A 55,008-nucleotide genomic window follows, 5' to 3' on the forward strand; every position below is an offset into this window, starting at 1 on the left:
CCTTGCTGCGATGGGTGATGAGCCCGTCGAGCGACAGCCGCCCCGCATCCAGCAGCGCGCGCACCGCCACCAGGTCCGGCTCCCGCCATTCCGCCGTGACGCGGAAGCGCGCCTCCCGCATGAAGGCCGGCGGGAAGGAGAAGCTGAGCGGCGCGCTGTAGAAGCCGGCCAGCACGATCTCCCCGCCCGGCGCCAGGCGCTGCACGAGGCTGTCCAGCAGCGTGCTGTCCCCGCTGACATCGCAGATGCTGCGGTAGTCGCGGCGAGCATCTTCCTCCGGCACCGTCACGCGATAGCCTGCGGCGCCCTCGGCGCGCGCCGGATTGGTCTCCCACACCGTGGGCGTGCCGCCGGCGGCCACCACCAGGCGCGCGACCAGCCGGCCGAGTACGCCATGGCCGATGATGAGCTCCGGCAGTTCCTGCGCGATGGCGTGCTGCGCCGTGGCGGCCAGCGCCATCAGCACGCCGGCCTCGCCCAGCGATTCGTCGATCGGCACGGCCCGCGTGCCCGGCAGCACCAGCCGCGCTGCGGCGCCGCCGAAAAGGCCGCGCACCGCGCCGAAGCACTTGGCGCCGGGCACGAAGACCCGCTCGCCCACGCGGCGCTGGGAAGACGGGCCGGCGGAGGCCACGCGGCCCACGGATTCGTAGCCAGGCACCAGCGGATAGCCCATGCCCGGGAAGGGCGGCATGCGGCCGGACCAGAGCAGGCGCTCCGTCCCCGTGCTGATGCCGCTCCACTCGACCTCCACCACGATGTCCTCCTCGCCCGGGGGCGTGAGGTCGAGGCGGCTCAGAACGAGTCGTTCCGGCGCTTCCAGCAAGACTGCCACGGTATCCACCTGGACGGCCGCTCCCTTGTAGTTGTCTGTCAGCCTATCCTGACAGCGGAACATGTCAAGATAAACTGACACCAAAGCGTCAGGAGTTGCTGACATCCGCCACGATCAGCCGCGTCAGCAGCGGCGTCGGGGTCGGCAGGGCCCGGCTGGCGGCGAATCCGGCCTCGGACAGCATGGCGTGCAGCTCCTCCGGCCGACGCGGGCGGCCGCGACCCATGGCGAGGAGGTAGAAGCCGAAATAGGCCTCGCCCATCGGCTCCGCCCCACTGGTGCCGGCCATAGGCTCCGCGATCAGCAGGCGGCCGCCGGGCGGCAGGGCGGCGCGGGCGGCGCGCAACAGGCCCATCACCACCGCATCGTCATGGTCGTGCAGCACGCGCACGAAGCTGATGAGATCGGCGCCCTTCGGCAGCGGATCCGCGCTGAAATCCCCACCGAAGACCTGTGCCCGCCCCGCCAGCCCGCGCGCGGCGAAGCGCGCCGAGGCCCGGGCCGCCACCTGCGGAAGGTCGAACAGCATCAGCCGCAGGTCGGGCGCTGCCGCCGCGACCTCCGACAGGAAGGCCCCCTCCCCGCCGCCGACATCGAGCAGCACGCGGTGGCGCCGGAAATCGTAGCTGGCCAGCACCTCCGCCGCGACCATGGGCTGGGAGGCAGCCATCAGCGCCGAATAGTCCGCCACCCGCTCCGCCCCCAGCGCCTCGGGCTGCGCGGCGCCGGCATAGGCCCAATAGGCGGAAAGCGCATTGCCCCCGCGCTCCCGCCGCAGCAGCGCCACGGGGTCGGCCAGGTCGGCGTAGAGCAGCGCGTGGTGTTCCACCATGGCGGCGATGCCCGGATTGCCGATCATCGCGGCCCCCAGCGGCCCGAGCACCCAGAGCCCATCGGCGCGGCGGCGCGTGAGGTCCAGCGCCGCGGCGGCGGCCAGCAGCCGGGCCATGGCCTCGGGCGGCACGGCAAGGCGCAGCGCCAGCGCCGCCTCGCTGGCCGGGGCTTCGTGCAGGATCTCGAACAGCCGCAGCTTCACGCAGGCGGCCAGCACCTGCGAATAGACGAAGCCGGCGCAAAGATCGAACAACTGCCGCGCCCGCCGCCGCGCCATCGGCCGGGTCAGCGGGAAGCGCGCGGCCCAGGCCCGGAAGCCGGGATTGGCCGTCACCCCTTCCCGCCAGGCGCGGAATCGGTCCATCAGGCCTGGCGCGGGCACGGCCCCGGCCTGCATGGCCTGTCTCACGCCGCCTGGGCGGAAAGTTTTGCGGGCACCAGGCGCTTCGCCTCGGCCAGGATCAGCCCGCGCAGCAGAGCCTGGCCGTGGCAGGCCGGAATCGCCGCCACCGCCTGTTCGGAGAGCGCGCGCAGCCGTGCCACCGCGCCCTCCAGCCCGAATTCCGCCACCGCGCTCGGCCGACCCAGCGCCTTGTCCACGCCCACCGGCTTGCCCAGCGTTGCCTCGTCCTCCACGGCGTCGCGCAGGTCGTCCGCCACCTGGTAGGCCTCGCCCAGCCGGTCGCCGAGCAGGCGCCACAGTTCCGGCTCCGCGTGGCCCGCCGCGGTGGCGCCGGCCACCGTGGCGGCGGCGAAGAGGCTGCCGGTCTTCTGCCGCTGGTATTCCGAAAGATCGGCGCGCGGCTCGCATTCCCAGGCCTGGCCGGCGACGATGCCGAAGGGCACGCCGACGCCATCCCCCACCACCAGCAGCAGCGGCCCCAACCTTTCGGGCGCCGCCGGCGCGGCGCGGGCCAGGGTCTGGAAGGCCAGGACGATCAGCGCATCGCCCGCCAGCACCGCCAGCGGCTCGCCGAAGGCGCGATGGACGCTGGGCTTGCCGCGGCGCGTCGCGGCATCGTCGAAGCAGGGCAGGTCGTCATGGACCAGGCTGGCGCAGTGCAGCAGCTCGATCGCCGCGGCGGCCGCCGAGGAGAGGCCCGGCCGATCGTCGCCGCAGGCCGCCGCCACCGCCAGCGCCAGCCGCGGCCGGATGCGCCCGCCCTTGGGAAATACGGCATGGCGCAATGCCGCTGCCAGGCGAGGCGGCGCACCCGCCGCCTCCGCATAAAGCACGGCATCCGCGAGGCTGGATTCGATGCGCGATGCGGCATCCATGGGAAACCCTCCCGACTCCGCCTGGCTTGATTGTCATACCGGCTTGTCAGTCATGACTGTCATGCTTTCTTGACACTCAAGTCAACTGCGAAAAACTGGTCACGCGAGGTTGAGGCGCGGCCCCATTCGTCCACCCCACTTGACAGTGGCGGGGTCCTAACCGGCCGTCGCCGGTGCTGGGCCATCCGCGGAACCCAAAGGGGGAAGCGAAAAATGGCTGAGGTCGTGACCACCACACCCCATTTCGCAGCGCCCTCCCCGGCGCTGCGCCAGATCGGCCTGCCGGACCTGGCCACGGCGCTGCGGCGCGGCTGGGCGGATTTCCTCGGGACGCCGACGCAGCTGATGTTCCTCTGCGTGCTCTATCCCTTCATCGGCCTGGTCGCCGCCACCATGGCCGCGGGCGGCGATGTGATGCACCTGTTCTATCCAATGGCCGCCGGCTTCGCACTGGTGGGCCCTCTGGCCGCGCTCGGCCTCTATGAGATCAGCCGACGGCGGGAGGCCGGGAAGCCCGCCCACTGGTCGCATGTCTTCGAGGTGCTGAAATCGCCCGCCCTGCCCGGCATCGCCGCGCTGGGCCTGCTGCTGGTGGTGCTGTTCCTTGCCTGGATCTGGGCCGCGCATGCCATCTTCGCCGCGACGCTGGGCGCGCTGCCGCAGGATCCACGCGGCCTCGGCGCGCTGGCGCTGCTGGAGCAGGTCTTCGGCACGCCGGAGGGGCATCGGATGCTGCTGCTCGGCCATCTGGCCGGCCTCGGCTTCGCCGCCGTTGTGCTGGCGCTGACCGTCGTGTCCTTCCCCATGCTGCTGGACCGGCCGCAGAACGGGTTGGGCCAGGCGATCGGCACCTCGCTGCGCGCGGTCGCGGCGAATCCGGTGCCGATGGCGGCCTGGGGCCTGATTGTCGCCGTGCTGCTGCTGGCAGGCTCCCTGCCGCTGTTCATCGGCCTGGCGGTGGTGCTGCCGGTGCTGGGGCATGCGACCTGGCATCTCTACCGCCAGGTGGTGGTGCGTTGAACTACATGCGTCCGAAGGCGGTGGGATCGGCGAGGCGGTCAAACAGCGCGACCGCCCGCGCGATCCGCTCCGGCAGTCCATCCCGGGCCGGGGTGGCCTGCGCGGCCACCGCCTCCACCAGGAAGCGCGTCGCCGGCAAGGGCGGCGCGGGGTTTCGGGCACGGCGCGCCGCCAGGGCTGCCACGCCGCGCGCCATCAGCAGCGCCTTGCGGCGGTTCGGCACCACGGCGCGGCGGCTGACCGAATCGCCGCCCTGGTGCTCCACCGCGCGACCGATGCCGGCATAGACGTGCCGCGCCGCGCCGATGCCGGCGCGGCAATCCCAGGGCAGGCGCGCGAAGCCGTCCTCGGCCCGGGCATAGAGCAGATCCGCCGCATCGAGCAGCCGCTGCACCACGCGGCCGAGGCCCGGGGTGAAGCGTGGTGCGGCGAGAAAGGCCTCCGCCGCGATGCTCTCCTCGGCCAGCCAGTCCAGCGGCAGATAGAGCCGTCCGTTGCGCGCATCCTCGCCCACATCGCGCGCGATATTGGTCAGCTGCATGGCCACGCCCAGGTCGCAGGCACGCGCCAGGGCCGCCTGGTCGCGCACGCCCATCAGCAGCGTCATCATGGCGCCGACGGTGGCGGCGACGCGCGCGGCATAGGCTTCCAGCGCCTCCAGCGTCGCGTAACGGCGGCCCTCGCCATCCCAGGCGAAGCCTTCCAGCAGCGCGGCGGGCAGCACCTGCGGAATCGCGTGGTCCCTGACCACGACGGCGAAGGCGCGATCGGCGGGATGCGGCTGCGGCCGCCCGGCATAGATCGCATCCAGCCGGCGCTGCAGCGGCGGCAGGGCCGCGACCGGATCCGGCGCCTCGTCGATCGCATCATCCGCGACGCGGCAGAAGGCATAGAGCGCAGCGGCCGGTTCAGCGATCCGCGCGGGCAGCAGCAGCGCGGCCGCCCGGAAGGATTTGGACCCGCCGGCCAGCATGGCGCGGCAGGCAGCGCGATCGGAGTCGGAGAGGTCCCTCATGCTGCCATCTCCTGCCGCATCTCGCCGAGGATCAGCGCCGCCGCCTGTGCCGGCTGTTCCTCATGCGCCAGGTGGCCGAGGCCGGAGAGCGTCAAGATGCGCGCGGCGGGCAGCAGTCGCCGCACCGCCTGGGCCTGCACCGGCGGCACGGCGCGGTCATTCGCGCCCACCACCAGAAGCAGGCGCGGCGCGAGCTTCGGCAGGTCGCGCAGCAGCGGCACGAGGTCCCAATTCGCCATCATCCCGAGGGCGGCAGCGAGGTGGCCCGAATGGCGGAACAGCCGCGCATAGAGATCGACGCCGCGCGCATCGATCCGGCTGCCGGTGTCGCGCAGCAGGCGCTCCGCCACGGCACGGTCCGCGGCGCGCCAGGCAAAGAGGCTCGGCACGAAGGGCAGGCCCACCAGCATGCGCGCGGCGCGGGTGAAGAAGGCGGCGTGCCGGTCGCCCAGTGGCTGCAGCGCGCCGTTCAGGCTGATGATGGAGTCGGGCGCGATGCGGCCATCGAGCGCCATGCGCAGCAGGATCGCGGCGCCGGCGGAATGCCCGGCGGCGAGCACGGGCCGCAGGCCGAGCACGTTCAGCAGCGCGGCGACCGAGGCTGCCATGCCCGGCAGCGAAAGCCGCGCCGTCGATACCGAATCCGAAAAGCCATGGCCGGGCAGGTCCGGCGCCACCACGGTGAAATCGCGCGCCAGCAGGGGCAGCAGGTCACGCCAGGAATGCGTGGCCGCCGCCGTGCCATGCAGCAGCAGCATCACCGGCCCCTGCCCCGCCACCTGCACATGCCAGCGCAGGCCAGCCGCTGTGACGAAGCGGCTCGCCTCCCGGTTCGGCCAGTCGCGGCCCTCAGCGCGCCAGTCCGGGCGTTCGGCCATCACGCCGCCTCCCGCGTCGTGGCCACGGCCGCAGACAGTTTTTGGGAATCCACGCTGGGAAGTGCCAAGTAGCGGGCGCCCATCGCTTCGGCGAGCTGCTTCGCGAAGGGTTGCGGGCGCGGCGCGGTGTCGACCAGCAGCGTGGCCAGCCCGGCGGCACGGCAGGGCGCGGCAGCGGCCAGGGCATCGGCCTCCGCGCGGGGGCGGCCCGCGGTGCCATCCCGGGCAATATTGGCGCGGCCATCGGTCAGCAGCACGAGCAGCGGTGTGCGGCCGCGGCGGCGCGCTTCCTCGGCGAGCGCCATTGCGGCGTCGATGCCGGCGGCCAGCGGCGTGGCGCCGCCGCCAGGCAGGCCGGCCAGGCTGCGCTTGGCGCGCAGCAACGAATTGGTGGGCGGCAACAGCAGCTCCGCCGCACGTCCGCGGAAGGCGACGACCGCCACGCGGTCGCGCCGCACATAGCAATCGGCCAGCAGCAGCTCCACCGCACCCTTTGCCTCGGCCAGGCGGGCCAGCGCGGCGGAGCCGGATGCATCGACGGCGAAGATGGCGGTGGTCTCGGTGTGCTGCTGGAAGCGCAGCAGGCGGATGTCCTCGCGCTTCACCCGCACCAGCGGACCCGCGCCGCCTTCGCGCCGCCGCAGCCCCTGCCAGGGCGCCGCGGCGCGCAGTGTTTCGACCAATGCCAGCCGCGCGCCAGCCCGCAGCGCGCCGGCACGCGTGCCGATCGGTCGGCCGCGCTGTGCCGAGAGACGTTTATGGCCCGCACGGCCCTGGGCGCCGGCGCGGCGCGCGGCCTCCCGCGCACCGGCGCCCAGCGTGGCGAGCAGCCCTGCGGGCAGCGCGGCGCGCGTGGCCTCCAAAAGCATTTCCTGCAGTGCGCCGGACTCGGGCTGCTTCTGGTTCTCGGCGCTGTCGTCTTGCTCCGGCGGCGGCTCGGGCGGATCGGGCTCCGACGGCGCCTGTTCGGGCAGCTGCGTGGCGCGGTGGCCATAGACGAGGCGCACGGCCAGCGCCGCATCCGCCTCCTCCACCGTCGCATGGCCGGCCAGCGCCGCGGCCGCACGGGCGGCGCGTAGGGCGAAAAGGGGCGCGCGCAGGCTGTGGATGCCAAAAGCCATGGCGGCGGCGCAGAGCGCCGGCAGCAGAGTCTCGGGCACCGCGATATCGGATAGCCGCGCCCGAGCTTCCTGCACCTCCTTCGGCGCGCCCGTGGGCAGGTCCTCCAGCAACAGCCGGAAGGCGAGTCGCTCCGCCAATGCGGCCGGCGGCGCCTCCTCCTCCGCCAAACCCTCATCCAGCGCCACCACGGCGAGGCGCGCCGGCAGCGTCAGGCCAAGCCCGTCGCGCTGCACCGAAACCTCCCCCGCATCGAGCACCGAACAAAGCTTGGCCGCCGTGGTCGTGTCCATGCGTTCCGCCATGGCGGCGACCAAAATGCCGCCATCGGCCTCCGCCAGCACGCCGCGCTCCGCCACGGCTCGGCCGGTGGCCAGGGTCGCGGCGAGGTCCAGCCCGCCGAGCAGCCGCGAATCCGGAATGCCCAACGGCAGGCGCCGCCAGGGCGTGGCGTCCGGCAGGGCGGCGCGCAGCCGCGCCAGCCAGCCTTCCCGTGCCGGGCCGGGTGCGGCGCGCAGCACGGCGCCGCCGAGGCCCAAGGGATCGATCGCGAGCAGAAGCGCGGCCAGCTCCACATCGGCAGCGGGCCCCGCCACGCCGCTCACGGCCCGAACAGCTCGGCTACCGCGCGGTCCACGCGGGTGGTCGCCACCGCTTCATCCAGCGGGTTGCGGCGCAGGCGGTGACGCAGCGCCGGCGGGGCGATACGGCGCAGATGCGGCAGACCCACCACCTCATCACCCTCCAGCGCCGCCAGGGCGCGCGCGGTGCGGATCAGCGTCAGCTCGCCGCGCAGCCCATCCGTGCCCAGCGCCATGCAAAGCCGCGCCGCATTTTCGAGCGTCGCATCGGGCACCGCCACGGCCGGCATCAGCGCCCGCGCCGCCAGGATTCTTGCCCGCGTCGCCTCCGCCGCCTCGGCCCAATTCGCCAGGAAACCGGCGGAATCGCGTTCGAAGGCGTCGCGCCGCTTGATGACCTCGACGCGGGTGGCGAGGTCGCTGGGCGTGCGGACATCGACGGAGAGGCCGAAGCGGTCCAGCAGCTGCGGCCGCAGCTCGCCCTCCTCGGGATTGCCGCTGCCGACCAGCACGAAGCGCGCAGGGTGGCGGATGCTGATGCCCTCGCGCTCCACCACATTCTCGCCCGAGGCCGCGACATCCAGCAGCAGATCGACCAAGTGATCCTCCAGCAGGTTCACCTCGTCGATATAGAGGAAGCCGCGATGCGCCCGCGCCAGCAGCCCCGGCTCGAAGGCCTTTTGGCCATGCGCCAGGGCGCGCTCGATATCCAGCGCGCCGGCCACGCGATCCTCCGTCGCACCGAGCGGCAGGTCGACCACCGGCACCGGCACCGTGGCGACCGCCAGCTCCGCCGCCTGCTGGCAGGATTCACAAAGGTCCGCGGGACGGCCGGGATCGCAGCTGAAGCGGCAGCCGGCCACCGCCTGCATCGGCGGCAGCAGTGCCGCCAGCGCCCGCACCGCGGTGGACTTGCCCGTCCCGCGATCGCCAAACACCAGCACGCCACCGACGGAGGGATCCACCGCCGCGATCAGCAATGCCAGCTTCATCTCGTCCTGGCCGACGATGGCGTCGAAGGGGAACACCGGCCGCGCCACCGCGGCCTTGCGCGTCACCAAGGCAGAAGGCCCGAGATCCATCAGGCCGCCCGCTGCAGGCTGAACTGCGACCACACGGCGGACAGCGCCTCCACCAGATGGTCCATGTCGGCGTCGCTATGCACCGGACTCGGCGTGATGCGCAGGCGCTCCGTGCCGCGCGGCACGGTGGGGTAGTTGATCGGCTGCACATAGACGCCGTGATCATCCAGCAGGATGTCGCTGATCGCCTTGCAGACCACCGGATCGCCCACCATCACCGGCACGATATGGCTGGGATTGTCGAGATGCGGCACGCCAATGGCATCCAGCCGGCGGCGCAAGGTCGCCGCCCGCTCATGCAGCCGAAGCCGCTCCACGTCGCTCGCCATCAGATGCTCGATGGAGGCACGGGCGCCGGCGGCGATGGCCGGCGGCAGCGCGGTGGAGAAGATGAAGCCGCTGGCATAGCTGCGCACGAAATCGCACATGGCGGCGGAGCCCGCGATATAGCCGCCGATCACGCCAAAGGCTTTTGCGAGCGTCCCCTCGATGACGGTCAGACGGTGGGAGACGCCGTCGCGATCCGTGATGCCGCCGCCATTCGGGCCATACAGGCCGACGCCATGCACCTCGTCACAATAGGTCATCGCGCCGTATTTGTCGGCAAGGTCGCAGATGGCGCCGATGGGGGCGATGTCGCCATCCATGGAATAGACGCTCTCGAAAGCCACCAGCTTCGGCGCGGCGGGGTCGATCTCCGACAGCACGCGCTCCAGGTCCACCAGGTCATTGTGGCGGAACATGCGGCGCTGGGCGCGGGAATGGCGCATGCCCTCGATCATCGAGGCATGGTTCATCTCATCGGAGATGATGACGCAGCCCGGCATGCGCGCCGCCAGGGTGGAGAGCGAGGCCCAGTTGGACATGTAGCCCGAATTGAACAGCAGCGCGTCTTCCGTGCCATGCAGCCGCGCCAGGGCGCGTTCCAGCAGCACATGCTCATGGTTGGTGCCCGAGATATTGCGCGTGCCGCCGGCGCCCGCGCCGTGCTGGTCCAGCGCCTTGTGCATCGCCGCCAGCACCTTCGGATGCTGCCCCATGCCGAGATAGTCGTTGGAGCACCAGACGGTGACCTCGGACGTCTTGCCATTGCGGTGCCGCGTCGCCTTGGGGAATTGCCCGGCATGCCGCTCGATATCGGCGAAGACGCGGTAGCGGCCCTCGCGGCGGAGGCTGTCGAGCTGGGCACGGAAGAAGGATTCGTAGTTCATCTCGGACCCCCAGTGGCCTTGCGCATGGCCGATCTTGTTCCGCAGTGCCGTGGCGCGCATCGTATCATGTCACGGGCGCGGTTGCTGGGGGACTAACGCCCCCGGGCCGCCCTTTTCGCGAGGCCAATCCCCAGCGCCACAGCGCATCCGCCGGCACCGGCATGACCATGAAGATATGTTCGATCAGGCCCAGCGCCACCAGCGTGGCGAGCAGCGAGAAGCCCGTGACCTCATGCGGCGTCGCGCCCGCCGCAATCGCCTCCTGCACCAGCAGGATGCAGGCCAGGATGCCGGCCGCGACGGAGACCGGGAAAAGCAGGTTCATGCGCCGCCGGCGAAAGAAGCTTTCCAGGTAGCGCAGGTGGTCCGGCAGGAAGGACTCCGCCAGATTCCGCACGCCGAGATAGACATTCACCTTGGCCGATTGCCGCATCACCCAGAAGGCGAGGAAGGTCCAGAGCCCGATGCGGTTGGGCGCGCCCCAGGTGGCCAGCGCGATGCAGGCGGCGCCGGCGATGATGGCCAGCTCATGCCACAGCACCGCGGCCAGCGCCGCGCGCAGCCGCGGCCAGCCTGTGGCCCCCGCCGGGCATGCGATGCGCCGCGGTCCGGTGACCAGGCCGGTGAGGAAGGCCATCTCGATCCAGGCCCAGACCAGCAGCCCGCCCAGGAAGCCGAGATAGGCGCCGCGCGTCGTCGTCTCCCAGGCCGTGACATGCAGCATGGCCAGCGCCGCCAGCAGCAGCGTGGTGGCACCGAGCATGGTCCAGCGGAAGGTCTCCCGCCGGAGCCCGTCCAGGTAAAGGATGACGCCAGTGCTGAACCACCAGATGAACAGCGTGAACAGCGCGGGTAGCCCATGCTCGGCCATGCCGCTACCAGGCCGGCGAGAGGCGGGGGTCGGCCGGCAGCGCCTGGCGCCGCGGCGGCAGGAAGTACAGCCGCGCGAAGCTGGCCGCCGCCGCCACCGAGAGCGCGGCCCGCTTCACGCCACCGACCACGCCGCCCTGCGCCTTGGCCGCCGCGATGCCGTCGCCGATCTTGCGCAGCCGCTCCAGCCCCCGCAGGAAGCTCGGATTGTCCACATCCAGCGTGGCCGGGAAGACCTGGCGGCAGATCTCCTCGGTGATCCGGAAAACCTTCATGTCGTAGTCGGTCGGCGTCATGCCGAGCGCCTTGTGGAATTCCGGCCGCGCATGGTCTCGCACATACATCGTGGCGAAAACCGCGAGCTGGAAGAAGCGAACCCAGTAGACATTGGCGCCCGATAGCAGATGCGGGTTCGCGCGCATCAGCAAGGCGAAGGCCTCGCCATGGCGGAACTCGTCGTTGCACCAGTTCTCGAACCACTTGAAGATCGGGTGGAAGCGCAGTTCTGGATGCCGCTCGAACTGGCGGAAGATGGTGATGTAGCGCGCGTAGCCGATCTTCTCGCTGAGATAGGTGGCGTAGAAGATGAACTTCGGCTGGAAGTAGTGGTACTTCTTCGCCTTGGTCAGGAAGCCGAGGTCGACGCCGACGCCCACATCCTTCAGCGCATCGTTGATGAAGCCCGCATGCCGGCTTTCATCCCGCGCCATGACGCTGAAGATGTCCTTCATGTCCGGATTGGTGACGCGCTTCTTGATCTCGGCATAGAGCACGCAGCCGGAGAATTCGGCGGTGACGGAGCTGACCAGGAATTCCAGCAGCTCCTTCTGCAGCGGCTCCGGCAGCGCCTTGATGTCGAATTCGTCGAATTCGCTGGTGCGGGTGAAATGGCCCTTGTTCGGATCGGCATGGAATTCCGCCATCATCGCATCCCATTGCGCCCGCACGGGCTCGATGCTGATGCGGTCCATCGCCGCGAAATCGGTGGTGTAGAAGCGGGGCGAAAGCACCGTTTCGGTCAGCGCCATCTTGGTGGCGACGCCATCGGCATCCGGCCGCCCGCCCGGCGTCATGCCCGGCGCAGGCTCGGCCACGACCGGCCCATCCAGGATCAGGCGTTCCATGCGACGGCCTCCTTCGGCTCGAACCCGCAATGGTACAGCTCGGTCAGTTCGAAGATCGCGACCCATTGGGTCCAGAAGCGCGTCAGCGGCCCGGCGCGCAGCACCGTCGCCCGTGTCTCGAAGGTCATGCGCTCGCCGAAGGCGACATGGTCCGGCGTGCCGTGCACGATGACCTGGTCGCCGGGGCGCAGGAACACGCCCTCCGGTACGGCATAGGCATGGAAGCTGTCCGCCGTTCTCTCGATATCCACCGTGCAGGGCACTTCGAGGGTTTCACCCCCACCGAAGATCGCCCGGCCCACTCCCCAGCGGCCGTTCATCTTGGTTACTCCTTGGTTGCCAACAGACGCACAAACGCCTCCGCATTGGTCTGGCCGAAGCCGGTCAGGTCGAGCTTGCGCCCGGTGGCCTGGTCTTCCAGCGTGACCTGGCCAGTGTGCCACGCCGTGAGCCGGAACGGTATCGCGGATCCGATGTCCTCGCGTTTCCTCTCCCGCACCAGGCTGCGCACCGTGCCGCGCACGAAGCCGCCCTCGCCGGGCTGCAGCACCGCCACCTGCTGGCCGCTGCGGGCTTCCGTGATCACCACGCCGCCATCGGCCCGGTCGCCGAAGAACAGGTCCCGCTGTGCCACCGCCACCGGCACCACGCCATCTCGCGCGCTCGGCAGCAGGGGTGTCGCCAGCACCAGCGCCAGCACGCCGGCGATCAGGCTGCCGCAGACGAGCGCCGGACGGCGCAGGATGGGGTGGGTCTCGATGGTTTGCGACATGATCTCCTCCCTCTCCTTCAGGCCATGGCCTCGGCCGGGCCAGGCTTGCGCGCCTCGCCTGCCACCGCGATCGCCGGCACGGGGGCGGAGGCCGCGGCCGCCAGCGCGCGGGACAGCACCTGCCCCGCCGCGTCCGCATCCTTCAGCGCCCGCAACATGGGTTGGGGGCGCGAGATGCGGAAGGGCCGGATATGCGGCCACAGCGCCAGCCAGGAGACGCGATGCGGCTTGGCCAGGCTGACCAGCAGGTCGCCCGTGCCATCCGCATGCTTCGCCACACCCGCCTCGTCGATCAGCGCGAAGGGAATGTTGATGGTCATCGGCAGCGCCACGCCGACGCGCATGACGATGCGCCGCGTGGTGATGGTGTAGAGCGTGGTGCGGGCCGAAAGCCCGGCGAAGAGCAGCAGCAGCGCCACCGGCACCACGCCGATCAGCACCAGCAGGGTGCCCTCGGCCAGCGCCTCCATCGCGCCGGCGCCGCCCGCGGTCAGGTCCGCCACGCGCAGTGCGGCCATCAGCACGAAGTAGATGGCGATGCCGCGGACGAAAAGCGCGCGCCGCGCGATGCCGCGCCATTCCGGCGCACCCTGCCAGAGGATGCTCTCCCCCTTCGGCAGCGGGCCGGGCAGGCCGGGGATCGGTTCCCCGTCATGCTCGGCGATATCCGGATGGCGGGTCACAGCAGGGCCTCGCTGCGCTCGGGCGTCGCGTAGAAATGCCCGCCGCCGAAATAGGCCGCGACCTTGTCCTCCTCCAGCAGCGTGATCTGCTCCGGCTGCGCGATGGCCGGCGCTGCGGCGAGCTGGGCGGCGGTGACGGAGATGACGCGCACCGTGCCGGCCGAATTGATGGTGGCGAGGAACATCGGCACCAGCACGCGCCGCGCCGCGCCGGTCGCCTCGACCTCGAGGTAGCGCAGGATCATCTCAGACCGGTCGACCCAGAGGTCCACCACCACGCCGGCGATCTTACCATCCAGCGTCACCACCGGCTTGCCACGCGGGTCGGGGTCCGTCTCGCCGATGCTGAAGCCGGGTGCGGCGCGCAGCGGGACGATCTTCGGCAGATCGTCGTCGAAGGCCAGGTCCGGCACATCCGCGCGTTCCGCATAGGCGGCGGGGCCGACGCCATCGCGCATCGCATCGCCGGTCGGGATCAGTGGCGCGCCCGGATAGCCATCGGCCGGCACGACGAGGCCAGTCAGGTCGCGTTCCCGCCGCGACGCCGCGTGGTGGTCCTCATGCTTCAGCTTGAAGACCTTCAGCCGCGGCACGCCGGGAAAGCCCTCGATCGGCACGCGCAGCGGATGATCCGGCCGATCGGATATCAGCGGATAGCCCTCGCGCTTGCCCTCCCGGTGCAGCCAGAGGCACAGGATAAAAAAGAAGGCGAAGAAGGCGTAGAGCAGCCCCGCCGCCAGATCCATCTGAACGAATTGGTGTGCGCCGGGCATGGATGGGCCTCCGCTTCCTGAGTGTCAGATCTGCGCCGCACCGGCCAGGCCGGTGGCGGGACGCGTTTGGGGAATGCCGCGCTTGCGGACCAGCGGCCCGACCACGGCGAGGGTGACGAAGAGCAGCGCGATCTCGATGAGGTAGATGCTGACATAGCCGGTGGCGGCCTGCGCCAGACCCTCCCCCAGCGCGCCGGACAGCGCGAGCGAGGAAATCACGTCCCGCAACACGCCGCCCAATGCGATGGCGCCACCCGCGGCGGTGGCCTGCACCGCGCCCCAGACGCCGAGCGCCAGCCCCGCCTGGTCCGGCGGTGCGGCCGCCATGCAGGCGGTCAGCGTCGCATGGCCGAAGAGGCCGGCGCCGAAGCCGATCAGCGCCACACCGATGGCGAATAGCGCGCCGAGTCCGACGGCGCCGGAGAAGATGATGAGCGTGAAGCCCGCAATGCCGAACAGCCCGCCCAGCGCCGCCACCTGGTGCGCATCCGCGCCCTGCCCCAGTCGCCGCGCCGCGCGCAGAAAGCCCAGCACCGCACCACCCGCGAGCAGCGCCGAGAGCGCGGTGGTCGCGCCCACCGAAAGCCCGAGGATCTGGCCGCCATAGGGCTCCAGCAGCACGTCCTGCATGGCGAAGCCCGCCGTGCCGAGCCCGGCGCCGAGCAGGCGGCGGTTCCAGGGCCCGGATTGGCGCAGCGCGCGGAAGGCTTCGAAGAAGGTCGGCTCATGCTCCGCGGTCCGCGCGGTACGGGACGGGTCGCGCACTTCCTGCTGCCAGGCCGCGACCAGGTTCAGCACCAGCGTCAGCGCCGCCGCGCCCTGCACCACCTGGATCAACCGCAGCTGGGAGAAATCCGCCAGCAGCGCGCCGAAGACCAGCGCCGCCAACACCATGCCCACAAGCTGCATGGCCGAGAGCATGGCCACCACATTCGGCTGCTGGTCGCGCGGCGTCAGATCGGTCGCGAGCGCCAGACCCACCGTCTGCACCATATGCATGCCAAAGCCGGTCATCAGGAAGGCAATGGCCGCGGCCAGCTGCCCGGTCCAGGGCTCCGCCCAGGTATCGCCGGACAGCACCAGCAGCGCGAAGGGCATCATCGCCAGGCCGCCGAACTGGATGATGGTGCCAAGCCACAGATAGGGCACGCGCTTCCAGCCGAGCACGGATTTGTAGGTGTCCGACTTGAAGCCGATCAGCGCGCGCAGCGGCGCGAAGACCAGCGGCAGCGCCACCATGGTGGCGACCAGCCAGGCCGGCACCTTAAGCTCCACGATCATCACGCGGTTCAGCGTGCCCACCAGCAGCACCGCCGCCATGCCACAGGAGATCTGGAACAGCGACAGCCGCAGCAGCCGCGCCATCGGCAGGCGCTCCGAGGTCGCCGCGGCGAAGGGCAGCAGATGCGGCCCCACGCTCTGCCACATCCGGATGATCCTGCCGGGGCGCTTCATCGCCGCACGAGCTCCAGCGCCTGGGAGGTATAGAAGCCGCTGGCCACGCGATGCGTGCGCACCGGATGCCAGCCGGCCATGGCGGGATCGCCCGTGACCAGCCGCCGCAGCGTCGCCTCCGCCACCGGCACGATGGCGGGCGAGCGATCGCCGCGCGGCACCAGGCGGCCCACCGTCAGGAAAGCCATCAGGAAGGCGCTACGCGGCGCGAAGGTGAAGAGGATGCTGCGCTGCGTCCGCGCCGAAAGCCCCGCCAGTGCGCGCTGCACATCGGCGGGCTTGTAATGGATCAGGCAATCCATGCCGACCACATGGTCGAACTGGCCGAAGGCGGGGTCCAGCATGTCGCCGACATGGAAGCTGACGGAGCCCGTGCCGTGATGCCCCGCCGCGCGGTCCTGCGCCAGGGCGATCAGCGTGGGCGAGATGTCCACCGCCACCACCTCCGCCCCGCGCCGCGCGGCTTCCACCGCCAGCGCGCCGGTGCCGCAGCCGGCATCCAGCACGCGCTTGCCGCGCAGATCCGGCGGCAGCCAGGACAGCAGTTTCGCCCGCATCGCATCACGGCCGGCGCGCACCGTGGCGCGAATGCCGCTGACCGGCGCGTCCGAGGTCAGGCGTTCCCAGGCCTTCGCGGCCGTGCGGTCGAAATAGGTCTCGAGTTCGCCGCGGCGGGTGGCGTAGCTGGCGGTGGGCATCAGTCGTACCCCAGCAGGTCGAAGATCTCGCGATCCTTCAGCGGCGTCGCATCCAGCGGCGTGACGCCGGCGAGCAGTCCGGCGGCGAGGCGCAGATACTCGTTGCAGACGCCTTCCACCTCCGGCGAGGTCTCCATGTCGAAGAGCGTCGCCTTCTTGAGGCGGGAACGGCGGATCACGTCGAGGTCCGGCAGATGCGCCAGCATCTTCATGCCCGTCGCATCGTTATACTTCTGGATCTGGTCGGTGTCCTTCGACCGGTTGACGATGACGCCGCCCAGCCGCACGCCATAGTTCTGGGACTTGGCCTTGATGGCCGCGACGATCCGGTTCATCGCAAAAATGCTGTCGAAGTCGTTGGCCGCGACGATCACGCCACGATCCGCATGCAGCAGCGGCGCCGCGAAGCCACCGCAGACCACGTCGCCCAAGACGTCGAAGATGACGATGTCGGTGTCTTCCAGCAGGTGATGCTCCTTCAGCAGCTTCACCGTCTGGCCCACCACATAGCCGCCGCAGCCCGTGCCGGCCGGCGGGCCGCCGGCCTCCACGCACATCACGCCGTGGCGGCCTTCCACCACGAAGTCCTCCGCGCGCAGCTCCTCCGAGTGGAAGCCAACGCCGTCCAGCACATCGATCACCGTCGGGATCATGCGGCCGGTGAGGGTGAAGGTGCTGTCGTGCTTCGGATCGCAGCCGATCTGAAGCACGCGCTTGCCGAGCTTGGCGAAGGCGACCGAAAGGTTCGAGCTGGTCGTGCTCTTGCCGATTCCCCCCTTGCCATAGACCGCGAACACCTTGGCGCCGTCGATCTTCAGCGGGTCGTGCATATGCACCTGCACGCTGCCATCGCCATCGCCGATCAGGCGCTCATCCGGCCGCGGTCGCACGATCACGGTCATGCCGCCATCTCCTCGGTGATGCCTTCGAGCCGGTCTTCCAATTCCTCGCCGGCGCGTCGCAGCGCGGCAAGGGTTTCGGCATCCGGCTGCCAGTATTGCCGCTCCTGCGCCTCGATCAGCCGATTGGCGATCTTGGCGGAAGCGGTGGGGTTCAGCGCCGCCAGGCGCGCACGCATGGCGGGGTCGAGCATGTAGGTCTCGGCCAGGTTCTGGTAGATCCAGGGCGCCACCTGGCCGGTGGTTGCCGACCAGCCCATGGTATTGGTCACCTGCGCCTCGATCTGGCGCACGCCCTCATAGCCATGCGCCAGCAGCGGCTCGAACCACTTGGGGTTCAGCGCCCGCGTCCGCGTCTCCAGCGCCACCTGCTCCGCCACGCTGCGGATGGTGCCCTCGCCGCGGGTCTGGTCGCCGACATAGACCGACGCTTCCTGCCCGCCGCGAGCGCGGCGCACCGCGCGGCTCATGCCGCCCAGCGTATCGAAGTACTGGTCGATGGAGGTGAGGCCGACCTCGATGCTGTCGAGGTTCTGGTAGGTGACGTCCACCGAGCCCAGAAGCTGCGTCAGCACCTTGTCCTGCCGCGCCGCCTTGCCGTCGACGCCATAGGCAAAGCCCTTGCGCTTCACATAGGCCTCGGCCAGCTCATCCTCATCGGTCCAGAGCCCGGCATCGAGGATCTGGTTGACGTTGGTGCCATAGGCCCCGTCCGCATTGCCGAAGACCCGCAGCGCGGCCTGCGCCATCTCCCCGCCATGCTGCGCCAAATGCGCCAGTGCATGCTTGCGAATGTAGTTCCGTTCGATCGGCTCCTCGGCGCTGGCGGCCAGCAGCGCGGCTTCGGCCAGAAGCTTCGTCTGCAGCGGCAGCAGGTCCCGGAAGATGCCGGAGAGGGTGACCATCACGTCGATGCGCGGGCGGCCGAGCTGCTCCAGCGGTATCAGCTGCGCGCCTGTCAGGCGGCCATAGCTGTCATGCCGCGGCTCCGCGCCCATAAGCCACAGCGCCTGGGCGATCGGCCCGCCCTCAGTCTTCAGATTGTCGGTGCCCCAGAGCACGATGGCCACCGTCTCCGGCAGACCCTTGCCATCCGCCGCATGCCGCGCCAGCAGGCGATCCGCCTGGCGCGCGCCATCGCGCACCGCGAAGGCGGAGGGGATCTTGAAGGGGTCGAAGCCGTGCAGGTTGCGGCCCGTTGGCAGCACATCCGTGTTGCGCAGAAGGTCGCCGCCGGGCGCGGGGCGGGTGTAGCCGCCATCGAGCGCGTGCAGGATCGCCGGCAGCTCATGCTCGGTGGCCAGCAGCGCATCGAGTCGCGCGAACTCCGCGGCATCGGTCACGCCGGCGGCGTCCAGCATGTCCTTGCGCTGGGCCGCATCCGGCACCTCGCCCACCACATGCAGTCCGTGCGGGATCAGCGTGTATTCCAGCTCCAGCAACTGGTTGCCCAGGTGCTGGATCACGCCGGGCGCCTCGGCCGAATCCCAGGCCGGCTCAGCGGCTGCGAGATCCACCGCGGCGGCCTGCGCCTGCACCAGCTCGGCGAGTGACGCGCGCACCCCGTCATCGCAATCCGGATCCAGCGCGCGCCAGCGATCCAGCGTCGCCTTCAGGTCGAGCAGCCCGCGATACAGGCCCGCGCTCGTCACCGGCGGCGTCAGGTAGCTGATGAGTGACGCGCCCGCGCGCCGCTTCGCCAGCATCCCCTCGGAGGGGTTGTTGGACGCATAGAGATACAGGTTCGGCAGATCGCCGATCAGCCGGTCCGGCCAGCATTCGGCGGAAAGCCCCGCCTGCTTGCCCGGCATGAATTCCAGCGCGCCGTGGGTGCCAAAATGGAGCACGGCATGGGCGCCGAAATCCTCGCGGATCCAGCGATAGAAGGCGCTGAAGGCATGCGTCGGCGCGAAGCCGCGCTCGAACAGCAGCCGCATCGGGTCGCCCTCATAGCCGAAGCCGGGCTGCACGCCGATGAAGACGTTTCCGAACTGCGCGCCCAGCACGAAGATGCTGGCGCCGTCCGATTGCGCGCGACCGGGCGCCGGGCCCCAGGTGCGCTCGATCTCCGCCAGGTGGCGTTCGCGCCGCACATGGTCATCCGCCGGGATGCGCGCCGCGACATTCGCCACTGCGCCGAATTGCTGGGCATTGCCGTTGATGATGGCGTCGCGCAGCGCATCCACGCTGGCGGGCATCGCTACCGTATAGCCCGCCTGCTGCATCGCCCGCAGCGTATTGAACAGCGACTGGAAGACGGAGAGATAGGCCGCCGTGCCGGTATTGCCGGCATTGGGCGGGAAGTTGAAGACCACAGCCGCCACGCGACGCTCGGCCCGCGCGGACCGCCGCAGTGCCACCAGTCGCGCGACGCGATCCGCCAGCGTCTCCGCGCGTTCCGTGTAGCAAGCCATGTCGCGGCTGCCGGGCGTGCCATCCGGCCCATCGCCGCTGCGGCCGCCGAAGGTCATGGGCAGGATGCCGCCATCCAGCTCCGGAATCGCCACCATCATGGTGGCCTCCACTGGCAGCAATCCGCGCGGATCTGCCTCCCACTGCCGCCGCGTCTGGAATTCCAGCGGATGCGCGGAGACATAGGGCACGTCGAGCCGGGCGAGAGTTTCCTCCGCCGCGCGCGCATCGTTGTAGGCGGGGCCGCCGACCAGGGAGAAGCCGGTGAGCGAGACCACCGCATCCACCGACGTCACGCCCTCACGTTGGAAGAAGGCCTCGATGGCCGGGCGGTTATCGAGGCCGCTGGCGAAGGCCGGCACCACGTTCAGCCCGCGCCGCTCCAGCGCCGCGATCACGCCGTCATAATGCGCGGCATTCCCCGCCAGCACATAGGACCGCATGATCAGCAGCCCGACCGTGCCCTTGGTGCCGCGCGCCGGCAGCTGCGCCACGCGGTCCGTCACCTGGCCGGGGATGCGCGGGTGATAGAGGCCCACTTCCGGATATTCGACCGGCGGCGCCACCTTCAGCGTACCGACCAGCGTCGCGCGCGGCCCTGCCGCATAGCGGTTCACCAGCAGCCGCACCAGGTTCGCCAGGTTCGCCTGGCTACCGGCCAGCCAGTATTGCAGCGCAAGGAAATAGATCCGCACATCCTGCGCCGTGCCGGGGATGAAGCGCAGCAGCTTCGGCAACTCCCGCAGCATCTTCATCTGGCCCTTGCCGGATGAGGCCGCGCCCTTCTTGCTGCCGCGCAGGCGCTTCAGCAGTCCCATCACGCCGCGTGCCTCGGCGCCCATGTCGAAGCGGCCGATGCGGGTCAGCTTCATCACCTCCCCAGCCGAGAGGCAGCAGACCATGGCGTCGCAGGCCTCGCGCCGCGCCCGCAGCGCCGGCAGCACCAGGTTGATATGGTCCTCCAGGAACAGCATGGTGGCGATGACGATGTCGCCGCGCGCGATATCGGCGATGCAATCGGCCAGGGCCGCGGCATCCGTGCCCCATTCGTCGGCGGCGTGCACCGCCACTTCCAGCCCCGGAATCTCCTGCCGCAGCACGTCGCGCGCCTGCATCATGGCGCCCGCAAGGTGGCTGTCCATGGTGACCACGACGATCCGCATCGTGGTCGCGGCACGCCAGTTCATCCCCTCAGGCATAAGGCCCTCCGGTCCGGCGGCGAGAGGAATGTCTCACCGCGAAAAATGCGCCTTCGCGTCGTAGAGCGTCTCGATCGTGATGGTCCCGATGCCACGTTCCTGCGCGAAGCGTTCGGTATTGCGCCGGGCCTTGCCGCGGACGAAAAAGGGAATCTTCTTCAACTCCTTCTCCGCATCGGGGACCCAGGACAGCAAAGGGGCGCCCGCGGCGGAGTGGGGAGTCTCCGCCGCGGGCACGGGCATGGGCTGCGCGGCGGGCGCGGCCTCTTTGCCCGACTGTGACGGGGCGCCGTGGCCAAGGTGGCTGGGCTGCACGCCGTCGTTGAACTCGAAATCCTCGCGGAACATCCCAAGCAGATGTTCCTCCAACCCCATCATCAGGGGATGCACCCAGGTGTCGAACAGCACGTTCGCACCTTCGAGACCCATCTGCGGCGAATGCCGCGCCGGGAAGTCCTGCACATGCACCGGGGCGGAAATCACCGCGCAGGGCACGCCAAGGCGCTTGGCCACATGGCGTTCCATCTGCGTGCCCAGCACCAGCTCCGGCTGCAGCGCCGTGATCTGCGCCTCGACCTCCAGGTAGTCGTCGGTCACCAGCGGCTCCACGCCATAGAGCGCGGCGGCGGAGCGGATTTCGCGGCCGAATTCGCGCGAATAGCTGCCGAGGCCGACCACGGTGAAGCCGAGTTCCTGCTGCGCGACCCGCGCCGCGGCGATGGCATGCGTCGCATCGCCGAAGATGAAGACGCGCTTGCCGGTCAGGTAGGTGCTGTCGACGGAGCGCGAGTACCAGGGCAGGCGCAGCGTGCCTTCGGCGGTGGTGGCCGGCACGCCGGCAAGCTTCGCAACCTCCCGCACGAAATCGCGCGTGGCGCCGACGCCGATCGGCACCACCGTGGTGCAGGGCTGGCCGAAGCTGCGGCGCAGCCAGGCGGCCGCCTGGCCGGCGACTTCCGGGTAGAGCACCACGTTGAAATCGGCCTCGCCCAGCGTGGCGAGATCGGCGGGCGTCGCACCCATCGGCGCGATCACATGCGTCTCGATGCCCAGCGCGGCCAGCAGCCGCTCCACCTCCGGCACGTCGTCGCGGTGACGGAAGCCGAGCGCGGTGGGGCCGAGGATATTGCAGCGGGGCGTCGCGTTCTTCGTGCGCTGCGTGCCGGGCGGCGGCACATGCGGGCCGGCGCAGGCGCGCACCAGCTGGTAGAAGGTCTCCGACGCGCCCCAGTTTTCCTTGCGCTGATAGGCGGGCAGTTCCAGCGGCACCACGGGGATCGGCAGGCCCAACGTCTTGGCCAGGCCACCGGGATCGTCCTGAATCAGCTCTGCCGTGCAGCTTGCGCCGACCAGCATCGCCTGCGGGCGGAAGCGTTCATAGGCATCCAGCACCGATTCGCGAAACAGATTGGCCGTATCGCCGCCGAGGTCGCGCGCCTGGAAGGTGGTGTAGGTGACCGGCGGACGCTTGGCGCGGCGCTCGATCATGGTGAAGAGCAGGTCGGCGTAGGTATCGCCCTGCGGCGCGTGCAGCACGTAGTGCACGCCTTCCATCGCCGTCGCCACGCGCATCGCGCCGATATGGGGCGGGCCTTCATAGGTCCAGAGGGCGAGCTGCATGGCGCTACACCGTCAGCTTGGCATGGCGCAGCAACGGCCGCGCGAAGAGTTCGGCGAGATCCGCCGCCTGGTCGTAGCCCTGGATCGGCGTGAAGACGAGCTCGATCGACCACTTGGTCGTCAGCCCCTCCGCCTCCAGGGGATTGGCCAGGCCGAGGCCGCAGACGGTGAGGTCCGGGCGCAGCGCGCGGCAGCGATCGAGCTGGCGATCGACATGCTGGCCTTCGGAGAGCGTCGCCGTATCCGGCAGCAGCGCCAGCTCCTCCGCCAGGTGCTGGCGATGCAGATAGGGCGTGCCGACTTCCGTCAGACGCATGCCGAGCTCGCGCGACAGGAAGCGCGCCAGCGGGATTTCGAGCTGGCTGTCGGGAAAGAAGAAGATGCTTTTGCCAGCGAGCCTTTGGCGAATCCGCGCCACCGCCGCACTGGCCCGCGACGCCGCGGCGCCGGTGGCGGCCTCGATGCGGGCGGGCGATACGCCCCAGACCTCGGCCGCCGCCGTCAGCCAGGCCGTGGTGCCTTCGACGCCCAGCGGGAAGGGGGCGGCGATGCGGGTCGCGCCGCGCGCTTCCAGCGCCCGGGCCGTGTCGTTGAGGAAGGGCTGCGCGAGCAGGTAGCGCGTGCCGGGCCCCACCGCCGGCAATTCCGCCGCGCGGCGCGAAGGCAGGAAGCGCACCGGCCCGACGCCGAGCGCGGCGAAAATTCGCAGGAACTGGTCCTCGACCACCTCGGCCAGCGCGCCGACCACCAGCAGGGATCGCGCGGCGCCAGGCTCGGCCGGCATTTCGGGCACCAGGGCGGCCAGGCAGGCATCCTCGCCCTGGGTGAAGGTGGTCTCGATTCCGCTGCCCGAATAGTTCAGCACGCGCACCTGCGGCAGGAAGCGCGCCGAAAGGCGCTGCGCGGCGCGGGAGAGATCGAGCTTGATCACCTCGCTGGGGCAGGAGCCGACCAGGAAGAGCATGCGGATATCCGGCCGCCGCTCCAGCAGCCGCGTCACCACGCGATCCAACTCCGCGTTGCAATCGGCGAGGCCCGCCAGATCGCGCTCATCGATGATGGCGGTGGCGAAGCGCGGCTCCGCAAAGATCATCACGCCGGCGGCGGATTGCAGCAGATGCGCGCAGGTGCGGCTTCCGACGACGAGGAAGAAGGCGTCCTGGATCTTGCGATGCAGCCAGACGATGCCGGTCAGCCCGCAGAAGACCTCGCGCTGGCCGCGCTCCCGCAGCACGGGCGCGTCGCCGCAACCTGCCGAGGGAAAGGCGGCCGCGGCGCTCATGCCGCGACGCCGCCGGCATTGCCGCGGGCCTCGTCCAGCCGCGCCGCACGCAGCTTCAGCACGAATTGCGCGGCATTGACCAGGTAGGCGGCATAGGCGGCCAGCGCCAGCAGCATCTGCCCCTGGCCATCGCCGAAGCCGGTGAAGACCGCGAGCAGATAGGCGCTGTGCAGCGCCAGGACCAGCATGCTGAAGACGTCTTCCCAGAAGAAGGCCGGGGCGAACAGCCAGCGGCCGAAGACCACCTTCTCCCAGACGCAGCCGGTGACCATGATGGTATAGAGCAGCAGGGTCTTCACCACGACCGAGGCCGTGGCGGTTGCCAGGCCGGTCCCGGACGCCAGGAAGTTCAGCACCAGGCCGAGGCTCACCAGGAAAACCGCGAACTGGATCGGCGCCAGCACGCCCTGCACCAAAGTCCAGGGGCTGGCATCGCGCCGCCGGCGTTCCTCGGGCGAATACAGCGGGCGGCGGGCCGCCTGCGCATCGCGATTGTGGCGGGCGGCGCGGCCGCTGGTGGCCCCCCAAGGGGAGGCGTCCCAGGCGTCAAGTAGGCCAGACAAACCGTTCGTTGTAAGCATGACTTGACAACCCTCCGTCAAAGGCGGTCCGCTGTCCGGATAAGGCTGCCGTGGCCCCTGGCCGACAGCCTGCGATGGGGGAGTATTCCAGGAAAACCGCGCTTGAAGGCCAACTTGGCCATATTCCTGCGCATCGTTTTCTCTCCCCGCACCGTGCTTGTTCAGGGAGGCTAGAGGTCTGGCATCCGTAGTGTCAAGCATGATTGACGTAAATCACGGTTGACATTCGGGGCTGTCGGCTCTCAAGTAGAACGACCGGAGGGGGCGATGTCCGCGAAGCCAATGATGGCAGCACAGCACACGGCGGAAATCGCCGGCCAGGTACAGGAGGCAGGGCATGGCCCGCGCCCCGGCCATGGCCTCGATACCACCGCCGGGGCGCCGGCGGCGGATCGACGGGCACCGCCCGCCAGCCCCCGCGCGCCGCCACAAAAGGCGAGGCCCGCGAATGCGGAGCGCCGGCGCGTCGCGCTGCTGGCGCGGACTCTGGAGACGGAGGTGATTCCGCGCCTCGTCCTGTCCCGGCGGGAAGCGAACAGCCCCGCCTATATCGACAGCCCCGGCACCAGCATGCCGCGCGACGAGGATGTCTCGGTCGTCACCGGCCTGGCCATGCAGGGCGATCTCGGCGGCGCTCTCGCCTATGTCGGCGGCCTCACCGCCCGCGGCATGCCGCTGGACCGGGTTTACCTTTATCTGCTGGCCCCCGTCGCCCGCCGGCTCGGCGAGATGTGGGAACAGGACCGCTGCGACTTCACGGCGGTGACCATCGGCCTGTGCTGCCTGCAGCAGGTGGTGCTGGAGAACAGCCCCGCCTTCCAGCCGCGACTCGGCCGGGCAGATGTGGATCGCCGGGTGCTGCTGGCCCCGGTGCCGGGCGAACAACACAGCTTCGGCCTGCTGATGGTGGGCGAGTTCTTCCGCCGCCAGGGCTGGGAAGTGGCCTCCGGTACCGGCACCACGGTGAAGGAACTGGCGGCGGTGGTGCGGCGGCAGTGGTTCGCGGCGGTGGGCTTCTCACTGGCCTGCGAGGATCGGCTGGAGGTGCTGGCCACCGCCATCCGCGAAGTGCGGCGTGCCTCCCGCAACCCGCAGATCGGGGTGCTCGTCGGCGGACGGGTGTTCAACGATCGGCCGGAACTGGCCGCGCTGGTCGGTGCGGATGCGACGGCGGCGGATGGCCAGCAGGCGGCGCTGAAGGCAGAGACCCTGCTGGCGCTGCTGGCGCGAGAGGCGTAGTCGGGGCGCGCCCCGGCGGGAATGAATGAGTGGCGCGAGGCGATCAGGAGGCTCGGCTGGGGAGGGGACCCTTGGGATGAAGGACGCAGCTTTTCGTGAAATCGTTCGCTACCCCCAGGACGTCGCTCGGCCCATTGGATGCGGATGCCGCCGCTGGACTGATCGCGGCTGCCGCGGATATCGCCCTCGTGCTTGACGAGGCCGGCATCATCCGCGACTTGGCCTTCAGCAATGCCGAACTCGCCCGCGAGTTCGACGGCCCGGAAAGCTGGCTCGGCCGGTCCTGGGTCGAGACGGTGGCCAAGGACAGCCGCCCGAAGGTGGAGGCCATGCTGGCCCCCGACCCCGCCAAGGAAGCCGTGCGCTGGCGCCATGTGAACCAGCTTTCGGCGCGCGGCGCCTCCATCCCCGTGCTGTGTTCGGTGGCCCCGCTGGGCCAGGCCGGCCGCAGCGTGGTCTTCGGCCGCGACCTGCGCCCGCTGTCGCAGCTGCAGCAACGCATGGTCGAGGTGCAGCAATCCATGGAGCGGGACTATTCCCGCCTGCGCCAGGCGGAGACCCGCTACCGGCTGCTGTTCCAGATGTCGATGGATCCGGTGCTGATCCTGGATGCCGAGCAGCAGCGGATCATGGAGGCCAATCCCGCCGCGCAGCGGCTGTTCGGCCGCAATGCCCGCCGCATGCCCGGCCGTACCCTGAACGAGGTCTTCGAGCCAGAGGATCGCGCCGCGGTGCAGACGCTGCTGGCCAATGTGCGCAGCGCCGGCCGCGCGGATGACGTCACCGCCCATCTGGCGGAGGGCGGGGAGGCCGTGCTGGTTTCGGCCTCCACCTTCCGGCAGGAGGGCGGGCTGCTGTTCCTCGTGCGGCTCTCCGTGCCGAACCACCAGGGCGCCGATCTGCCCGAGGCGCAGTCCAAGCTGCTGAAGGTGGTGGAGGTGGCGCCGGACGGCTTCGTGGTGACCGATGCCAGCGCCCATCTGCTGACCGCCAATGCCGCCTTCCTCGACATGGCGCAGCTGACCAGCGAGGAGCAGGCGCGCGGCGAGCCGCTGGACCGCTGGATCGGCCGCCAGGGCGTCGAGCTCGAGGTGCTGCTCTCCAACCTGCGCAACCGCGGCGCCGTGCGGCTCTATGCCACCACGCTGCATGGCGCGCTGGGCGGCCAGGTGGAGGTGGAGATCTCGGCCGTCTCCGTGATGAATGGCGGGCAGTCCTGCTTCGGCTTCCAGATCCGTGACATCGGCGCGCGATCCCGCCCCGCGGTGCGCGCCGCAGAGGGCGCCACGCGCTCTGTCGAACAGCTCACCGAACTCATCGGCCGCGTGCCGCTGAAGGATCTGGTGCGCGAGGCCACCGATGCCATCGAGCGGCTCTGCATCGAGGCGGCGCTGGAACTGACCGGCGACAACCGCGCCTCGGCCGCCGAGATGCTCGGGCTGAGCCGGCAGAGCCTCTACGTCAAGCTGCGGCGCTACGGCCTCGGCGATCTCGACGACCAGCAGGGATAGCGGCATGGCGAACCCGGCGACCAGCATCGGCCTTCCCACCCCGCGGCTTCAGCCAGCGGCGGTGCTGGAGCTGTTGAAGCCGGTCACCTGGTTCCCGCCGATGTGGGCCTTCGGCTGCGGCGTCGCGGCCTCCGGCGCCAATCTGCTGGACAACGCGCTGCTGATCGCGCTGGGCGTGCTGCTCACGGGCCCCATGGTCTGCGGCATGAGCCAGGCGGTGAACGACTGGTTCGACCGGCATGTCGATGCGATCAACGAGCCGAACCGGCCGATTCCCTCGGGCCGCATTCCCGGAATGTGGGGGCTTTACGTCGCCATTCTCTGGACCCTGGCCTCGCTGGCCATCGGCGCGGCGCTGGGCCTTTGGGGCTTTGCCGCGACCGTGCTGGCGGTGGTCATGGCCTGGATCTATTCGGCGCCGCCGCTGCGGCTGAAGCAGAATGGCTGGTGGGGCAACCTCGCCTGCGGCCTGTCCTACGAAACCCTGCCCTGGATCACCGCGGTGGCGGTGCTCGGCGCTGCGGCGCCGGATGCGCAGGTGGTGACCGTGGCGGTGCTCTATGGCCTCGGCGCGCATGGCATCATGACGCTGAACGACTTCAAGTCGATCGAGGGCGACACCCGCTTCGGCCTGCGCTCCCTGCCCGTCATCCTGGGCGCGCCGCGCGCGGCCCGCGTGGCCTGCCTGTTCATGGCGGTGCCGCAGGCGGTGGTGGTGGTGCTGCTGGCGGTCTGGGATGCGCCGATCGCGGCGCTGCTGGTTGCGGCCTCGCTGCTGGCGCAGCTCGCCCTGATGCGGAAGCTGCTGCGCGATCCGCGCGGCCTGGCGCCCTGGTACAATGGCACCGGCATCACGCTGTATGTCGCGGGCATGATGGCCAGCGCCGTGGCGTTGGCACCATGAACAACTCCCTTCCCCCCCTCGGCTGGCTCGGCATCCTGCGGCTCGGCCTGGTGCAGACGGCACTCGGCGCCGTGGTGGTGCTGACCACCGCGGCGCTGAACCGGGTGATGGTGGTGGAACACGCGCTGCCGGCCACGCTGCCGGGCGTGCTGGTGGCGTTGCATTACGCGGTGCAGATGCTGCGGCCGCGGCTCGGCCATGGCTCCGACCAGGGCGGGCGGCGCACGCCCTGGATCATCGGCGGCATGGCGGTGCTGGGCCTGGGCGGCGTGCTGGCGGCGGTGGCCGTGGCCTGGATGGGCACGGCGCTGGTCCCCGGCATCGCGCTGGCCGTCGTCGCCTTCCTGCTGGTGGGCATCGGCGTCGGCGCGGCGGGCACCTCGCTGCTCGTGCTGCTGGCGTCCCGGGTCGCGCCGGCGCGGCGGCCGGCGGCGGCCTCCCTCGTCTGGATCATGATGATCGCGGGCTTCGTGCTGACCACGGCGATCTCCGGCCGGCTGCTGGATCCCTATGAGGGCACGCGCCTGGTCGCGGTCTCGGCCGGGGTTTCCGCCCTTGCCTTCCTGCTGGCGCTGGTCGCCGTGACGGGCATCGAGGGCCCGACCCAGGCGGCCCCCGCCGCCAGCGCGCGATCTGGCTTCGGCCCGGCCTTGAAGGAAGTCTGGGCGGAGCCGGTGGCGCGGCATTTCACCATCTTCGTCTTCGTCTCGATGCTGGCCTACAGCGCCCAGGACCTGATCCTGGAGCCCTTCGCCGGCACCGTCTTCGGCATGTCGCTGGGCGAGACCACGCGGCTGTCCTCCGTGCAGCATGGCGGCGTGCTGGCCGGGATGATCCTGATCGCCATCGTCGGCAGCCTTTCGGGCGGTCGGGTCGCAGTGCTGCGGGGCTGGATCCTGGGTGGGTGCCTCGCGGCCTGCGCGCTGCTGGTGGCGCTGGCCGGGGCCGGCATGGCGGGGGCGAGCTTCCCGCTGCGGGAAAGCTTCTTCGTCCTCGGCCTGGCCAATGGCGCCTTCGCCGCCGCCGCCATCGCCACGATGATGCAGCTCGTCTCCCAGGGGGCGGAGGGGCGGCAGGGCGTGCGGATGGGCATGTTCGGCGCCGCCCAGGCCATCGCCTTCGGCGCCGGCGGCCTGGCCGGCACGGTGGTGCTGGATCTCGGCCGGCTGCTGACCGGCAGCGCCGGCGGTGGCTACGTCACGGTTTTCCTGGCCGATGCGGGGCTCTTCCTCGCTGCGGCGATGCTGGCGCTGCGCATCGGGCGCGCGCCAGGGCAAAGGGCCAGCACGGGCAATGTCCCGCCGCTGATGGGGAGGCAAAGGGCATGAGCCAGGTGATGGAGGAGTTCGACGTCGTCGTGGTCGGCGGCGGCCCGGCAGGCGCCACGGCCGCGCATGACCTGGCCTGCAAGGGCCGCAGCGTGCTGCTGCTGGACAAGGCGGGGCGCATCAAGCCCTGCGGCGGCGCCATCCCGCCCCGGCTGATCCGGGATTTCGAGATCCCCGCGCATCTGCTGGTGGCCCGCGTGAACGCCGCACGGATGATCGCGCCGTCGAACCGCGAGGTCGATATGCCGATCGATGGCGGCTTCGTCGGCATGGTCGAGCGCGAGACCTTCGACGAATTTCTCCGGGCTCGCGCCGCCGAATCGGGCGCCACGCGGCGCACCGGAAGCTTCGAGCGAATCGAGCACGACGCCGATGGCATGGCCGTCATCGTCTACACGCCGAAGGAGGCCACCGAGGAACGCCGCGTCCGCGCCCGCTGCATCATCGGCGCCGATGGCGCGCGCAGCGCGGTCGCGAAGCAGTCCGTGAAGGGCGCGGAGAAGATCCCCTGCGTCTTCGCCTATCACGAGATTGTCGCGGCCCCCACGGTCGAAGCGCCGAGCTACGACGCGAAGCGCTGCGACGTCTTCTACCAGGGCAAGCTTTCGCCGGATTTCTACGCCTGGATCTTCCCGCATGGCGACAAGGTCAGCATCGGCACCGGCTCGGCCCACAAGGGCTTTTCGCTGCGTGGCTCGGTGGGGGAACTGCGGGCGTCGACCGGCCTCGACAAGGTTCGCACCATCCGGCGTGAAGGCGCGCCGATTCCGCTGAAGCCGCTGAAGCGCTGGGACAATGGGCGGGACGTGGTGCTGGCGGGCGATGCCGCCGGCGTGGTCGCACCCTCCTCCGGCGAGGGCATCTACTACGCCATGCTCTGCGGCCGCCTGGCCGCCGATGCGGCGGCGGAATTCTGCGCCACCGGCCGCGCCAGCGCGCTGGCCACGGCGCGGAAACGTTTCATGAAGGCGCATGGCCGCGTCTTCCTGATCCTCGGGATCATGCAGTACTTCTGGTACTCCTCCGACAAGCGCCGCGAGAAGTTCGTCGCCATCTGCCAGGACAAGGACGTCCAGCGCCTGACCTGGGAGGCGTATATGAACAAGGAGCTCGTTCGGCGCGATCCCTTGAGCCACATCAAGATCTTCTTCAAGGACATGGCGCATCTTCTGGGCCTCGCGGGGCCACGCCTGGACCGGAATGCCTCGACCTCGCGTGGAGACGCCTGAGCATGCTGCTGAACGCAAACGACTCCACCGCCGCCGAGGCGCTGCGCCGGCGCGGCGCCATCCATGGCCATTCGCCGCAGCACCGGCAGTCCACCCGCGCCCTGCCGCTGAAGGTCGGCACCCGCGGCTCGCCCCTGGCGCTGTGGCAGACCCGGCATTTCCTCGGCCTGATCACAAAGATCTGCCCGCTGCTGCGGGAGGTGAAGGCCTTCGAGGAATGCGTCATCGCCACCTCCGGCGACAAGGTGCAGGACCGGCGGCTGGCCGATATCGGCGGCAAGGGCCTGTTCGCAAAGGAAATCCATGAGGCGCTGCTGGATGGCCGCATCGACTTCGCGGTCCACAGCATGAAGGACCTGGAGACCGAGCTGCCGCCCGGCATCGTGCTGGCCTGCGCCCTGCAGCGGGAGGATAGCCGGGACGCCATCGTGCTGGGCCCGACCTGCCCGGGCGACACCTCCGGCGACCCCTATGCCTGCCTGCCCCAGGGCGCGCTGATCGGCACCGCCTCCATCCGCCGGCAAAGCCAGCTGCTGCATGCCCGGCCGGACCTGCGGGTGGAGATCATCCGCGGCAATGTGCAGATGCGCCTGGCCAAGGTGCGGGCGGAGGGCGGGCCGCAGGCCTCGCTGCTCGCCATCGCCGGCCTCAAGCGCATGGAAATGGCGCATGAGGCAGCGGTGGTGCTGGATGCCGAGACCATGGTGCCGGCCGCCTGCCAGGGCATCGTCGGCGTCACCGTCCGCGCCGATGACGTGGAGCTGCGCGAGCTGCTCTCGGCCATCGAGGACCGGGACGCGGCCTGCGTCTCCGCCGCCGAACGCGCGCTGCTGGGCTCGCTGGACGGGTCCTGCCGCACGCCGATCGGTGGCCACGCCCAGTTCCGGCCGGATGGCGCGCTGCAGCTGACCGGCCTGGTGGCCCGGGCCGATGGCTCCTTCCTGCTGAAGCGCAAGCTCTGGGGCGCGCCGGCCGATGCGGCTGCGATGGGCCGCGAGCTGGGCGAGAGCCTGCGCCGCGACAGCCCGGCCGATATCTTCGGCTGAAGGACCCGACGCCGGGGGGCTGCGCTCCCCGGTACGCGCCGAGCTTGTAATTGCGAATGATTCGCATCATCTAGGTCGCACCCTGCCGCAGGACGACCATGCCCGACGCCCCCTTCCCCCCTGCCCCGCCGGAGGCGCTGCGCGCCCTGCTCGCCCGTGCCTCCGTCCCGCCCCGGCAATTGCACGACCCGGCGCCGGATGCCGCGGCGCTGTCCCAGGCGGTCGCTGCCGCCGCCTGCGCGCCGGACCATGGCGGGCTGCGCCCCTGGCGCTTCCTCGGCATCCGGGGCCAGGCCCGCGCCGCGCTGGGCGCGCTGCTGGCCGAGTCGATGCTGAAGCGCGATCCCACGGCGCCCGAGGCGCGGCTCGACCTGGAACGCGCCAAGCCGCTGCGCGCGCCCCTGGTGGTCGCGGCCGGCGCCGCCATCCGCGCCCACCCGAAGATCCCCGCCTGGGAACAGGAAGCCAGTGCCGCCGCCGGCATCATGAATTTCCTCAATGCCCTGGATGCGATGGGCTTCGGCTGCTGCTGGCTCTCCTCCCCCGCCTTGCAGGATCCGGAGATCAAGACGGCGCTGGGCTTCGCGGAGACGGACCGGCTGCTCGGCTGGATCTATGTAGGCACGCCGGAGGCCGAGCGCCCCCGCCCGCAGCGCCCGGCGCCCGAGGGCTTCTGGCGCGACTGGCAGCCGGCATGAGCGACCCGGCCCGCTGCATCCCCATCCTCGCCTCGCTCGACCTGGCGGAGACCCTGGCCTTCTACCGCGACCAGCTCGGCTTCACCGGGGAAACCTATGGCGACTATGCGATCGTCCGGCGGCAGGCGATGGAGTTGCACTTCTGGCTCTGTAAGGACCGCATCTATCCGGAGCACACCGCCTGCTATATCCGCGGCGGGCAGGTGCCGGCGCTGTATGCGGAATTCGCGGCGCGCGGCGTGCCGGGGCTGTCGGATTTCGCGCTGCGGCCCTGGATCATGCAGGAATTCCACCTGCACGACCCGCACGGCAACCTGCTGCGCTTCGGCTGCGCCGAGGTCTGATCAGGCCTCGGTCAACCGCCCGAGGCCCGGTGCCAATTCGGGAAAACGTTCGGCGGCGGTATCGAAGAGCAGCGCGCCGATGCGCAGATAGCCCCAGCCGGTGAAATGCACCCCGTCCTCGGCCCGGAAGACGCGGGTCGCGGTCTGCGCCGCGACGCTGGGCAGGTAGCGGCCATCGGCATCGCTGGTGGCGTCCCAGGTATCCACCCATTGCGCCCCCGCCGATTCGGCCGCGGCCTGCTGGATGGCGTTCAGTTGCCGCGCTGCGCCGGCGAATTGCGGCTCCCGCATATTGGGCAGGCCGAGCCAGAGCACGCGGGCGCCGGCATGCACGGCATGGCCGGTCATTTCCGTCACCCGCCGGGCATAATGCTCGGCATAGCCGGGCGTGCCGAAGCGGTGCCGCACCCGCTCCTCCCGCACCACCAGAGGCCGGAAGTCATTGGCGCCGATCCAGAAGACCACCAGCTGCGGCTCATGCAGCGCCACCAGGTCGCGGGTGACGCTGGACCAGTCATGCTCATCCGTGCGGGTCACGCCGGTGGCGTGCAGCGTGCCGTTGATCAGGCGGGGCGTGGGCCGGCGGCGCAGCACGGGGCTGAGCGAGAGGAACAGGCCCTGGGCCAGCGAATCGCCCAGGAACAGCAGGTTCAGGCGCTCCGGCGCCTGGCCGCCGCCCTCGGCCCCGAAGGCCTGCCCGGCCGGGGCGAGAAGGCCGGCCGCGGCCGCGCCAAGAAGGTTCCGCCTGGTCGAAAACCCATGCCAGCGACCTGACCGCATCCAAGGCACTCCGCAGAGACGGGGATTTCGGCAAGACTAGCAGCGCGTGATGAACAGGATAAGGATGGTGGCCGCAGCATGTTGAAACGACGCGGCCTCATTTCTACCCTGGCGTTATCTGGCCTGCTGGCCGGATGCCGCACCGATTCGCCCCAGCGCCGCGGCCCGGATGCGCAGCTGGCGGAGGGTCTCGAGACCGCGCCGGATGCGGATTACGAGGCCCTGCTGCCGCCCCCCGGTGCCGCCGACCCATTGGCCCCGCTCGGCACCGCGCTGCGCGCCCTGCAGGGCGGCGCGCAAGGCCGCGCCCTGGTGCTGATGCTGGGCGACAGCCACATCGCCTTCCCGCGCATGGCGGAGCGGCTGCGGGAGCATCTGCAGGCCCGGTTCGGCGCCATCGGCCCCGGCCGCATGCCCCCCGGCCGCGCCAATCGCAGTTTCGTTCCCGCCGGCCTGGCGCTGGAGCAGGAAGGGGAATGGAGTTCTGCCAGCGCGCTGCGCGCGGCAACCCCCGGGCCCTTCGGCCTGACCGGCTTTCGCCTGACCGGCGAACGCGCCGGGGACCGGATCGGCCTGCGCAGCAGCGATCCGCGCGGCTTCGACCGGCTGCACCTGGCGCTGCATGGGGGCCCTGCCAGCGGCAGCTACCGCATCCTCGGCGGCGGCATTTCCGACGCGCCACGCGCCAGCCGCACCGCCACCCCGCGCCCCCGGCTGATCCGCCTGGATCTCAGCCCCGGCACGCGGGAGGTGGCGCTGGAGCTGGTGGGGGATGGGCCGGTGGAGCTGCTCGGCTGGGGCATCGATCGTCGCGGCCGGGGCGTGCTGGTGGAATCCTTCGGCATCAACGGCGCCACCCTGGCCACACTCGACAACCGCACGCCCGGCATCCTGGCGGCGGAGCTGGCGGTCGCGCCGCCGGCGCTGATCATCCTGGAATACGGGACCAACGAAGCGACGGACCGCGACTTCGACCCGGCCGCCTATGGCCTGGCCCTGTCCCGCCGCATCGCCGCGCTGCGCGCGGCCAGCCCGCGCAGCGGCATTCTGCTGATGGGCGCGCCCGATGCAGGCCGCCCGATCCGCCGCGGCCGCGGCGCCTGCCCGGTCTCGCCCCTGCCGGCGCTGGAGGCGGTGCGCGCCACGCAACGCCAGGTCGCGGCACGCGAAAGGGTGGGCTTCTTCGACTGGTCGGCCGAGGTCACCCAGGACCCCTGCCGCCTGCCCGGGCTGGTGCGCGCGGAGCTGATGCGGCCGGACCTGGTGCATTTCACCGCCGATGGCTATCGGCTGACGGCGGACCGGCTGCATGCGCATCTGCTGCGTGGCGCCGGCATCGGCCCGGCAGGCGCCTGACCCCCGCCGGATGCTCTTCCCGACCGGCCTCTTCGCGATCTTCTTCGCCGTAGTGTTCGGCGTGCATTGGCTGCTGGTGCGCCGGGCACCGCGGCTGGTGCTGCCCTTCCTGCTGCTGGCCAACTTCGTCTTCTACGCCGCCTTCAGCCTGGTCTTCTGCATCGCGCTGCTGGCCGTCGGGCTTTGGACCTGGGGGATCGGGCGGGGCGTCGCGGACGGGCACGGCCGGGGGCTGCTCTGGCTCGGCGTGGGCGGCGTGCTGGCCTGGCTCGGCTGGTTCAAATATGCCGGCTTCCTGCTGCGCGAAACCTCGCCGATCGGGGTGGCGCTGGGCCTGCCGCCGCTGCCGATGCCGGAGATCCTGCTGCCGGTCGGCATTTCCTTCTACGTCTTCCAGGCCATCTCCTACATGGTGGACGTGCATCGCGGCGATGCGCGGGCGGAGGCCTCGCCGCTCAAGGTGCTGGTCTACCTGACCTTCTTCCCGCACCTCGCCGCCGGCCCGATCGTGCGCGCCGCGCAATTCCTGCCACAGCTGGCCACGCCGCCGGACCGGTCGCGCATCCCGGTGGTCATGGGCTGCCTGCTGATCCTGGGCGGACTGGCGAAAAAGATGCTGCTGGCGAATGAGCTGGCGACGGGGCTGGTCGACCCGGTGTTCCGCGACCCGGGCGGCTTCGGCGCCGGGGACATCCTGCTGGCCTGCTACGGCTATACCATCCAGATCTGGCTGGATTTCTCCGGCTATTCCGACATGGCGATCGGGCTGGCGGCGCTGCTCGGCTATCATTTCCCGCGCAATTTCGCGCAGCCCTTCCGCGCCCTGACGCTGTCCGACTTCTGGCGCCGCTGGCACATCTCGCTCTCCACCTGGCTGCGCGACTATCTGTTCAAGCCGCTGGGCGGCAGCCGCGGGAGCGAGGCGCGCACCCGCCGCAACCTGCTGGTCACCATGCTGCTGGGCGGCATCTGGCACGGCGCCGCCTGGACTTTTGTCATCTGGGGGGCGCTGCATGGGCTGGCGCTGGTGGTGGAGCGGGCGCTGGGCGGCCGGGCGGTGCCGACCACCGCCGCGGGCCGCGTGCTGCGCTGGGCCATTACCTTCCACATCGTGGTCGCGGCCTTCGTGCTGTTCCGGGCGCCCGACCTCGCCACCGTCGCCGCCCTTGGCGAAGGCCTCGTTGCCGCGGCTCCCGATGCCGCCTGGACGCCGCGGCTGCTGGCCATCATGGCGCTTGGCCTCGGCCTGCACTTCGTGCCGCCCGACCTGCGGCAGCGCCTGGAATCCGCGCTGCGCCCGCTGCCCGTACCGCTGCTCGGCCTGGTCTTCGGACTGGTGATGCTGGCGATCATCCTGGCCGCGCCCGAAGGCGTGGCGCCCTTCATCTACTTCCAGTTCTGAGGAGCCAGCGCCCATGCAGCAGCCCTGGCTGACCGACGCCCCAAGCCCCCTGCCGGATGATTTCTCCCCCCGCAGCGCCACCCTGCCCGCCGGGCGGGCCGTGCTGGTGGTGGGTCTCGCCCTGCTGGTCTTCGCCGCCGGCCGCTCCGGCGCCATCCTGGATGCCGCCTATGGCCTGCCCCTGGTGCCGGGGACGGAGGCGCTGATCGCCCTGGCCGAGGCCTGGGACGGCGCCATGGCCGCGCTCGGCGTCCCGGCCGTGACGGAAGCCGTGGCAGCGCTCCTGTCCACCGGCCGCTGAGCCAGCATGCCCTGCAACCCCTCCCACCAGGCGCGATAGCCCTCCGCCGTCGGATGCACGCCATCCGCCGTGGGGGTGGTGCAGCGGGAGATGCGGCCGCGATGCAAAGCCGGCAGATGCGCCAGCGCCGCATCGGCCTGGGTCTGGCTGTCCAGCAGGGCGCGGTCCAGCAGGCGGCTCGCGGCCTCCAGCGCCGCATCGCGGGGGAAGCAGCCGGGGGTGGCCCAGATGGTGCGGGCGGCCGGCCAGCGTTCCATCACGGCCGCGATCTGCCGCGGATAGGCCTCCGCCGCCTCCGCGCCCAGGCCGCGCAGATCGTTGGTGCCGAAGACCAGCACCAGCCGCCCGACGCAGCGCGGCGCCTGCTGGCGCAGCCAGGGCAGGCCGGCGCCGGTCTGGGCCACCACCTCATAGCCCGCGGCGCGCGCGAAGGGCGCCATGCCCACCGCCAGGCTGTCGCCCAGCAGCAGGTCCGGGCAGGCCCAGGCGGGCGTGGCGAGCAGCGCCATTCCCCCGGCCAGCATCAGGCGTCGCATCGCATGCCGCATCGCCGGGCTTCTGCCACCACCGCGGCTAACCGAGGGTGAAGCGCATGCCTTGCAGCGGATGGCCGGCCACGCCCATATCCCGTCCATGGACCTCGATTTCACCGAGGCGGAGCTCCGCCGCTATTCGCGCCACATCCTGCTGGAGGAGGTGGGCGCGATCGGCCAGGCGAAGCTGCGCGCCGCGCGCGTCCTGCTCGTGGGCGCGGGCGGCCTTGGTTCGCCGCTGGCGCTGTACCTGGCCGCCGCCGGCATCGGCACGCTTGGCATCATCGACGACGACCATCTGGAACTGTCCAACCTGCAGCGCCAGGTGGCGCACACCACCGCGCGCATCGGCCGCAACAAGGCCGAAAGCGCGTCCGAGACGATCGGCGCCCTGAACCCCGAGACGCGCGTCGAGATCCACGCCCGCCGCCTCGATGCCGACTGGGCCTGGGCCAATGTGGGAAAATACGACCTGGTCTGCGACGGCACCGACAATTTTGGCACGCGCTTCCTGCTGGGCGATGCCTGCCACCTGCTGCACCGCCCGCTGGTCTCCGCCGCCGTGCTGCGCTTCGAGGGCCAGCTTTCGGTCTTCCGCAGCCATGAAGGCGCGCCGCATCCCTGCCACCGCTGCCTGCATCCGGAACCGCCGCCCGATGGGCTGGTGCCCACCTGCTCCGAGGCCGGGGTGCTGGGCGCCGTCACCGGCGTGATGGGCACGCTGCAGGCGACGGAGGTCCTCAAGCTGATCCTCGGCATCGGCGAGGGCCTTTCGGGGCGCCTGCTGCTCTGGGATGCGCTGGACATGCGTTTTCGGACCGTGAAGCTGCGGCGCGACCCGGCTTGTCCGCTTTGCGGGGATCACCCCACCATCCACGACCTCTCGGCGCATGGCGCCACCTTCGCGCCGGCCTGCGTGGTGTGAGCCCGCCGCTCGGCATCCTGCTGCTCTCCGGCACGCATGACCGGGCGCATTACGCGCTGGTGCTGGCCACCGGCGCGGCGGCGATCGGGCGGCAGGTGGTGCTCTTCGCCAGCAATGCCGGCTGCCAACTGTTCCTCGCCGACACGCCGCTGCTGGCCGATGCCCGGGAAACTCTGCTGGCGGAGCGCGGCGTTGCTACCCTCGCCGCGCTGCTGGAGGCGGCGGAGGAGCTCGGCATCCGCCGCATCGCCTGCGAGGCCGGGCTGCGGGCGGAAGGTCTCGCCGCCGAGTCCCTCGCCCCGGGCGTGGAGATCGCCGGGGTGGTGACCTTCCTTTCGGCGGTGGGTGACGGCCAGATCGCCACAGTGTAGCCGCCGCGACCCACCTGCGCGCTTGACCCGACACGGCAGGATGGGGGAGGGATCGGGGCATGGTCCGCGCACGCCCCGTCCTGCTCGCCGTCTCGCTGCTCGCCCTGGCCCCCATCGCGCCGGGCGGCCCGCTCGGCGCGGCCGTGGCGCAGGCGCAGTCCAGCCTGGCGCCGAGCCAGGGCAGCCTGCCGCCGCCGCGGCCGGCCAGCCCCTCGGCGCCGCGGCTGGTGCCCTCCGAACAGCCGCGTTCGCTCGCCGTGCCGCCCAGCCGGCCGGCGACGCCGCCCACCCAGTCCCAATCCCAATCAGGTAGCCGCCCGGCCGCCCAGCGCCCCGCCGCCCCCCGGCCGGGCCAGTCGGCCAGCCCGCAGGCGCGGCCGCAGGCACGCGCCGCCCGGCCCGGCCAGGCCGCCCCCACCATCGGCCGCACCACCCCGCCCGCCAATCGCCGCCCGGCCGCCGCCGGCGCCGCGGCAGGGGCCGCCGCCGCGGGCGCGGCCGCCACCGCCGCCACGGCACGCCCGCCGGAACCCGCCTTGCCCGCCAGCCCGCCGCCGATCCCGGCCGTGGGCTCGGTCACCGGCCTTGCCCTGCCGCGCTTCGCCGCGCTGCGCTCGGACGAGGTGAATATGCGGGTCGGGCCCTCGACCAGCTATCCGATCGAATGGACCTTCCAGCGCCGCGACCTGCCTGTGCAGATCATCGGCGAATTCCAGCTCTGGCGCCGCATCCGGGACGCGGATGGCGCGGAGGGCTGGGTGCATTCCTCCACCCTGGCCGGACGCCGCACCGCGCTGGTGCGCCCCGCCCCCACGGCGCCGGAGGCCACGCTGCGCCGCCGGCCGGAGGATTCGGCCAGTGCCGTCGCCCGGCTGCGCCCCGGTGTCATCGGCCGCATCCGCGAATGCGAGGCCGGCGCGCCCTGGTGCGAGATCCAGGTCGCCGGCCATCGCGGATATCTGCGCCGCACGGAAATTTGGGGCGTGGGACTCGAGGAAGAGATCAAATAGGCTGTCCGCCATGCCCGACGACGCCCCCCTCCCCGCCCCCGCCACCCACGACATCGGCGGCGCGCCCCGCTTCCGCTGCACCCCGGTGGAGCCGGATGACGCGGCGCCGCCGGATGATTTCGGCAAGCGCGTCGATGCGCTGCGCCAGCTGCTCGCCCAGCGCGGGCTGATGACGGTGGATGAGCTGCGCCGCGGGGTGGAGGCGATACCGGAGGCCGAGTACCACGCCCTCGGCTATTACGAGCGCTGGCTGCGCTCGATCTCCGGGCTGATGCTGGAAAAGGGCGTGGTGACGGCGGAGGATCTGCGCGGATGACGAATTTCGCCCCGGGGGCGCGCATCCGCGTCCGCGCCGACTACCCCGAGACGCGCGGCCCCTGCCATATCCGCACGCCGCATTACCTGCGCGGGCGCGAAGGCGTGGTGGAACGCCCGCTCGGCGCCTTCCGCAATCCGGAGGACCTGGCCTTCGCCCGCCCGGCCGCCACCATCCCGCTGTATCATGTGCGCTTCGACCAACCCTCGCTCTGGAACGAAGGCGAGGCCGGGGACACGGTGCTGGTCGAGCTCTACGAGCACTGGCTGGAGCCCGCCGGCTGATGGCCCATGCCCCCGCCCCCGAGAATGTCGCGCTGCTGGCGCGTTTCACCGCGGCGCTGGCTGCCCGCGGCATCGTGACGGAAGCGCAGATCGCGGAGCAGATCGAACGCACCGACCGCGCCGATCCGCGCATCGGCGCCGCCATGGTGGCCCGCGCCTGGACCGATGCCGACTACCACGCGCTGATGCTGCGCGATGGCAGCCAGGCCGCGGAGGCGATGGGCGTCTCCATGGCCGGCGCGCCGCCGCTTGGCGTGCTGGCGGATGCGCCGGGGCTGCATCACCTGGTGGTCTGCACCCTGTGCTCCTGCTACCCGCGCGCCGTGCTCGGCTATCCGCCGCATTGGTACAAATCCGCCGCCTATCGGGCGCGGGCCATCCGGGACCCGCGCGGCGTGCTGGCCGAATGGGGCACCAGCCTGCCGGAGGCGACGCAGATCCGCGTGGTCGACAGCACGGCCGATTATCGCTGGATGGTGCTGCCGATGCGCCCCGCCGGCACCGAGGGCTGGGATGCGGACCGCCTGGCTGGCCTCGTCACCCGCGACGTGCTGGTGGGCACGCGACTGCCCCTGGCCTGATCACGGCTGCGTCAGGCCCGGCGGCGCAACCGCGCCGGCTGCGTTGCACGCGCAAGTGACGGCGCCAGCTGTGCCCGGCACGCAACCTTTGGGATGTCGAGAATGCCGAGCGATGTGACCGCCCCCCTGCCCGCCAGCTGGGGCCCCCGTCTGTTGTCCGTCCTGCGCATCGTGGCCGGGCTGCTGTTCCTGGCGCATGGCACGCAGAAGCTGCTGGGCTTCCCGGCCTCCGCCGACGGTGGCGGCGGGCCGGAAATGATGAGCCTGTCCTGGTTCGCCGGCGTGATCGAGCTGGTGACCGGCGCGCTGATCACCCTCGGCCTCTTCACCCGCCCGGCCGCCTTCCTGGCCTCCGGCACCATGGCCTTCGCCTATTGGCTGGCGCATGCGCCGCGGGACTTCTACCCGGTGAACAATGGCGGCGACGCGGCCATCCTCTACTGCTTCGTCTTCCTCTACCTGGCCGCGGCGGGTGCCGGGCCCTGGAGCCTGGACGCCAGCCGCCGCGGCTGAGCTTCAGCTGAAGGCCACGCCGAAATGCGGCGCGAGCACATGGGTGCAGAAGCCGCGCTCGAAGTTCGGGCGGTGATGCAGGCCGGGGATCGCGGGGCGGGCGCGCCAGGCGCTGTGCGCGCCGCCGAAGAAGTCGAAGCCATGGGCGGCCACCGGCCGGCCGGCGAAGACCGCGAAGAAGATCAGCGCCCGCAAGCCCGTGGTGGCCGCTGAATAGGACAGCGAAACGCCGAGCCGCGCCAACTCATGCGGCAGCTGGCAGTGGCGGGCCGGCCGGCCCTCAATCAGGATCGGCGCCGGCGGGCCGGGATGGGCGCCGGCATAGAAGGCCAGCCAGGCGTCGCGAAAGCTGGGATGCCGCGCCGCCAATTCGCCGGCGATCCGGGATTTCAGCGCCTGCACGAAGAAGACGATGTCGGTGCGATGCCCCAGATCCGCCTCCAGCCCCGCCAGCATCGGGAAGTTGCAGCGCACGAGAAGCGGCATGGCATCCAGTGCCGCGCCCCGCCCCTGGCCCAGCAGGCTCGGCCCATTGCCGATGACGGCCACCGTCGAGGCCTGCGCGACCCTGGCGTGGAAGACGCCGGTGGCCGGATCCTGCTCCGCCTCGCTTCGGATCACGCGCACGGCCCTCTCCCGCAGGTCCTGGGCAAAAGCCTCGGGCTCCACCGGCAGCAGGGCCCGCCCGAGCCGCCCCGCGAAAAGCAGCGCCAGGCTGTCGCGCGCGATGGAGCGCGGCAGGGCCGCGAGCAGCCGCGCCACCAGATGCGTCTCCGGCGCGGGATCAGCGGCGGCCATCTGCAGATAGGCGAGCGCCGCGGCGGGGCTCTCCCGATGGCGCGCCAGATCCTCCCCCGCCAGCCGGCGGGCAGCGGGCGCATCGCCCTCCCGCTGCCGGATCTCGATCAGCGCGGCGCGGGCCACCGCATCTTCGGGTGCCTCCCGGCAGAGATCCTCCAGCACCCCGGCGGCCAAAGCAGGCTCCAGCTGATGGGCGGTCGTCAGCAGGTCGATGCGGCCGGGCTGCGGGCCGGCGGCCAGATAGGCGGCGCGCAGCAGGGGGCCGCGCTCGGCCGGCTTTGCCGCGCGCAGCCGCGCCCGCAGATCCTGGCCGCCCGCTGCCTCCGCCACGCCTCTCTCCCTTGCCCGCGCGGCAGCATAGGCCGGGGCGGCTTGACGCCAAGCGCGGCTGGCCGCAGCATTCTTGCACAGAGCAAGAATGACTAGGTTTACGACCTGGGGGAAGACGTGCAGGACCCACCGCGGACGCGCCGGCAGACCCGCGCTTCCATCCTCTCCCGGCTGCTGGCGACGACCGAGGGGCTGCACCGCCCGCGCCTCGCCGCCGCCTGCCGCCTGACCGAGGGCAGCATCTCCCGCATCCTGGCGGAGCTGCGCGCCGAGGGGCTGGTGCAGGAGCCGCGGCGGCCGACGCCCTATCCGGGCGGCCCCTCCTCCATCGTCACGCTGAACCCGGCGCTGCGCGTCGCCGCGCTGGAATTCGCCAATGACCGGCTGGGCTTCGGCATCGCCAACCTGCTGGGCGAGGTCGATACCGCCACCCGCCTGCCGCTGCCCGCCGGCGCCAGCGCGGCGCAGGTGGCGGCGGCGGTGGCGGAGGCGGTGGACAGCCTGGCGGGCTGGTGCGCGGGCCATGGCCTGGCGCCGCGGCAGCTCGCCGTCTCCATCCCCGGCTACCGGCCGGGCGGGTCCAACCCGATCCTGGCCGTGGATGCCGCGGCGCTGCGGACGCGGCTGCTTCAGGCCTTTCCAGGCGTTCCTCTTGCCCTGTGCAACACCGCCACGGCCCAGGCCGCGATCCATCTGCAGGGGCCGGGCAGCGCCATCACCGACCGGCATCTGTTTCTTTATCTCGGCCATGGCGTCGGCGCCGCCTGGGTGGATCCGGTGGAGGCCGGTCAGCCGATCCGAGCGGTGGAACTCGGCCATGCCGTGGTCGATCCCGAAGGCCCCGCCTGCCGCTGCGGCCATCGCGGCTGCCTGGAGGCGCATGCCTCCACCGCAGCGCTGGCCAGCATCGCCGAGGTGGAGGAAGCCGCGCTGGTCGCCGCCGGCCCCGGCTGGCCCGCCTTGACCCGCATGACCGCCCGCCGGCAGCAGGCGTTGCGCCGCGTGCTGCGCCAGACCGGCATCGCGCTGGGCAATGCGCTGAACGCCGCGGGCCCCGCACGGCTTGCGGTCTGCGGCTGGCCGGCGGCGCTGCCGCCCGATCTGCGCACGGCGCTGGAACAGGGGGTGGATGCCAGCCTCTTCGGCGGCTTCGCCGATCGCGTCGCCTTCCTGCAGCCGGCCATGGGGCAGGAACCGGCGGCGGCGCTGGCCCATGCGGTGCACGTCCTGCTGCGCATGGGCGGCCTGCCGCCCAACGAGGAGATGCCGGCCGCAGCGCCGGCCGCTTGAGAAAACCAGGGGAGAAACGAGGATGCGTCGCGGAACGGGTTGGATGCTGGCCTTGCTGGCCTCGGTGGCGCTGGCGCTGCCGGCGGGGGCGCAAAGCGTGCTGCGGGTGAAGCCGTCCTCCGATGTTCGGGTGATGGACCCGCATCTCGGCTCCGACAGCATGGCCCGCAACATGGGCTACATGGTCTATGATACGCTGTTTGCCGTGGATGCCGATCTGCGGGTGCGGCCGCAGATGGTGGAAAGCTGGACCAGCGAGGAAGCCGGCCGCGTCTGGCGCTTCCGCCTGCGCGAAGGCCTGGTCTTCCACGATGGCGCGCCGGTGACCTCGGCCGATGTCGTCGCCTCCCTGCGGCGCTGGGCGCAGAATGACGGGCTCGGCCAGCAGCTGATCGCCCGCGGCGCGGTTTTCGAGGCCGCCTCCCCGCGCGACTTCTCCCTGACCCTGAACACCCCCTGGGGCATGGTGCTGGAGGCGCTGGGCAAGCCCGGCGCGCCGGTGCCCTTCATCATGCCCGAACGCCTGGCGCAGACGCCGGCCAGCCGCGCCGTGACGGAGACGATCGGCAGCGGCCCCTTCCGCTTTGTCGCCAGCGAATGGCGCGCCGGCGACCGCCTCGTCTTCGCCCGCCATGCCGGCTACCAGCCGCGCGCCGAGGCGCCCAGCGGCCTGGCCGGCAGCAAGACGCCGCGCTTCGACCGCGTGGAATGGATGATCCTGCCGGACCAGCAGACCGCACTCGATGCGCTGCGCCAGGGCATGATCGATATCGCGGAGGATATCCCGGCCGACCTGCTGGCCGTGCTGCGCCGCGACCGCAACATCGTCATCGCCAATCAGGATTCGCTGGGCGTGGCGCAGCAGATCCGGCTGAACACCACCCAGCCGCCCTTCGACAATCCCCTGCTGCGCCGGGCGCTGCTGGAGGCGGTGGACGGGCGGGAATTTCTCGCCGCCGTCACCACGGACCCCAGCCAGGGCCGCGTCTGCAACAGCTGGTATGCCTGCTCCTCCCCCTGGCATACCGAGGCTGGCTGGCCGCGGCCCAACCTGGAACGCGCGCGCCAGCTGGTCCGCGACAGCGGCTATGACGGCACGCCGGCCGTGCTGCTGAACGCCGCCGAGAACACGAACATCAACGCCTTCACCCTGGTCGCCGACCAGCTTCTGCGCAGCATCGGCATCCGCACCGATGTGCAGGCCATGGACTGGGCGACGGTGGTGGCCCGCCGGCAGAGCCGCGAGCCGGTGGGCCGCGGCGGCTGGAGCATCTTCATCTCCGGCCCCGGCGGGCTCGACATGATGGAGCCGGTCAGCCATCTCGGCCTGCGCTCGAACTGCGAGCGCGCCTGGTTCGGCTGGCCCTGCGATGCCGAGATCGAGCGCCTGCGCGCCGCCTTCGCCGATGGCCAGGACGAGGCCGCGAAGCGCGAGATCGCGGCACGGATCCAGGCCCGCGCGCTGGAGACGGTGCCCTATGTGCCGATCGGGGTGCAGTACCAGCTGCGCGCCCATCGCGCGAACCTGGACGGCCTGCTGAGCCCGCCGGCGCCGGTCTATTGGAACGTGCAGCGACGGTGAGAAGGGTGGGGCCCTACTCGGCCTCCCCGAAGCGGTAGCCGACGCCCGGCTCGGTGCGGATCAGCCGGCCCAGCGGGCCAAGCTTCTGGCGCAGATGGCCGATATAGACGCGGAGATATTGCGCCTCCTCCGCCTGGGCGGGGCCCCAGACGGCGGTCAGCAGCTGCCGCTGGGTCATCACCCGCCCCTCCCCGCCGCGCACCAGCGCGGCCAGCAGGTCCCATTCGCGGGGCGTCAGCTTCAGCGGCTCGGCGCTTTCGATGCGGGCGAGGCGGCGCGGGAAATCCACCTCCAGCCCGCCGATCCGGACCACCGCCTCCGGGGCCTCGGCCGCCGTCCCGCCCCCCCGGCGCAGCGCGGCGCGGATGCGGGCCAGCAGCTCGCCCAGCGCAAAGGGCTTTTCGACATAGTCATCCGCCCCGGCATCCAGGGCGGCGACCTTCTCCACCTCCGCATCTCGGGCCGAGAGCACGATGATCGGCGCCGGGCAGAAGCTGCGCAGACGCGGGATGGTGGCCTTGCCGTCGCCATCCGGCAGGCCGAGGTCGAGCAGCACGAGCGCCGGCGCGCGTTCCGCCGCCAGGCGCAGCCCCTCCGCCGCGGTCTCCGCGCGCAGCGGCGCATAGCCCGCGGCCTCCAGCGCCGGCGTCAGGAAGCGGTGGATCTGCTTCTCGTCATCCACCACCAGGATGCGTGGCGGGGTGATGTCGCTCATGCGCCGGGGAACCTCACCACCATCCGCGTGCCGCGCCCCTCCGCCGTCACCGGGCTTTCCGCCAAGATGCGCCCGCCCATGGCATGCACCAGGCCACGGCAGATGGCGAGGCCGAGGCCGCTGCCGGCGGCCACGCGATCCGTGCGGGTGGCGCGGAAGAAGGGATCGAAGACGCGCTGCAGATCCTCCCGCTTGATGCCCGGCCCATCATCCTCCACCACGATGGCGGCTTCCGGCCCCTCCCGCGCCAGGCGCAGCGTCACGCTGCCCTCGGGGCCAGCGAATTTCAGCGCATTGTCCAGCAGGTTCGCCAGCACCTGATCAAGCAGCGCGGGATCCAGCCGCGGCACCGCCGGACGCACCCCGAGGTCGAGTGCCACCGGCCGGCCATGCGCGCGGGTGGCGCGGGCGGCCGCGGTCTCCGCGGCCTCCGCCAGGTCCACCATCTCCCGCCGCGGCGTGACCTGGTGGTTCTCGATGCGCACCATGTCGAGGATATTGGCGATCCAGCGCGACAGCCGCTCGGTCTCCTCCTCCGCGGCCGCCAGCAGGTCGGCGCGGGTCGCCTCGGACAGCGCGGCGCCGGAGGTGCGCAGCGTGGCGATGGCGCCGCGGATGGAGGTGAGCGGCGTCTTCAGGTCGTGGCCGAGCGAGGTCAGCAGCGCGGTGCGCAGCGCCTCGGTCTCCGCTCGCGCCTCGCCCCGCGCACGCTCCTCCATCAGCTCGGCGCGTTCCAGCGCGACCGCGGCCTGGTCCAGCAGCGCATCCAGCGCGCGGTCGGCCTCCCCATCCAGCGGGCTGCCGCCCGGCGGCGCGCGCAGGCCGAGCAGCCCGGCCAGGCCGCGCGCCGTGCGCATCGGGCGGAACTGCCAGGCGGCGGCGGGCAGGGTATCCGTGCCGCGCCCCGCCGCGCGGCGATGGGTCGCGGCCCAGCGCGCGGCGGCCATGCTCGCCTCATCCGGCTCGGCATCGACCGGGGTGGCGGCGCGGACCACCGGTTCCGGCACCGTCTCACCGGGCAGGGGCGGCAGCAGCAGCAGCACGCAGGCGGGCGCGCCGGCGATGCGGGAGGCTTCCTCTGCCACCGCCTGCACCAGATCGCCCTTGTCGCCGGCGGCGCCGAGGCGGCGGCTGAGCTCCACCAGGCGGCGCAGGCCCAGCATGCGGGCGCGCGCCGCCCGCACGGACCGCCCGAGCCCGCCGGTGGTGCCGGCCAGCAGCAGCGCGACGAGGGCGAAGACCACCACGCCCACCACATCCTGCGGCCCGGCGATGGTCAGCGTGTAGCGCGGCGGCAGAAACAGGAAGTTCCAGCACAGGAAGGACAGCGCCGCGGCCAGCGCGCCCTGCACCGGCCCGAAGGCCACCGCGGCGGCGACGATGGGCACCAGGTAGATCATGCCCAGCGCGCCTTCGGGCACCACGCCGTCGAAGCCCAGCCCCACCAGCGTGGTCAGCGCCACCAGAAGCGGCGTCGCCGCCCAGCCGGTCCAGGCGGGCAGCGCCCGGTGTTCCGGCGGCGGAGGCCGGGGCGCGGCGGCGGGCTCCGGCACCAGATGCAGGGTGAAATCGCCCGCGCGGCGCAGCAGCACCGCCGAAAGCGTCCGCCCGGTCAGCCGCCGCCACCAGCCCGGCCGGCCGCGGCCGATGACGAGATGCGTCGCATTACGCGCCCGCGCCTGCCGCAGGATGGCGGTGGGCAGGTCGGCGGCGGCCAGCGTCTCCGTCTCCGCGCCCAGGCGTTCGGCGAGGCGCAGCGCCGGGCCGGGATCGCCGCCCGGATCGGCGGTCGGCTGTTCGATATGCAGCGCCAGCAGCGGCGCCTTCAGCGCATCCGCCACGCGCCGTGCCTCCCGCACCACCGTCTCGGCGGAGGGATCGGCGCCGATCAGCGCCATGACGCGATCGCCGGCGGGCCAGGGGCCGGCAATGGCATTGGCCCGCATATAGCCGGTGACATCGGCATCCACGCGGTCCGCCGTGCGGCGCAGCGCCATTTCGCGCAGCGCGGCCAGGTTGCCTTCCCGGAAAAAGCCCTGCAGCGCGCGGCTCGCCTGGTCCGGCCGGTAGATGCGGCCCTGGCGCATGCGCTCGATCAGCTCGGCGGGCGGGATGTCGATCAGCTCCACCGCATCGGCCTCGGCCAGCACGCGGTCGGGCACCGTCTCCGCCACGCGCACGCCGGTGATGCGGGCCACGGCCTCGCTGAGGCTTTCCAGGTGCTGGACGTTCATCGTGGTCCAGACCTCGATGCCCGCCTCGCGCAGCTCCTCCACATCCTGCCAGCGCTTCGGATGGCGGCTGCCGGGGGCGTTGCTGTGGGCCAGCTCGTCCAGCAGCAGGATCCGCGGATGGCGGGCCAGCGCGGCGTCCAGGTCGAACTCCTCCAGCGCCTGGCCGCGATAGGCGATGCGGGCGCGCGGCAGGATCGGCAGCGCGCCGATCGCGGCCTGGGTTTCCGCCCGGCCATGCGTCTCCACGATGCCGACCAGCACATCGGCGCCGCCGGCCAGGCGCCGGCGCGCCTCGGCCAGCATCTCCATGGTCTTGCCGACGCCGGGGGCGGCGCCGAGGAAGACCTTCAGCCGGCCTCGCCCCTCCCGCCGCGCCATGGCGAGCAGGGCCTCGGGATCGGGGCGGGCGGGTTCATCGGGCATGGTCGGAGGCTAGCAGATCGGCGCGCCTGCGGCGCGCTCAGCGCAGCGCATCGAGGGCGAGGTTCAGGCGCAGGACATTGACCCGCGGCTCCCCGAACAGGCCGAGTTCGCGGCCTTCCGTATGCTGCGCGACCAGCGCGGCCAGGCGGGCTTCCGGCAGGCCGCGGGCCTCCGCCACGCGCGGAATCTGGCGTGCCGCATTCTCGGCGCTGATATGCGGATCGAGGCCGGAGCCGGAGGCCGTGGCGGCATCGGCGGGGACGGCGACGCCGCCATAGGCGGCCACGCGCTGCCGCACCGCCTCCAGCAGCGCCGCGGAGCTCGGGCCGAGCTGGGAGGCGGCGGAGGCGGCGGCGTTGTAGGGCGCCGCGCGCGTGCTGCCGGCATTCGCGGGGTCAGGTTCGGTCGTCGCCGAGGGACGTGGGTGGAAGTAGCGCGCGCTGGCAAAATCCTGGCCGAGCAAGGCGGAGCCGATCACGCGACCGTCGCGCGCGATCAGGCTGCCGCCCGCCTGGCTGGGGAAGATCACGCCGGCGACCCCGGTGAAGGCCAGCGGCACGGCCAGGCCGAGCAGCAGGGTGAACAGCACGACCACCGCGATGGCCGGGCGAAGGATGGCGTTCATGGTTCAGGCAAGCCCCAGAAGAACGAGGATGAGGTCGATGATCTTGATGCCGATGAAGGGCGCGAGGAGGCCGCCCAGCCCGTAGATCAGCAGGTTCCGCCGCAGCAGCGCGGCGGCGCCCACCGGCACGTAGCGCACGCCGCGCAGCGCCAGCGGCACCAGCGCCACGATGATCAGCGCGTTGAAGATCACCGCGGAAAGGATGGCGCTTTCCGGCGAGGCCAGCGCCATGATGTTCAGCGCGCCGAGCTCCGGATAGCTCGCCACGAAGATCGCCGGCAGGATGGCGAAATACTTCGCCACGTCATTGGCGATGGAGAAGGTGGTCAGCGCGCCGCGAGTGATCAGCAGCTGCTTGCCGATCTCCACCACCTCGATCAGCTTGGTGGGATCGCTGTCGAGGTCGACCATGTTGCCGGCCTCGCGCGCCGCCTGCGTGCCGGTCTGCATGGCCAGGCCCACATCGGCCTGGGCCAGCGCCGGCGCGTCATTGGTGCCGTCGCCGGCCATGGCGACCAGGCGGCCCTCGGCCTGGGCCTTGCGGATATAGGCCAGCTTGTCCTCGGGCGTCGCCTCCGCGATGAAGTCGTCGACGCCGGCCTCGGCGGCGATGGCGGCGGCGGTCAGGCGGTTGTCGCCGGTGACCATCACCGTGCGGATGCCCATGGTCCGCAGCGCGTCGAAGCGGGCGCGCATGCCGGTCTTGACGATGTCCTTCAGCTCGATGGCGCCGAGCAGTTGGCCGTTGCGCGCCACCGCCAGCGGCGTGCCGCCGGCGCGGGCGATGCGATCCACCGCGGCGCGCAGCTCGGCCGGTGCCTGGCCGCCGACACTCTTCACCAGCGCATCCACCGCGCCCTTGCGGTAGCTTCCCTGCACCAGATCGAGGCCGGAGATGCGGGTCTGCGCGGTGAAGGGGATGACCTGCGCCCCATCCGGCAGCGCCGGCGCCTCCATGGCGTGGCGCTCGCGCGCCAAGGCCAGGATGGAACGGCCTTCCGGCGTCTCATCCGCCAGGCTGGACAGCATCGCGGCCTCCGCCACCTCGCGCTCCGTCGCGCCGGGCACGGGGATGAAGCACGCGGCCTGGCGATTGCCGAGGGTGATGGTGCCGGTCTTGTCCAGCAGCAGCACATCCACATCGCCCGCCGCCTCCACGGCGCGGCCGCTGGTCGCCAGCACGTTGAAGCGCACCAGCCGGTCCATGCCGGCAATGCCGATGGCCGAGAGCAGGCCGCCGATCGTGGTCGGGATCAGCGTGACCAGCAGCGCGGCCAGCACGGGGACGGAGGGCGGCTGCCCGTTCCAGCTCGCCAGCCCCACCAGCGTGGCGACCGCGATCAGGAAGATGATCGTCATGCCGGCCAGCAGGATATCCAGCGCGATCTCGTTCGGCGTCTTCTGGCGCGCGGCGCCTTCGACGAGCGAGATCATGCGGTCGAGGAAGGTGGAGCCGGCCGCGGCCGTGATGCGCACCACGATCCAGTCGGAGACCACCAGCGTGCCGCCGGTGACGGCGCTGCGGTCGCCGCCGCTCTCGCGGATCACCGGCGCGGATTCGCCGGTGACGGCGGCCTCGTTCACGCTGGCGATGCCTTCCACCACCTCGCCATCCGAGGGGATGAGGTCGCCGGCCTCGACCAGCACCAGGTCGCCAACGCGCAGCTCCGTCGAGGCGCGCGGCTGGAACAGGCTGCGGTCATCCGCGCGGAGCAGCAGCTTCGCCCGGGTGTCGGTCCGCGCGCGCCGCAGGCTGTCCGCCTGGGCGCGGCCGCGGCCCTCGGCCACCGCCTCGGCGAAGGTCGCGAACAGCACGGTCAGCCAGAGCCAGAGCGCGATGCCGGCCTGGAAGGTCCAGTCCTGGCCCACCGCCAGCGCGCGGGCGGCCAGCACCGTCACCAGGATGGCGACGATCTCGGTGACGAAGATGACGGGGTTCCGCACCAGGCGGCGCGGATCGAGCTTGCGCAGCGCATCGAGGCTGGCGCGCAGCAGGAGAGCGCGGTTCAGCATCGCCGCGCGACGGATCGTGGTGGACATGTCGGTGCAGCCTTCAGAAGGTCTTGCCGGCGAACAGAAGGAAATGCTCGGCGATCGGACCGAGGGCGAGGGCGGGCATGAATTGCAGCCCGCCGAGGATCAGGATCACGCCGGCCAGCAGGCCGACGAAAAGCGGGCCATGCGTGGGGAAGCTGCCGCTGGAGGCGGCGAGCTTCGGCTTGGCGGCGATGGAGCCGGCGATCGCCATCATCGGCACGATATAGGCGAAGCGGCCCAGCGCCATGGCGATGCCCAGCGTGGTGTTCAGCCAGGGCGTATCGGCCGTCAGCCCGCCGAAGGCCGAGCCGTTGTTGCCCGCCGCGGAGGTGAAGGCATAGAGCATCTCCGACAGGCCATGCGGCCCGGCATCCTGCAGCGAGGATGTGGCGAAGGGCAGCACCAGCGAGATGGCGGTGAAGCCCAGGATCGCCGCCGGCAGCACCAGCACCGCCAGCATCGCCAGCTTGATCTCCCGCGCCTGCACCTTCTTGCCGAGATATTCCGGCGTGCGCCCCACCATCAGCCCGGCGACGAAGACCGCCAGCAGCACGAAGACGAGCATGCCATAAAGCCCCGAGCCGACGCCGCCTGGCAGCACCTCGCCCAGCTGGATCAGGAACATCGGCACCAGCCCGGCCAGCGGCATCAGGCTGTCATGCATCAGGTTCACTGCGCCGCAGCTCGCCCCCGTGGTGGTGGCGACGAACAGCGCGCCGAGGGCGAGTCCGAAGCGGACCTCCTTGCCTTCCATATTGCCCAGCGCGGGTGAGACACCGGCGGCCAGGTGCAGCGGATTGCCCGCAGCCTCGCTGGCATAGACGATCCAGGTGCCGGCCAGGACGAAGGCCAGCATCACCGCCAGCAGCGCCCAGCCCTGACGGCTGTCGCGCACCATATGGCCGAAGACCAGCGCGAGGGCGAAGGGGATCACCTGGTGCGACCAGATCTGCAGGCTGGTCGCGAGCGCGGAGGGACCCTCGAAGGGATGTGCCGCATTCACGCCGAAGAAGCCGCCGCCATTGGTGCCGAGATGCTTGATGGCGATCTGGAAGGCGGCCGGGCCGAGCGGGATGGTCTGCGTCGCACCTTCCAGCGTGGTCGCCTCGACATAGGGCGCCAGGGTCTGCGGCATGCCCAGGGCGACGAAGGCGAGGCCCACGACGATCGCCAGCGGCAGCAGGACATAGAGGTTCATGCGCACGAAGTCGGCCCAGAAATTGCCGAGCTCCTTCAGCCCGCCACCCGCGAAGGCACGGCACAGCGCCAGGGCGAGGGCGATGCCGGTGGCGGCCGAGAGGAAGTTCTGCACCGAGAGCCCAGCCATCTGGCTCAGGTAGCTCATCGCCGCCTCGCCGCTATAGGCCTGCCAGTTGGTGTTGGTGACGAAGGAGATCGCTGTGTTGAAGGCGAGCCAGGGCGAAAGCCCATCGAACCCTTGCGGGTTGAGCGGCAGCAGCCCCTGCAGGCGCAGCAGCGAAAAAAGCAGCAGGAAGCCCGCCAGGTTCGCGGCCAGCATGGCCAGGGTATAGGCCTTCCAGCCCATGCCCCGCGCGGGATCGATGCCGCCGGCGGCGTAGATCGCGCGCTCGAGCGGCGCGAGGAAGGTGACGCGCCCCGCCGCGACGGCGGCGATGTAGCGCGCAAGCGGAATGGCAGCCGCCACGATGGCGGCGAGCACGAGCGCGATCTGCGCCCAGCCTATGGCAGTCATGGGATTACAGGTCCTCGGGACGCAGCAGCGCCCACAGCAGGTAGAGGAGAAGCCCGGCGGCCACGGCGCCGCCCAGGATGAGTTCGGCCATGGCGGCTAGACCCGCTCGCAGGCGGATGCATAGGCGGCCATCAGGCCGAACAGGCCGACGCCAAGCGCCAGCAGGAGAATATCGATCATCTTGCGTCCCACTCGTCCGGACCCTCTGCGTAGCGAGGGGGCGCGCAAAGGATCGATGTGAGATCGCGGGGCGCGGCATAAAAACCGCATAAAGACGCGCGGGCGACGCGGCCGCCTTCGTCGTCCCTCAGGACGCGTATATCACCCCCGTGTCGCGGCGCGCTCCGCGGCCAGGCGCGGCAATTCGGCATTGCCCTGCTGCCAGGCATTGGCGAGCGTCAGCGCCGCGATCCGCCAGCTTCCCCCGATCCTGGTGAAGCGCCATTCGTAGCGGCCGCCGACCAGCCAGGTATCGCCGCCTTCGGGCGCCGGGTCGGTGATGAAGTGGTGGCCGAGGACGGGCGCCATGGCCCAAGCCTCCTCCCCCGCCACCTCCACCGCCGGCAGGCCGATGGTGTGCTGGGTGCGCGTGAAGCCGGGGACGAGGCCGCGCCAGGCCTGGATCAGCGCGCCGGCGGACATGGCCTGCGCCGCGCCGCCGAAGAGCGAGGTGTAGTCGAGGCGGACCTCCGGCGCGAAAAGCGCCTCGGCCGCCGCCCAGTCGCGAAGGTCCACCAACAGGCCCATCCGTGCGCAGGCCGCCATCACCTCCTGGATCGCGTCAGGCATCCTGTCTGTCTCGCGCACGCCGCCTTCCGCCGGTGGCAACCGGCGCATCCTTCCAGGGATGACGCCGGGGCCGCAATGCCTGATGCGGCGGCGGCGCGTGGGCTGCCGCGCCAGCTGGCCCGTCGCGGCCTGCGATCCAGCCCTTCGCATCCCGGGCGTCACGCCGGACCAGCGCACCGCGATCCTCGCTGAGGCCGAGCGGATCTGCGCCTATACCAATGCCACGGCCGGCCATGTCGGCCTCGACATCGTCGCGGCCTGAGGGGGGCGGAGCAGCACCATGTCCCACCGTCGCACCCTGCCTGCTGCCGTCCTGGCGCTGTCCTCCTTCGCCCTGGCCCCGATCGCCCTGGCCCGGATCGCCCTGGCCCAGGCGCCGGCCACCACTGAGGCCGGCGAGGCCGAGTGGTACGCCGCGCTCATGGCCGCCTCCGGCCCCCGGCTCGATGCCGTGATCGCCGAGGATTTCGCCTATCAGCACCCGACCGGGACGACCTATGGCAAGGCCGCCTTCATCCGGGAATTCACCTCGGGCAATGTCACCGTCGCCCGCATCGGCGCGGTGGAACGGCGGCTGCGCGACTACGGCCCGACCGTGATCGTCCGTCTCCGGCAGCAACCCGATCGAGGGAATGCTGGCCGGCCAGCCCTATGCCGGCACCATGCGCTTCGTGAATGTCTGGCGGAACGAGGGCGCAGGCTGGCGCATCGTCCACCGCAATTCGGAGATCCTGCCGCCGCGGTAGGCGCCTATTCCGCGGCGGCGCGCGGCCAGTCCGGCAGCGTGCCGCCGATGCGCCGCGTCAGGGTCGCGCCCGCCTCGATCAGGATGGGGCGGGCGGCCGCCTGGGCCTCCGCGGTCCAGCGGATGATGGGCGCGGAGAGGGCCAGCGCGCCGGCCAGCTTGTCGCCAGGGCCGAAGACCGGCGCGGCCATGGCGCCGGTATGCGGATCGGTCGCGCCCATGGTGACGATCGGCAGGTCGAGCGCTGCGACATAGGCCGGCAGGGGCCGCGGCGCGAAGCTGCGCAGCACCTGCGCGATGGCGGAATTGTCGAGCGGCAGCGCATCGCCGACGCGCACATGCAGGCGCAGCAGATGCGGGCTGTCGACGCGGAACAGGCACAGCCGCTGCTCCCCGCGCCGGACATAGAAGGCGGCACTCTCCCCGGTGCGGGCCACAAGCTCCTCCAGCACCGGCACCACATGCGATTCCATGCGGAAGGACTGCGTGTAGATGGTGCCGAGGCGCAGCACCTCCGCATCCAGCCGATAGGAACTGTCCTCCTCCCGCGCCAGGAAGCCATGCTCCTCCAGCGAGATGGCGAGGCGCATGATGGTGCTCTTCACCAGCCCCGTCCGCTCCGCGAGTTGGGCGAGGGACAGCGAACGGTCGCCCTTGCGGAAGGCGGAGAGCACGGTCAGCGCGCGATCGGCCGAGGCCACGCCTTCCAGCGCCGGTCGCCGCTTGCCCTTCTCCGCCATCCCAGCCTCCGACCGCCGCATCCCTTCTACAACAGGTCGAGGCGTCTGCGGAGGATGCTGCCGGTCTCGCTCTCGGTCATGCAGACCTCCC

General features: G+C 71.4%; 53 protein-coding genes and 1 pseudogene (1 of these 54 only partly in view). 22 read left to right on the forward strand and 32 right to left on the reverse strand.

Annotated elements, in window-relative coordinates; all coding sequences use genetic code 11:
• The 3 genes from bchC to J3S20_RS22165 all read right to left on the reverse strand — a co-directional run.
• A protein-coding gene (bchC, locus tag J3S20_RS22155) for a chlorophyll synthesis pathway protein BchC (protein WP_216838731.1) crosses the window boundary here: on the reverse strand, positions 1–844 show its 5' portion. It extends 86 nt beyond the left edge of the window; only the first 844 of its 930 coding nucleotides appear in the window; the start codon lies at positions 842–844; its stop codon lies off the left edge, out of view.
• A gap of 79 nt (positions 845–923) precedes the next feature.
• Positions 924–2,066, reverse strand: a complete 1,143-nt coding sequence (locus J3S20_RS22160; RefSeq protein ID WP_216838732.1) for a methyltransferase — start codon at positions 2,064–2,066, stop codon at positions 924–926.
• 8 nt (positions 2,067–2,074) lie between these two features.
• Positions 2,075–2,947: a polyprenyl synthetase family protein gene (locus J3S20_RS22165; RefSeq protein ID WP_216838733.1), complete on the reverse strand. Its 873-nt coding sequence runs from the start codon at positions 2,945–2,947 to the stop codon at positions 2,075–2,077.
• Between the two features lie 213 nt (positions 2,948–3,160).
• Between J3S20_RS22165 and J3S20_RS22170 the strand changes: the two genes are divergently transcribed.
• On the forward strand, positions 3,161–3,967 hold the full coding sequence (locus J3S20_RS22170; RefSeq protein WP_216838734.1) for a DUF2189 domain-containing protein: 807 nt from the start codon (positions 3,161–3,163) through the stop codon (positions 3,965–3,967).
• 1 nt (position 3,968) lies between these two features.
• Here the strand turns inward: J3S20_RS22170 and J3S20_RS22175 are convergent, their stop codons facing one another.
• From J3S20_RS22175 to bchF, 18 genes are all read right to left on the reverse strand, one after another.
• Positions 3,969–4,982, reverse strand: coding sequence for a phytoene/squalene synthase family protein (locus tag J3S20_RS22175; RefSeq protein WP_216838735.1), 1,014 nt, complete (start codon positions 4,980–4,982; stop codon positions 3,969–3,971).
• Complete coding sequence (gene bchO / locus J3S20_RS22180; RefSeq protein ID WP_216838736.1) at positions 4,979–5,860, reverse strand: alpha/beta fold hydrolase BchO; 882 nt, start codon at positions 5,858–5,860, stop codon at positions 4,979–4,981. The genes J3S20_RS22175 and bchO overlap by 4 nt, the downstream gene beginning before the upstream one ends.
• Complete coding sequence (locus tag J3S20_RS22185; RefSeq protein ID WP_216838737.1) at positions 5,860–7,584, reverse strand: magnesium chelatase subunit D; 1,725 nt, start codon at positions 7,582–7,584, stop codon at positions 5,860–5,862. The genes bchO and J3S20_RS22185 overlap by 1 nt, the downstream gene beginning before the upstream one ends.
• On the reverse strand, positions 7,581–8,618 hold the full coding sequence (gene bchI / locus J3S20_RS22190; RefSeq protein WP_343215276.1) for a magnesium chelatase ATPase subunit I: 1,038 nt from the start codon (positions 8,616–8,618) through the stop codon (positions 7,581–7,583). The genes J3S20_RS22185 and bchI overlap by 4 nt, the downstream gene beginning before the upstream one ends.
• Positions 8,619–8,641: 23 nt before the next feature.
• Complete coding sequence (gene hemA, locus J3S20_RS22195) at positions 8,642–9,853, reverse strand: 5-aminolevulinate synthase (RefSeq protein ID WP_216838864.1); 1,212 nt, start codon at positions 9,851–9,853, stop codon at positions 8,642–8,644.
• A gap of 64 nt (positions 9,854–9,917) precedes the next feature.
• Positions 9,918–10,724: a putative photosynthetic complex assembly protein PuhE gene (gene puhE / locus J3S20_RS22200; RefSeq protein ID WP_216838739.1), complete on the reverse strand. Its 807-nt coding sequence runs from the start codon at positions 10,722–10,724 to the stop codon at positions 9,918–9,920.
• A 4-nt stretch (positions 10,725–10,728) separates the two neighbouring features.
• Complete coding sequence (acsF, locus tag J3S20_RS22205; protein WP_246603154.1) at positions 10,729–11,847, reverse strand: magnesium-protoporphyrin IX monomethyl ester (oxidative) cyclase; 1,119 nt, start codon at positions 11,845–11,847, stop codon at positions 10,729–10,731.
• On the reverse strand, positions 11,835–12,167 hold the full coding sequence (locus J3S20_RS22210) for a hypothetical protein (protein ID WP_216838740.1): 333 nt from the start codon (positions 12,165–12,167) through the stop codon (positions 11,835–11,837). Before J3S20_RS22210 ends, acsF begins: the two co-directional genes overlap by 13 nt.
• Positions 12,168–12,172: 5 nt before the next feature.
• On the reverse strand, positions 12,173–12,619 hold the full coding sequence (puhC, locus tag J3S20_RS22215) for a photosynthetic complex assembly protein PuhC (protein WP_216838741.1): 447 nt from the start codon (positions 12,617–12,619) through the stop codon (positions 12,173–12,175).
• 17 nt (positions 12,620–12,636) lie between these two features.
• A complete protein-coding gene (gene puhB, locus J3S20_RS30940) occupies positions 12,637–13,302 on the reverse strand; it encodes a photosynthetic complex putative assembly protein PuhB (RefSeq protein WP_216838742.1) in 666 nt (221 codons plus the stop codon).
• Positions 13,299–14,075, reverse strand: coding sequence for a photosynthetic reaction center subunit H (gene puhA / locus J3S20_RS22225; protein ID WP_216838743.1), 777 nt, complete (start codon positions 14,073–14,075; stop codon positions 13,299–13,301). The genes puhB and puhA overlap by 4 nt, the downstream gene beginning before the upstream one ends.
• Positions 14,076–14,099: 24 nt before the next feature.
• The gene (locus J3S20_RS22230) at positions 14,100–15,530 is read right to left on the reverse strand and encodes a BCD family MFS transporter (protein WP_246603155.1); all 1,431 of its coding nucleotides are present in this window, start codon (positions 15,528–15,530) and stop codon (positions 14,100–14,102) included.
• Positions 15,527–16,228 carry a magnesium protoporphyrin IX methyltransferase gene (gene bchM / locus J3S20_RS22235; protein ID WP_216838744.1) on the reverse strand — a complete coding sequence of 234 codons (702 nt, stop codon included), beginning with the start codon at positions 16,226–16,228 and terminating at the stop codon, positions 15,527–15,529. The genes J3S20_RS22230 and bchM overlap by 4 nt, the downstream gene beginning before the upstream one ends.
• Complete coding sequence (gene bchL, locus J3S20_RS22240; protein ID WP_216838745.1) at positions 16,228–17,130, reverse strand: ferredoxin:protochlorophyllide reductase (ATP-dependent) iron-sulfur ATP-binding protein; 903 nt, start codon at positions 17,128–17,130, stop codon at positions 16,228–16,230. The genes bchM and bchL overlap by 1 nt, the downstream gene beginning before the upstream one ends.
• Positions 17,127–20,726, reverse strand: a complete 3,600-nt coding sequence (locus J3S20_RS22245; protein WP_246603156.1) for a magnesium chelatase subunit H — start codon at positions 20,724–20,726, stop codon at positions 17,127–17,129. Before J3S20_RS22245 ends, bchL begins: the two co-directional genes overlap by 4 nt.
• 45 nt (positions 20,727–20,771) lie before the next feature.
• The gene (bchB, locus tag J3S20_RS22250; protein WP_216838747.1) at positions 20,772–22,358 is read right to left on the reverse strand and encodes a ferredoxin:protochlorophyllide reductase (ATP-dependent) subunit B; all 1,587 of its coding nucleotides are present in this window, start codon (positions 22,356–22,358) and stop codon (positions 20,772–20,774) included.
• Between the two features lie 4 nt (positions 22,359–22,362).
• Complete coding sequence (locus tag J3S20_RS22255; RefSeq protein ID WP_216838748.1) at positions 22,363–23,640, reverse strand: ferredoxin:protochlorophyllide reductase (ATP-dependent) subunit N; 1,278 nt, start codon at positions 23,638–23,640, stop codon at positions 22,363–22,365.
• On the reverse strand, positions 23,637–24,203 hold the full coding sequence (bchF, locus tag J3S20_RS22260) for a 2-vinyl bacteriochlorophyllide hydratase (RefSeq protein WP_246603157.1): 567 nt from the start codon (positions 24,201–24,203) through the stop codon (positions 23,637–23,639). The genes J3S20_RS22255 and bchF overlap by 4 nt, the downstream gene beginning before the upstream one ends.
• Positions 24,204–24,488: 285 nt before the next feature.
• Between bchF and J3S20_RS22265 the strand changes: the two genes are divergently transcribed.
• The 8 genes from J3S20_RS22265 (at position 24,489) to J3S20_RS22300 (ending at position 32,520) form a co-directional block, all read left to right on the forward strand.
• The gene (locus tag J3S20_RS22265; protein WP_216838750.1) at positions 24,489–25,460 is read left to right on the forward strand and encodes a cobalamin B12-binding domain-containing protein; all 972 of its coding nucleotides are present in this window, start codon (positions 24,489–24,491) and stop codon (positions 25,458–25,460) included.
• Positions 25,461–25,555: 95 nt separating this feature from the next.
• Positions 25,556–26,971 (forward strand): transcriptional regulator PpsR, encoded by a 1,416-nt coding sequence (gene ppsR / locus J3S20_RS22270; protein WP_216838751.1) that lies wholly within the window; start codon positions 25,556–25,558, stop codon positions 26,969–26,971.
• Positions 26,972–26,975: 4 nt separating this feature from the next.
• Positions 26,976–27,875, forward strand: a complete 900-nt coding sequence (chlG, locus tag J3S20_RS22275; protein ID WP_216838752.1) for a chlorophyll synthase ChlG — start codon at positions 26,976–26,978, stop codon at positions 27,873–27,875.
• The gene (locus J3S20_RS22280; protein WP_216838753.1) at positions 27,872–29,203 is read left to right on the forward strand and encodes a BCD family MFS transporter; all 1,332 of its coding nucleotides are present in this window, start codon (positions 27,872–27,874) and stop codon (positions 29,201–29,203) included. Before chlG ends, J3S20_RS22280 begins: the two co-directional genes overlap by 4 nt.
• Positions 29,200–30,432 (forward strand): geranylgeranyl diphosphate reductase, encoded by a 1,233-nt coding sequence (locus J3S20_RS22285; RefSeq protein ID WP_216838754.1) that lies wholly within the window; start codon positions 29,200–29,202, stop codon positions 30,430–30,432. Before J3S20_RS22280 ends, J3S20_RS22285 begins: the two co-directional genes overlap by 4 nt.
• Positions 30,433–30,434: 2 nt before the next feature.
• Positions 30,435–31,478 (forward strand): hydroxymethylbilane synthase, encoded by a 1,044-nt coding sequence (gene hemC / locus J3S20_RS22290; protein ID WP_216838755.1) that lies wholly within the window; start codon positions 30,435–30,437, stop codon positions 31,476–31,478.
• Positions 31,479–31,576: 98 nt separating this feature from the next.
• Positions 31,577–32,176: a nitroreductase family protein gene (locus J3S20_RS22295; protein ID WP_216838756.1), complete on the forward strand. Its 600-nt coding sequence runs from the start codon at positions 31,577–31,579 to the stop codon at positions 32,174–32,176.
• Positions 32,173–32,520, forward strand: coding sequence for a bleomycin resistance protein (locus tag J3S20_RS22300; protein WP_216838757.1), 348 nt, complete (start codon positions 32,173–32,175; stop codon positions 32,518–32,520). Before J3S20_RS22295 ends, J3S20_RS22300 begins: the two co-directional genes overlap by 4 nt.
• Here J3S20_RS22300 and J3S20_RS22305 read toward each other — a convergent pair whose 3' ends face one another.
• A complete protein-coding gene (locus tag J3S20_RS22305) occupies positions 32,521–33,300 on the reverse strand; it encodes a DUF459 domain-containing protein (RefSeq protein ID WP_216838758.1) in 780 nt (259 codons plus the stop codon).
• Between the two features lie 78 nt (positions 33,301–33,378).
• Between J3S20_RS22305 and J3S20_RS22310 the strand changes: the two genes are divergently transcribed.
• Both J3S20_RS22310 and J3S20_RS22315 read left to right on the forward strand, forming a co-directional pair.
• Positions 33,379–34,656 (forward strand): GDSL-type esterase/lipase family protein, encoded by a 1,278-nt coding sequence (locus J3S20_RS22310; protein ID WP_216838759.1) that lies wholly within the window; start codon positions 33,379–33,381, stop codon positions 34,654–34,656.
• Between the two features lie 10 nt (positions 34,657–34,666).
• A complete protein-coding gene (locus tag J3S20_RS22315) occupies positions 34,667–36,058 on the forward strand; it encodes an MBOAT family O-acyltransferase (RefSeq protein ID WP_216838760.1) in 1,392 nt (463 codons plus the stop codon).
• Positions 36,059–36,226: 168 nt separating this feature from the next.
• Here the strand turns inward: J3S20_RS22315 and J3S20_RS22320 are convergent, their stop codons facing one another.
• Positions 36,227–36,895: an SGNH/GDSL hydrolase family protein gene (locus J3S20_RS22320; protein ID WP_216838761.1), complete on the reverse strand. Its 669-nt coding sequence runs from the start codon at positions 36,893–36,895 to the stop codon at positions 36,227–36,229.
• Between the two features lie 97 nt (positions 36,896–36,992).
• On the opposite strand from J3S20_RS22320, the gene J3S20_RS22325 reads away from it, so the two are divergent.
• From J3S20_RS22325 to J3S20_RS22355, 7 genes are all read left to right on the forward strand, one after another.
• A complete protein-coding gene (locus J3S20_RS22325) occupies positions 36,993–37,817 on the forward strand; it encodes a HesA/MoeB/ThiF family protein (RefSeq protein WP_216838762.1) in 825 nt (274 codons plus the stop codon).
• Complete coding sequence (locus J3S20_RS22330; protein WP_216838763.1) at positions 37,814–38,188, forward strand: DsrE/DsrF/DrsH-like family protein; 375 nt, start codon at positions 37,814–37,816, stop codon at positions 38,186–38,188. The genes J3S20_RS22325 and J3S20_RS22330 overlap by 4 nt, the downstream gene beginning before the upstream one ends.
• Positions 38,189–38,247: 59 nt before the next feature.
• Positions 38,248–39,198 (forward strand): SH3 domain-containing protein, encoded by a 951-nt coding sequence (locus tag J3S20_RS22335; protein WP_216838764.1) that lies wholly within the window; start codon positions 38,248–38,250, stop codon positions 39,196–39,198.
• Between the two features lie 10 nt (positions 39,199–39,208).
• Positions 39,209–39,514 carry an SH3-like domain-containing protein gene (locus J3S20_RS31170; RefSeq protein ID WP_216838765.1) on the forward strand — a complete coding sequence of 102 codons (306 nt, stop codon included), beginning with the start codon at positions 39,209–39,211 and terminating at the stop codon, positions 39,512–39,514.
• Positions 39,511–39,798, forward strand: coding sequence for an SH3-like domain-containing protein (locus J3S20_RS31175; protein ID WP_216838766.1), 288 nt, complete (start codon positions 39,511–39,513; stop codon positions 39,796–39,798). The genes J3S20_RS31170 and J3S20_RS31175 overlap by 4 nt, the downstream gene beginning before the upstream one ends.
• Positions 39,798–40,379, forward strand: coding sequence for a nitrile hydratase subunit alpha (locus J3S20_RS22350; protein ID WP_216838767.1), 582 nt, complete (start codon positions 39,798–39,800; stop codon positions 40,377–40,379). The genes J3S20_RS31175 and J3S20_RS22350 overlap by 1 nt, the downstream gene beginning before the upstream one ends.
• 102 nt (positions 40,380–40,481) lie before the next feature.
• Positions 40,482–40,892 carry a DoxX family protein gene (locus J3S20_RS22355; protein ID WP_216838768.1) on the forward strand — a complete coding sequence of 137 codons (411 nt, stop codon included), beginning with the start codon at positions 40,482–40,484 and terminating at the stop codon, positions 40,890–40,892.
• A 3-nt stretch (positions 40,893–40,895) separates the two neighbouring features.
• On the opposite strand, the gene J3S20_RS22360 is transcribed toward J3S20_RS22355, so the two are convergent.
• Entirely contained in the window at positions 40,896–42,023 is a 1,128-nt protein-coding gene (locus J3S20_RS22360; RefSeq protein ID WP_216838769.1) for a glycosyltransferase family 29 protein, read from the reverse strand.
• A 117-nt stretch (positions 42,024–42,140) separates the two neighbouring features.
• On the opposite strand from J3S20_RS22360, the gene J3S20_RS31180 reads away from it, so the two are divergent.
• Both J3S20_RS31180 and J3S20_RS22370 read left to right on the forward strand, forming a co-directional pair.
• Positions 42,141–43,313 carry an ROK family protein gene (locus J3S20_RS31180; RefSeq protein ID WP_216838770.1) on the forward strand — a complete coding sequence of 391 codons (1,173 nt, stop codon included), beginning with the start codon at positions 42,141–42,143 and terminating at the stop codon, positions 43,311–43,313.
• A 43-nt stretch (positions 43,314–43,356) separates the two neighbouring features.
• Positions 43,357–44,895, forward strand: a complete 1,539-nt coding sequence (locus J3S20_RS22370; RefSeq protein WP_216838771.1) for an ABC transporter substrate-binding protein — start codon at positions 43,357–43,359, stop codon at positions 44,893–44,895.
• A gap of 13 nt (positions 44,896–44,908) precedes the next feature.
• On the opposite strand, the gene J3S20_RS22375 is transcribed toward J3S20_RS22370, so the two are convergent.
• The 7 genes from J3S20_RS22375 to J3S20_RS22405 form a co-directional block, all read right to left on the reverse strand.
• Positions 44,909–45,610 carry a response regulator gene (locus J3S20_RS22375; RefSeq protein WP_216838772.1) on the reverse strand — a complete coding sequence of 234 codons (702 nt, stop codon included), beginning with the start codon at positions 45,608–45,610 and terminating at the stop codon, positions 44,909–44,911.
• On the reverse strand, positions 45,607–48,267 hold the full coding sequence (locus tag J3S20_RS22380) for a sensor histidine kinase (RefSeq protein ID WP_216838773.1): 2,661 nt from the start codon (positions 48,265–48,267) through the stop codon (positions 45,607–45,609). Before J3S20_RS22380 ends, J3S20_RS22375 begins: the two co-directional genes overlap by 4 nt.
• A gap of 37 nt (positions 48,268–48,304) precedes the next feature.
• Positions 48,305–48,892, reverse strand: coding sequence for a potassium-transporting ATPase subunit KdpC (kdpC, locus tag J3S20_RS22385; RefSeq protein WP_216838774.1), 588 nt, complete (start codon positions 48,890–48,892; stop codon positions 48,305–48,307).
• Between the two features lie 3 nt (positions 48,893–48,895).
• Positions 48,896–50,932, reverse strand: coding sequence for a potassium-transporting ATPase subunit KdpB (gene kdpB, locus J3S20_RS22390; protein WP_246603158.1), 2,037 nt, complete (start codon positions 50,930–50,932; stop codon positions 48,896–48,898).
• A gap of 13 nt (positions 50,933–50,945) precedes the next feature.
• Positions 50,946–52,643, reverse strand: coding sequence for a potassium-transporting ATPase subunit KdpA (kdpA, locus tag J3S20_RS22395; protein ID WP_216838775.1), 1,698 nt, complete (start codon positions 52,641–52,643; stop codon positions 50,946–50,948).
• 4 nt (positions 52,644–52,647) lie between these two features.
• On the reverse strand, positions 52,648–52,734 hold the full coding sequence (gene kdpF / locus J3S20_RS31275; RefSeq protein WP_379793719.1) for a K(+)-transporting ATPase subunit F: 87 nt from the start codon (positions 52,732–52,734) through the stop codon (positions 52,648–52,650).
• Between the two features lie 230 nt (positions 52,735–52,964).
• On the reverse strand, positions 52,965–53,432 hold the full coding sequence (locus J3S20_RS22405; RefSeq protein WP_216838777.1) for a nuclear transport factor 2 family protein: 468 nt from the start codon (positions 53,430–53,432) through the stop codon (positions 52,965–52,967).
• A gap of 82 nt (positions 53,433–53,514) precedes the next feature.
• On the opposite strand from J3S20_RS22405, the gene J3S20_RS22410 reads away from it, so the two are divergent.
• Together J3S20_RS22410 and J3S20_RS31280 are read left to right on the forward strand one after the other, a co-directional pair.
• Positions 53,515–53,694, forward strand: coding sequence for a hypothetical protein (locus J3S20_RS22410; RefSeq protein ID WP_216838778.1), 180 nt, complete (start codon positions 53,515–53,517; stop codon positions 53,692–53,694).
• A gap of 159 nt (positions 53,695–53,853) precedes the next feature.
• Positions 53,854–54,012 (forward strand): annotated as a pseudogene (locus tag J3S20_RS31280) (hypothetical protein); the annotation flags it as partial.
• 170 nt (positions 54,013–54,182) lie between these two features.
• On the opposite strand, the gene J3S20_RS22420 reads toward J3S20_RS31280, so the two are convergent.
• Complete coding sequence (locus J3S20_RS22420; RefSeq protein WP_216838779.1) at positions 54,183–54,917, reverse strand: IclR family transcriptional regulator; 735 nt, start codon at positions 54,915–54,917, stop codon at positions 54,183–54,185.
• Positions 54,918–55,008 lie beyond the last annotated feature (91 nt).

The sequence above is a fragment of the Falsiroseomonas tokyonensis genome (assembly GCF_019024325.1).
Lineage (GTDB): Bacteria > Pseudomonadota > Alphaproteobacteria > Acetobacterales > Acetobacteraceae > Falsiroseomonas > Falsiroseomonas tokyonensis.

Excerpts from the sequence above, each read along its gene's own strand:
- J3S20_RS22160 (WP_216838732.1), bottom strand. The coding sequence starts at position 2,066 with ATGCAGGCCGGGGCCGTGCCCGCGCCAGGCCTGATGGACCGATTCCGC.
- J3S20_RS22165 (WP_216838733.1), bottom strand. The coding sequence starts at position 2,947 with ATGGATGCCGCATCGCGCATCGAATCCAGCCTCGCGGATGCCGTGCTT.
- J3S20_RS22170 (WP_216838734.1), top strand. The coding sequence starts at position 3,161 with ATGGCTGAGGTCGTGACCACCACACCCCATTTCGCAGCGCCCTCCCCG.
- J3S20_RS22175 (WP_216838735.1), bottom strand. The coding sequence starts at position 4,982 with ATGAGGGACCTCTCCGACTCCGATCGCGCTGCCTGCCGCGCCATGCTG.
- bchO (WP_216838736.1), bottom strand. The coding sequence starts at position 5,860 with ATGGCCGAACGCCCGGACTGGCGCGCTGAGGGCCGCGACTGGCCGAAC.
- hemA (WP_216838864.1), bottom strand. The coding sequence starts at position 9,853 with ATGAACTACGAATCCTTCTTCCGTGCCCAGCTCGACAGCCTCCGCCGC.
- puhE (WP_216838739.1), bottom strand. The coding sequence starts at position 10,724 with ATGGCCGAGCATGGGCTACCCGCGCTGTTCACGCTGTTCATCTGGTGG.
- acsF (WP_246603154.1), bottom strand. The coding sequence starts at position 11,847 with ATGGAACGCCTGATCCTGGATGGGCCGGTCGTGGCCGAGCCTGCGCCG.
- J3S20_RS22210 (WP_216838740.1), bottom strand. The coding sequence starts at position 12,167 with ATGAACGGCCGCTGGGGAGTGGGCCGGGCGATCTTCGGTGGGGGTGAA.
- puhC (WP_216838741.1), bottom strand. The coding sequence starts at position 12,619 with ATGTCGCAAACCATCGAGACCCACCCCATCCTGCGCCGTCCGGCGCTC.
- puhA (WP_216838743.1), bottom strand. The coding sequence starts at position 14,075 with ATGCCCGGCGCACACCAATTCGTTCAGATGGATCTGGCGGCGGGGCTG.
- J3S20_RS22230 (WP_246603155.1), bottom strand. The coding sequence starts at position 15,530 with ATGAAGCGCCCCGGCAGGATCATCCGGATGTGGCAGAGCGTGGGGCCG.
- bchM (WP_216838744.1), bottom strand. The coding sequence starts at position 16,228 with ATGCCCACCGCCAGCTACGCCACCCGCCGCGGCGAACTCGAGACCTAT.
- bchL (WP_216838745.1), bottom strand. The coding sequence starts at position 17,130 with ATGACCGTGATCGTGCGACCGCGGCCGGATGAGCGCCTGATCGGCGAT.
- J3S20_RS22245 (WP_246603156.1), bottom strand. The coding sequence starts at position 20,726 with ATGAACTGGCGTGCCGCGACCACGATGCGGATCGTCGTGGTCACCATG.
- bchB (WP_216838747.1), bottom strand. The coding sequence starts at position 22,358 with ATGCAGCTCGCCCTCTGGACCTATGAAGGCCCGCCCCATATCGGCGCG.
- J3S20_RS22255 (WP_216838748.1), bottom strand. The coding sequence starts at position 23,640 with ATGAGCGCCGCGGCCGCCTTTCCCTCGGCAGGTTGCGGCGACGCGCCC.
- J3S20_RS22265 (WP_216838750.1), top strand. The coding sequence starts at position 24,489 with ATGTCCGCGAAGCCAATGATGGCAGCACAGCACACGGCGGAAATCGCC.
- chlG (WP_216838752.1), top strand. The coding sequence starts at position 26,976 with ATGGCGAACCCGGCGACCAGCATCGGCCTTCCCACCCCGCGGCTTCAG.
- J3S20_RS22280 (WP_216838753.1), top strand. The coding sequence starts at position 27,872 with ATGAACAACTCCCTTCCCCCCCTCGGCTGGCTCGGCATCCTGCGGCTC.
- J3S20_RS22285 (WP_216838754.1), top strand. The coding sequence starts at position 29,200 with ATGAGCCAGGTGATGGAGGAGTTCGACGTCGTCGTGGTCGGCGGCGGC.
- hemC (WP_216838755.1), top strand. The coding sequence starts at position 30,435 with ATGCTGCTGAACGCAAACGACTCCACCGCCGCCGAGGCGCTGCGCCGG.
- J3S20_RS22295 (WP_216838756.1), top strand. The coding sequence starts at position 31,577 with ATGCCCGACGCCCCCTTCCCCCCTGCCCCGCCGGAGGCGCTGCGCGCC.
- J3S20_RS22300 (WP_216838757.1), top strand. The coding sequence starts at position 32,173 with ATGAGCGACCCGGCCCGCTGCATCCCCATCCTCGCCTCGCTCGACCTG.
- J3S20_RS22305 (WP_216838758.1), bottom strand. The coding sequence starts at position 33,300 with ATGCGGTCAGGTCGCTGGCATGGGTTTTCGACCAGGCGGAACCTTCTT.
- J3S20_RS22310 (WP_216838759.1), top strand. The coding sequence starts at position 33,379 with ATGTTGAAACGACGCGGCCTCATTTCTACCCTGGCGTTATCTGGCCTG.
- J3S20_RS22315 (WP_216838760.1), top strand. The coding sequence starts at position 34,667 with ATGCTCTTCCCGACCGGCCTCTTCGCGATCTTCTTCGCCGTAGTGTTC.
- J3S20_RS22320 (WP_216838761.1), bottom strand. The coding sequence starts at position 36,895 with ATGCGACGCCTGATGCTGGCCGGGGGAATGGCGCTGCTCGCCACGCCC.
- J3S20_RS22325 (WP_216838762.1), top strand. The coding sequence starts at position 36,993 with ATGGACCTCGATTTCACCGAGGCGGAGCTCCGCCGCTATTCGCGCCAC.
- J3S20_RS22335 (WP_216838764.1), top strand. The coding sequence starts at position 38,248 with ATGGTCCGCGCACGCCCCGTCCTGCTCGCCGTCTCGCTGCTCGCCCTG.
- J3S20_RS31170 (WP_216838765.1), top strand. The coding sequence starts at position 39,209 with ATGCCCGACGACGCCCCCCTCCCCGCCCCCGCCACCCACGACATCGGC.
- J3S20_RS31175 (WP_216838766.1), top strand. The coding sequence starts at position 39,511 with ATGACGAATTTCGCCCCGGGGGCGCGCATCCGCGTCCGCGCCGACTAC.
- J3S20_RS22350 (WP_216838767.1), top strand. The coding sequence starts at position 39,798 with ATGGCCCATGCCCCCGCCCCCGAGAATGTCGCGCTGCTGGCGCGTTTC.
- J3S20_RS22355 (WP_216838768.1), top strand. The coding sequence starts at position 40,482 with ATGCCGAGCGATGTGACCGCCCCCCTGCCCGCCAGCTGGGGCCCCCGT.
- J3S20_RS22370 (WP_216838771.1), top strand. The coding sequence starts at position 43,357 with ATGCTGGCCTTGCTGGCCTCGGTGGCGCTGGCGCTGCCGGCGGGGGCG.
- J3S20_RS22375 (WP_216838772.1), bottom strand. The coding sequence starts at position 45,610 with ATGAGCGACATCACCCCGCCACGCATCCTGGTGGTGGATGACGAGAAG.
- J3S20_RS22380 (WP_216838773.1), bottom strand. The coding sequence starts at position 48,267 with ATGCCCGATGAACCCGCCCGCCCCGATCCCGAGGCCCTGCTCGCCATG.
- kdpC (WP_216838774.1), bottom strand. The coding sequence starts at position 48,892 with ATGAACGCCATCCTTCGCCCGGCCATCGCGGTGGTCGTGCTGTTCACC.
- kdpB (WP_246603158.1), bottom strand. The coding sequence starts at position 50,932 with ATGTCCACCACGATCCGTCGCGCGGCGATGCTGAACCGCGCTCTCCTG.
- kdpA (WP_216838775.1), bottom strand. The coding sequence starts at position 52,643 with ATGACTGCCATAGGCTGGGCGCAGATCGCGCTCGTGCTCGCCGCCATC.
- kdpF (WP_379793719.1), bottom strand. The coding sequence starts at position 52,734 with ATGGCCGAACTCATCCTGGGCGGCGCCGTGGCCGCCGGGCTTCTCCTC.
- J3S20_RS22405 (WP_216838777.1), bottom strand. The coding sequence starts at position 53,432 with ATGCCTGACGCGATCCAGGAGGTGATGGCGGCCTGCGCACGGATGGGC.
- J3S20_RS22410 (WP_216838778.1), top strand. The coding sequence starts at position 53,515 with ATGCGGCGGCGGCGCGTGGGCTGCCGCGCCAGCTGGCCCGTCGCGGCC.
- J3S20_RS22420 (WP_216838779.1), bottom strand. The coding sequence starts at position 54,917 with ATGGCGGAGAAGGGCAAGCGGCGACCGGCGCTGGAAGGCGTGGCCTCG.